Source organism: Pontivivens insulae (assembly GCF_900302495.1).
In the GTDB taxonomy this organism is placed as follows: Bacteria; Pseudomonadota; Alphaproteobacteria; order Rhodobacterales; family Rhodobacteraceae; genus Pontivivens; species Pontivivens insulae.
On the sequence record NZ_OMKW01000002.1, the window covers coordinates 386,700 to 442,088 of the forward strand.

The 55,389-nt window shown below is 59.5% G+C and carries 60 protein-coding genes (2 of these 60 running past the window's edge); 30 read left to right on the top strand and 30 right to left on the bottom strand.

Annotated elements, in window-relative coordinates:
* The 13 genes from POI8812_RS07280 to POI8812_RS07340 form a co-directional block, all read left to right on the top strand.
* Positions 1-315, top strand: the 3' portion of a protein-coding gene (locus POI8812_RS07280) for a head-tail adaptor protein (RefSeq protein WP_108781894.1). 30 nt of this gene lie to the left of the window's left edge; 315 of the gene's 345 nt are visible here — the last part of the coding sequence; the start codon falls outside the window, past its left edge; it ends in the stop codon at positions 313-315.
* Positions 312-713: a DUF3168 domain-containing protein gene (locus POI8812_RS07285; protein WP_108781895.1), complete on the top strand. Its 402-nt coding sequence runs from the start codon at positions 312-314 to the stop codon at positions 711-713. Before POI8812_RS07280 ends, POI8812_RS07285 begins: the two co-directional genes overlap by 4 nt.
* 21 nt (positions 714-734) lie before the next feature.
* Entirely contained in the window at positions 735-1,148 is a 414-nt protein-coding gene (locus POI8812_RS07290; RefSeq protein WP_108781896.1) for a phage major tail protein, TP901-1 family, read from the top strand.
* The gene (locus tag POI8812_RS07295) at positions 1,148-1,459 is read left to right on the top strand and encodes a gene transfer agent family protein (RefSeq protein WP_108781897.1); all 312 of its coding nucleotides are present in this window, start codon (positions 1,148-1,150) and stop codon (positions 1,457-1,459) included. The genes POI8812_RS07290 and POI8812_RS07295 overlap by 1 nt, the downstream gene beginning before the upstream one ends.
* Positions 1,456-1,659 (top strand): phage tail assembly chaperone, encoded by a 204-nt coding sequence (locus POI8812_RS07300; RefSeq protein ID WP_108781898.1) that lies wholly within the window; start codon positions 1,456-1,458, stop codon positions 1,657-1,659. Before POI8812_RS07295 ends, POI8812_RS07300 begins: the two co-directional genes overlap by 4 nt.
* Positions 1,649-2,335 carry an RcGTA-type gene transfer agent tail tape measure protein gene (locus POI8812_RS07305; RefSeq protein ID WP_108781899.1) on the top strand — a complete coding sequence of 229 codons (687 nt, stop codon included), beginning with the start codon at positions 1,649-1,651 and terminating at the stop codon, positions 2,333-2,335. The genes POI8812_RS07300 and POI8812_RS07305 overlap by 11 nt, the downstream gene beginning before the upstream one ends.
* A gap of 97 nt (positions 2,336-2,432) precedes the next feature.
* The gene (locus POI8812_RS07310; RefSeq protein WP_108781900.1) at positions 2,433-3,059 is read left to right on the top strand and encodes a DUF2460 domain-containing protein; all 627 of its coding nucleotides are present in this window, start codon (positions 2,433-2,435) and stop codon (positions 3,057-3,059) included.
* A complete protein-coding gene (locus POI8812_RS07315) occupies positions 3,059-3,949 on the top strand; it encodes a phage/gene transfer agent baseplate hub protein (protein ID WP_108781901.1) in 891 nt (296 codons plus the stop codon). Before POI8812_RS07310 ends, POI8812_RS07315 begins: the two co-directional genes overlap by 1 nt.
* Positions 3,927-4,379, top strand: coding sequence for an NlpC/P60 family protein (locus tag POI8812_RS07320; protein WP_108781902.1), 453 nt, complete (start codon positions 3,927-3,929; stop codon positions 4,377-4,379). Before POI8812_RS07315 ends, POI8812_RS07320 begins: the two co-directional genes overlap by 23 nt.
* Before the next feature lies 1 nt (position 4,380).
* Positions 4,381-8,259 (top strand): baseplate multidomain protein megatron, encoded by a 3,879-nt coding sequence (locus tag POI8812_RS07325; RefSeq protein WP_108781903.1) that lies wholly within the window; start codon positions 4,381-4,383, stop codon positions 8,257-8,259.
* Entirely contained in the window at positions 8,252-8,968 is a 717-nt protein-coding gene (locus tag POI8812_RS07330) for a DUF2793 domain-containing protein (protein ID WP_108781904.1), read from the top strand. Before POI8812_RS07325 ends, POI8812_RS07330 begins: the two co-directional genes overlap by 8 nt.
* Before the next feature lie 82 nt (positions 8,969-9,050).
* Entirely contained in the window at positions 9,051-9,869 is an 819-nt protein-coding gene (cysE, locus tag POI8812_RS07335) for a serine O-acetyltransferase (RefSeq protein WP_108781905.1), read from the top strand.
* Between the two features lie 121 nt (positions 9,870-9,990).
* Positions 9,991-11,445 carry a DUF2125 domain-containing protein gene (locus tag POI8812_RS07340; RefSeq protein WP_108781906.1) on the top strand — a complete coding sequence of 485 codons (1,455 nt, stop codon included), beginning with the start codon at positions 9,991-9,993 and terminating at the stop codon, positions 11,443-11,445.
* Between the two features lie 73 nt (positions 11,446-11,518).
* Here the strand turns inward: POI8812_RS07340 and POI8812_RS07345 are convergent, their stop codons facing one another.
* The 8 genes from POI8812_RS07345 to POI8812_RS07375 all read right to left on the bottom strand — a co-directional run bounded on the left by POI8812_RS07345 (position 11,519) and on the right by POI8812_RS07375 (position 18,986).
* A complete protein-coding gene (locus tag POI8812_RS07345; protein ID WP_108781907.1) occupies positions 11,519-12,817 on the bottom strand; it encodes a pyruvate dehydrogenase complex dihydrolipoamide acetyltransferase in 1,299 nt (432 codons plus the stop codon).
* Positions 12,818-12,829: 12 nt separating this feature from the next.
* Positions 12,830-14,224, bottom strand: coding sequence for a pyruvate dehydrogenase complex E1 component subunit beta (locus tag POI8812_RS07350; RefSeq protein ID WP_108781908.1), 1,395 nt, complete (start codon positions 14,222-14,224; stop codon positions 12,830-12,832).
* Positions 14,221-15,237 carry a pyruvate dehydrogenase (acetyl-transferring) E1 component subunit alpha gene (gene pdhA / locus POI8812_RS07355; protein WP_108781909.1) on the bottom strand — a complete coding sequence of 339 codons (1,017 nt, stop codon included), beginning with the start codon at positions 15,235-15,237 and terminating at the stop codon, positions 14,221-14,223. The genes POI8812_RS07350 and pdhA overlap by 4 nt, the downstream gene beginning before the upstream one ends.
* A 119-nt stretch (positions 15,238-15,356) precedes the next feature.
* Complete coding sequence (locus POI8812_RS07360) at positions 15,357-15,668, bottom strand: FtsB family cell division protein (protein WP_370739579.1); 312 nt, start codon at positions 15,666-15,668, stop codon at positions 15,357-15,359.
* Between the two features lie 202 nt (positions 15,669-15,870).
* Positions 15,871-16,800, bottom strand: coding sequence for a class I fructose-bisphosphate aldolase (locus tag POI8812_RS07365; protein ID WP_108781910.1), 930 nt, complete (start codon positions 16,798-16,800; stop codon positions 15,871-15,873).
* A gap of 176 nt (positions 16,801-16,976) precedes the next feature.
* The gene (locus POI8812_RS07370) at positions 16,977-18,167 is read right to left on the bottom strand and encodes a phosphoglycerate kinase (protein ID WP_108781911.1); all 1,191 of its coding nucleotides are present in this window, start codon (positions 18,165-18,167) and stop codon (positions 16,977-16,979) included.
* Between the two features lie 47 nt (positions 18,168-18,214).
* Positions 18,215-18,358 (bottom strand): hypothetical protein, encoded by a 144-nt coding sequence (locus POI8812_RS17655; protein WP_162844946.1) that lies wholly within the window; start codon positions 18,356-18,358, stop codon positions 18,215-18,217.
* A gap of 49 nt (positions 18,359-18,407) precedes the next feature.
* Complete coding sequence (locus POI8812_RS07375; RefSeq protein WP_108781912.1) at positions 18,408-18,986, bottom strand: YceI family protein; 579 nt, start codon at positions 18,984-18,986, stop codon at positions 18,408-18,410.
* Between the two features lie 51 nt (positions 18,987-19,037).
* Between POI8812_RS07375 and POI8812_RS07380 the strand changes: the two genes are divergently transcribed.
* Positions 19,038-19,634, top strand: coding sequence for a GNAT family N-acetyltransferase (locus POI8812_RS07380; RefSeq protein ID WP_108781913.1), 597 nt, complete (start codon positions 19,038-19,040; stop codon positions 19,632-19,634).
* A gap of 66 nt (positions 19,635-19,700) precedes the next feature.
* Here POI8812_RS07380 and tkt read toward each other — a convergent pair whose 3' ends face one another.
* Positions 19,701-21,713, bottom strand: coding sequence for a transketolase (gene tkt / locus POI8812_RS07385; protein WP_108781914.1), 2,013 nt, complete (start codon positions 21,711-21,713; stop codon positions 19,701-19,703).
* 251 nt (positions 21,714-21,964) lie between these two features.
* Here tkt and POI8812_RS07390 point away from each other — a divergent pair, with 251 nt between their 5' ends.
* From POI8812_RS07390 to POI8812_RS07405, 4 genes are read left to right on the top strand one after another with little or no spacing between them, the layout of a single operon-like run.
* Positions 21,965-22,210: a hypothetical protein gene (locus POI8812_RS07390; RefSeq protein ID WP_146186135.1), complete on the top strand. Its 246-nt coding sequence runs from the start codon at positions 21,965-21,967 to the stop codon at positions 22,208-22,210.
* Positions 22,203-22,643: a cell division protein ZapA gene (locus POI8812_RS07395; RefSeq protein WP_108781916.1), complete on the top strand. Its 441-nt coding sequence runs from the start codon at positions 22,203-22,205 to the stop codon at positions 22,641-22,643. The genes POI8812_RS07390 and POI8812_RS07395 overlap by 8 nt, the downstream gene beginning before the upstream one ends.
* Positions 22,640-22,987, top strand: coding sequence for an ArsC/Spx/MgsR family protein (locus POI8812_RS07400; RefSeq protein WP_108781917.1), 348 nt, complete (start codon positions 22,640-22,642; stop codon positions 22,985-22,987). The genes POI8812_RS07395 and POI8812_RS07400 overlap by 4 nt, the downstream gene beginning before the upstream one ends.
* On the top strand, positions 22,969-23,829 hold the full coding sequence (locus POI8812_RS07405) for a patatin-like phospholipase family protein (protein ID WP_108781918.1): 861 nt from the start codon (positions 22,969-22,971) through the stop codon (positions 23,827-23,829). Before POI8812_RS07400 ends, POI8812_RS07405 begins: the two co-directional genes overlap by 19 nt.
* Positions 23,830-23,890: 61 nt before the next feature.
* On the opposite strand, the gene grxD is transcribed toward POI8812_RS07405, so the two are convergent.
* The 4 genes from grxD to purL all read right to left on the bottom strand — a co-directional run bounded on the left by grxD (position 23,891) and on the right by purL (position 27,021).
* Complete coding sequence (gene grxD / locus POI8812_RS07410; RefSeq protein ID WP_108781919.1) at positions 23,891-24,259, bottom strand: Grx4 family monothiol glutaredoxin; 369 nt, start codon at positions 24,257-24,259, stop codon at positions 23,891-23,893.
* Between the two features lie 27 nt (positions 24,260-24,286).
* Complete coding sequence (locus POI8812_RS07415) at positions 24,287-24,553, bottom strand: hypothetical protein (protein WP_108781920.1); 267 nt, start codon at positions 24,551-24,553, stop codon at positions 24,287-24,289.
* Positions 24,550-24,792, bottom strand: coding sequence for a BolA/IbaG family iron-sulfur metabolism protein (locus POI8812_RS07420; RefSeq protein WP_108781921.1), 243 nt, complete (start codon positions 24,790-24,792; stop codon positions 24,550-24,552). The genes POI8812_RS07415 and POI8812_RS07420 overlap by 4 nt, the downstream gene beginning before the upstream one ends.
* A gap of 66 nt (positions 24,793-24,858) precedes the next feature.
* Positions 24,859-27,021, bottom strand: coding sequence for a phosphoribosylformylglycinamidine synthase subunit PurL (gene purL / locus POI8812_RS07425; protein ID WP_108781922.1), 2,163 nt, complete (start codon positions 27,019-27,021; stop codon positions 24,859-24,861).
* Positions 27,022-27,298: 277 nt separating this feature from the next.
* Between purL and POI8812_RS07430 the strand changes: the two genes are divergently transcribed.
* Positions 27,299-28,165, top strand: a complete 867-nt coding sequence (locus tag POI8812_RS07430) for a LysR family transcriptional regulator (RefSeq protein ID WP_108781923.1) — start codon at positions 27,299-27,301, stop codon at positions 28,163-28,165.
* A complete protein-coding gene (locus tag POI8812_RS07435) occupies positions 28,162-28,827 on the top strand; it encodes a sulfotransferase (protein ID WP_108781924.1) in 666 nt (221 codons plus the stop codon). Before POI8812_RS07430 ends, POI8812_RS07435 begins: the two co-directional genes overlap by 4 nt.
* A 170-nt stretch (positions 28,828-28,997) precedes the next feature.
* Here POI8812_RS07435 and POI8812_RS07440 read toward each other — a convergent pair whose 3' ends face one another.
* Positions 28,998-29,906: a LysR family transcriptional regulator gene (locus POI8812_RS07440; RefSeq protein WP_108781925.1), complete on the bottom strand. Its 909-nt coding sequence runs from the start codon at positions 29,904-29,906 to the stop codon at positions 28,998-29,000.
* A gap of 74 nt (positions 29,907-29,980) precedes the next feature.
* Positions 29,981-30,280, bottom strand: a complete 300-nt coding sequence (locus tag POI8812_RS07445; protein WP_108781926.1) for a winged helix-turn-helix transcriptional regulator — start codon at positions 30,278-30,280, stop codon at positions 29,981-29,983.
* Positions 30,281-30,529: 249 nt separating this feature from the next.
* Between POI8812_RS07445 and POI8812_RS07450 the strand changes: the two genes are divergently transcribed.
* Positions 30,530-33,940 carry an indolepyruvate ferredoxin oxidoreductase family protein gene (locus POI8812_RS07450; RefSeq protein WP_108781927.1) on the top strand — a complete coding sequence of 1,137 codons (3,411 nt, stop codon included), beginning with the start codon at positions 30,530-30,532 and terminating at the stop codon, positions 33,938-33,940.
* 21 nt (positions 33,941-33,961) lie between these two features.
* On the opposite strand, the gene POI8812_RS07455 is transcribed toward POI8812_RS07450, so the two are convergent.
* From POI8812_RS07455 to POI8812_RS07470, 4 genes are all read right to left on the bottom strand, one after another.
* The gene (locus POI8812_RS07455; RefSeq protein ID WP_108781928.1) at positions 33,962-34,633 is read right to left on the bottom strand and encodes a fumarylacetoacetate hydrolase family protein; all 672 of its coding nucleotides are present in this window, start codon (positions 34,631-34,633) and stop codon (positions 33,962-33,964) included.
* Between the two features lie 40 nt (positions 34,634-34,673).
* Entirely contained in the window at positions 34,674-36,317 is a 1,644-nt protein-coding gene (pyrG, locus tag POI8812_RS07460) for a CTP synthase (protein ID WP_108781929.1), read from the bottom strand.
* A 155-nt stretch (positions 36,318-36,472) separates the two neighbouring features.
* Positions 36,473-36,850, bottom strand: a complete 378-nt coding sequence (gene secG / locus POI8812_RS07465) for a preprotein translocase subunit SecG (RefSeq protein WP_108781930.1) — start codon at positions 36,848-36,850, stop codon at positions 36,473-36,475.
* Positions 36,851-36,986: 136 nt separating this feature from the next.
* The gene (locus POI8812_RS07470) at positions 36,987-37,556 is read right to left on the bottom strand and encodes a hemerythrin domain-containing protein (protein ID WP_108781931.1); all 570 of its coding nucleotides are present in this window, start codon (positions 37,554-37,556) and stop codon (positions 36,987-36,989) included.
* A 121-nt stretch (positions 37,557-37,677) separates the two neighbouring features.
* Between POI8812_RS07470 and POI8812_RS07475 the strand changes: the two genes are divergently transcribed.
* Positions 37,678-38,136: a hypothetical protein gene (locus POI8812_RS07475; RefSeq protein ID WP_245895304.1), complete on the top strand. Its 459-nt coding sequence runs from the start codon at positions 37,678-37,680 to the stop codon at positions 38,134-38,136.
* A 39-nt stretch (positions 38,137-38,175) separates the two neighbouring features.
* Here the strand turns inward: POI8812_RS07475 and POI8812_RS07480 are convergent, their stop codons facing one another.
* Both POI8812_RS07480 and ilvC read right to left on the bottom strand, forming a co-directional pair.
* Complete coding sequence (locus POI8812_RS07480) at positions 38,176-39,990, bottom strand: calcium-binding protein (RefSeq protein WP_108781933.1); 1,815 nt, start codon at positions 39,988-39,990, stop codon at positions 38,176-38,178.
* 277 nt (positions 39,991-40,267) lie between these two features.
* The gene (gene ilvC / locus POI8812_RS07485; protein ID WP_108781934.1) at positions 40,268-41,290 is read right to left on the bottom strand and encodes a ketol-acid reductoisomerase; all 1,023 of its coding nucleotides are present in this window, start codon (positions 41,288-41,290) and stop codon (positions 40,268-40,270) included.
* A gap of 134 nt (positions 41,291-41,424) precedes the next feature.
* On the opposite strand from ilvC, the gene POI8812_RS07490 reads away from it, so the two are divergent.
* From POI8812_RS07490 to POI8812_RS07505, 4 genes are all read left to right on the top strand, one after another.
* Positions 41,425-41,880, top strand: coding sequence for an Lrp/AsnC family transcriptional regulator (locus POI8812_RS07490; protein ID WP_108781935.1), 456 nt, complete (start codon positions 41,425-41,427; stop codon positions 41,878-41,880).
* A complete protein-coding gene (locus tag POI8812_RS07495; protein ID WP_108781936.1) occupies positions 41,877-42,317 on the top strand; it encodes an Lrp/AsnC family transcriptional regulator in 441 nt (146 codons plus the stop codon). The genes POI8812_RS07490 and POI8812_RS07495 overlap by 4 nt, the downstream gene beginning before the upstream one ends.
* A 68-nt stretch (positions 42,318-42,385) precedes the next feature.
* On the top strand, positions 42,386-43,072 hold the full coding sequence (locus POI8812_RS07500; RefSeq protein ID WP_108781937.1) for a hypothetical protein: 687 nt from the start codon (positions 42,386-42,388) through the stop codon (positions 43,070-43,072).
* 125 nt (positions 43,073-43,197) lie between these two features.
* The gene (locus tag POI8812_RS07505; RefSeq protein ID WP_146186136.1) at positions 43,198-43,602 is read left to right on the top strand and encodes a hypothetical protein; all 405 of its coding nucleotides are present in this window, start codon (positions 43,198-43,200) and stop codon (positions 43,600-43,602) included.
* Positions 43,603-43,611: 9 nt separating this feature from the next.
* Here the strand turns inward: POI8812_RS07505 and POI8812_RS07510 are convergent, their stop codons facing one another.
* The 3 genes from POI8812_RS07510 to POI8812_RS07520 form a co-directional block, all read right to left on the bottom strand.
* Entirely contained in the window at positions 43,612-43,854 is a 243-nt protein-coding gene (locus tag POI8812_RS07510; RefSeq protein WP_108781939.1) for a GlsB/YeaQ/YmgE family stress response membrane protein, read from the bottom strand.
* 90 nt (positions 43,855-43,944) lie between these two features.
* Positions 43,945-44,508 (bottom strand): acetolactate synthase small subunit, encoded by a 564-nt coding sequence (gene ilvN / locus POI8812_RS07515; protein WP_108781940.1) that lies wholly within the window; start codon positions 44,506-44,508, stop codon positions 43,945-43,947.
* 88 nt (positions 44,509-44,596) lie between these two features.
* Positions 44,597-46,351, bottom strand: a complete 1,755-nt coding sequence (locus tag POI8812_RS07520) for an acetolactate synthase 3 large subunit (protein ID WP_108781941.1) — start codon at positions 46,349-46,351, stop codon at positions 44,597-44,599.
* Positions 46,352-46,723: 372 nt separating this feature from the next.
* Here POI8812_RS07520 and POI8812_RS07525 point away from each other — a divergent pair, with 372 nt between their 5' ends.
* On the top strand, positions 46,724-47,683 hold the full coding sequence (locus POI8812_RS07525; RefSeq protein WP_108781942.1) for a YihY/virulence factor BrkB family protein: 960 nt from the start codon (positions 46,724-46,726) through the stop codon (positions 47,681-47,683).
* An 81-nt stretch (positions 47,684-47,764) separates the two neighbouring features.
* Here POI8812_RS07525 and POI8812_RS07530 read toward each other — a convergent pair whose 3' ends face one another.
* Positions 47,765-48,193, bottom strand: coding sequence for an organic hydroperoxide resistance protein (locus POI8812_RS07530; RefSeq protein WP_108781943.1), 429 nt, complete (start codon positions 48,191-48,193; stop codon positions 47,765-47,767).
* 99 nt (positions 48,194-48,292) lie between these two features.
* Here POI8812_RS07530 and POI8812_RS07535 point away from each other — a divergent pair, with 99 nt between their 5' ends.
* Complete coding sequence (locus POI8812_RS07535; RefSeq protein WP_245895306.1) at positions 48,293-48,730, top strand: MarR family winged helix-turn-helix transcriptional regulator; 438 nt, start codon at positions 48,293-48,295, stop codon at positions 48,728-48,730.
* A 61-nt stretch (positions 48,731-48,791) separates the two neighbouring features.
* Here POI8812_RS07535 and POI8812_RS07540 read toward each other — a convergent pair whose 3' ends face one another.
* The 4 genes from POI8812_RS07540 to POI8812_RS07555 form a co-directional block, all read right to left on the bottom strand.
* Positions 48,792-49,277 carry a bactofilin family protein gene (locus POI8812_RS07540; RefSeq protein WP_108781944.1) on the bottom strand — a complete coding sequence of 162 codons (486 nt, stop codon included), beginning with the start codon at positions 49,275-49,277 and terminating at the stop codon, positions 48,792-48,794.
* Positions 49,267-50,589 (bottom strand): DUF5930 domain-containing protein, encoded by a 1,323-nt coding sequence (locus POI8812_RS07545; RefSeq protein ID WP_108781945.1) that lies wholly within the window; start codon positions 50,587-50,589, stop codon positions 49,267-49,269. Before POI8812_RS07545 ends, POI8812_RS07540 begins: the two co-directional genes overlap by 11 nt.
* Positions 50,590-50,790: 201 nt before the next feature.
* Positions 50,791-51,651 carry a ferritin-like domain-containing protein gene (locus tag POI8812_RS07550; protein WP_108781946.1) on the bottom strand — a complete coding sequence of 287 codons (861 nt, stop codon included), beginning with the start codon at positions 51,649-51,651 and terminating at the stop codon, positions 50,791-50,793.
* Positions 51,652-51,663: 12 nt separating this feature from the next.
* The gene (locus POI8812_RS07555; RefSeq protein WP_108781947.1) at positions 51,664-52,125 is read right to left on the bottom strand and encodes a peroxiredoxin; all 462 of its coding nucleotides are present in this window, start codon (positions 52,123-52,125) and stop codon (positions 51,664-51,666) included.
* A gap of 149 nt (positions 52,126-52,274) precedes the next feature.
* Here POI8812_RS07555 and queA point away from each other — a divergent pair, with 149 nt between their 5' ends.
* A complete protein-coding gene (gene queA, locus POI8812_RS07560; RefSeq protein ID WP_108782510.1) occupies positions 52,275-53,330 on the top strand; it encodes a tRNA preQ1(34) S-adenosylmethionine ribosyltransferase-isomerase QueA in 1,056 nt (351 codons plus the stop codon).
* A 115-nt stretch (positions 53,331-53,445) separates the two neighbouring features.
* Complete coding sequence (locus POI8812_RS07565; RefSeq protein WP_108781948.1) at positions 53,446-54,750, top strand: MFS transporter; 1,305 nt, start codon at positions 53,446-53,448, stop codon at positions 54,748-54,750.
* On the opposite strand, the gene POI8812_RS07570 is transcribed toward POI8812_RS07565, so the two are convergent.
* On the bottom strand, positions 54,751-55,389 hold the 3' portion of the coding sequence (locus POI8812_RS07570) for a nuclear transport factor 2 family protein (protein WP_108781949.1). Its footprint extends 360 nt past the window's final position; the window shows 639 of its 999 coding nt (coding positions 361-999); its start codon lies beyond the right edge, outside the window; the stop codon is at positions 54,751-54,753.

Consider the following 55,389-nt stretch of genomic DNA (forward strand, 5'->3'; position numbering starts at 1 on the left):
CGGGCGATGGTGCTGGAGACCCGTGCCCTGACCCCGGATGGCGGTGGGGGGCACGTCGACGGGTGGGTCGCACTCGGCACGTTATGGGCGGCGGTTGAGCGACCGGCTGCCCGGTTGGTGGCCGATGGCGCGCGTGAGGTTCCAGCGTTGAGGGTGCGGATCATCGTTCGCGCGGCCCCGGCGGGGCAGGCCCGCCGCCCGGTTCCCGGACAGCGTCTGCGTCAAGACGACCGGCTGTTCCACATCAAGGCGGTCAGCGAATATGACGCGAAAGGCCGGTTCCTGCAGCTTTGGGCTGAGGAGGCGCAGTCATGAGCGGGACCTGCTTTTCCTGGCCGTTGCAAAAGGCGCTCTATGCAGCGCTGAACGGGTCGAGCGCCGTGACGGATCTGGGGGCTGTCTATGACGCCCCACCGGCTGACGCACCCTCGGATTACGTCGTGCTGGGGGAGGATCTGGTGCGCCGCAAGGGCGCGCCGGGTGAAGTCCTGCATCTGCATGACATCGTGATCACGGTCTATAGCGATGCGGATGGATTTGCCCGCGCGAAGGCGCTGTCTGCGGCGGTGCTGGGCACGCTGGAGGACGGCCCCCTGAGCGTTGAGGCGGCGCGTGTCGTCGATCTGATGTTCGAGCGTGCCCGCGCAAGGCGCACCCGCAAGGGCGCAAGGCGCATCGAGATGCGGTTTCGCATCATCCTGGAAGATATCTGATTTCATTGAAGGAATTTACTCATGGCCACGCAAATGGGCAGGGATCTGCTTTTGAAGATCGACATGACGGGCGGCGCGAATTTCGAGACTGTGGCGGGGCTGCGTGCCACGCGGATCAGCTTCAACGCGGATACGGTCGATGTGACAAGTGTCGCAAGCTCTGGCGGGTGGCGTGAGTTGCTGGGCGGGGCCGGTGTCCGCTCTGCCGCGCTTTCAGGCTCTGGTGTTTTCAAGGACGAAACGACGGATGCGCGGGTGCGGGAGGTTTTCTTTGCCGGCGAAATCCCGAACTGTCAGGTCGTGGTGCCCGATTTCGGGGTGATCGAGGGACCGTTTCAGATCACATCATTGGAATATTCCGGCGAATATGATGGTGAGGCGGTCTATGAGCTGGCGCTTGCCAGCGCGGGTGAGCTGACCTTCGTGGCCCTGTGATGACGAACCCCTGGGCTGGTGAGGTCGGGTTGACCGTTGATGGGGCGCGGCATGAGATGCGGCTGACCCTTGGTGCCCTTGCAGAGTTGGAGGATGCGCTCGGCGACGCGGGCCTGATCCCGTTGATTGAGCGTTTCGAGACCGGTTCGTTCACGGCCAAGGACCTGATTGCCGTGCTTGGCGCAGGTCTGCGGGGCGGCGGTGCGGATATCGGGGTCGAGGCCCTCAGCAACGGCGTGATCGAAGGTGGCGCGACCGAGGCGGCGCGGGCTGCGGCCCGTCTGCTGGCCCGATCCTTTGCAATTCAATGACTGGGCTGGATTGGCCGGGGCTGTTGCGCCTTGGCTTGCATGAACTGCGGTTAAAACCCGCCGAGTTCTGGGGGCTGACGCCAGGTGAACTGATGCTGATAGCCGGGCTGGACCCGAGCGCCGCCCGGGTGATGGGGCGGGCGCATCTGATGGCCTTGACGGCCCAGTTCCCAGACAAGGAGACAAAGAATGGTGGATGAGGTGGAAGACGGACCTGAGGCCGTGCGAGAACTGTTTGCCGAGGTCGATGCCTCTGTTGCGACCACGGAAACGGTCGTCGAGGCCTTCCGGCGTGAGCTGGATCAGACAGGCAGGTCGCTTGACCGGACGCGCGAGGGGGTGGCGGGATTTGATCGCGCGATCGGTCGCGGCATGCGCAGCGCGTTCGATGCGCTGGTCTTTGACGGGGAGCGGGCGTCGGATGCGCTGCGCAAGATGGGACAGGCGATCTCAAGCTCGGTGCTCAATCAGGCGCTGACCCCTGTTCAGAACGCTGTTGGAGACGCGCTGAACGGTGTGGTGACACGCGGGATTGGCGCATTGTTCGGCGGTGCGACAGCCTTTGCGCAGGGGGGCGCCTTTGGTGCGGGACGGGTGCGTGCCTTTGCCAAAGGCGGGGTGGTCAGCGGTGCGACGACCTTTCCGATGCGCGGAGGCACCGGGCTGATGGGGGAGGCCGGGCCAGAGGCGATCATGCCGCTGGCGCGGGGGCCTGACGGGGCCCTGGGGGTCAAGACCTCTGGCGGTGCCGCGGGCGGGACGGTCACGGTCAACATGAACATCAACACGCCAGATGTGCAGGGATTTCGACGGTCACGCGGACAGATTGCGGCGGAGATGAACCGCGCGATGGCGCGTGGCCGCCGGAATATGTGAGCGCGGCGAATCCAGTTCCACCACAGACCGCGGCGCGAGGCCGGGGTCTGGGTATTTGGACCAATCCGAAACAGCAGTATTTTCAGGGGATAGAGTGATGAGCTTTCATGAAGTGCGGTTTCCCGCACAGCTGAGTTTCGGGTCGAGCGGCGGCCCCGAGCGGCGCACCGAGATCGTGACCCTTGCCAGCGGCCATGAGCAACGCAACAGTCCCTGGGCCCATGGCCGCAGGCGATATGATGCCGGAACCGGTGTTCGGTCACTCGACGATCTGGAGCTTGTGACGGGTTTTTTTGAAGCCCGGATGGGTCAGCTCTATGGATTTCGCTGGAAAGATTGGGTCGATTTCCGGTCGGGCAGCCGGGACCGCGTCCCAGAAGCGACGGACCAGGTGATTGCAACCGGTGATGGGACGACGCGGGCATTTCAGCTGGTGAAGACGTATGCGTCCGGCCCAGCCAGCTATGTGCGGCCGATCGTCAAACCGGTTGATCTGACCGTGCGTGCGGCGATTGATGGTGTGGAGCTGTTCGACGATTTCAGCGTCGACCTGACCACCGGCATCGTGACCTTTGATGATCCTCCGCAAGATGGGGCTGCGGTCAGCGCCGGCTACGAATTTGATGTCCCTGTCCGGTTCGATACCGATTTCATCGAGACGAATATCGCGGCCTTTGAGGCGGGAGAAATCCCGTCGATCCCGGTGATCGAGGTGCGGGTCTGATGCGTGAGATTTCAGATGAGTTGCAGGCCCGGCTCGACAGTGGGGCGACGACCCTTTGCCGGTGCTGGATCCTGACCCGGACCGATGGCGTCGTTATGGGGTTCACCGATCATGACAGCGATCTGCGGGTGCGGGATGTGCTCTGCAAGGCGTCCACGGGCATGATCGCAGGCGCGCTTGATCGCACGACAGGACTGGCAAGCGACAATGGGCAGGCGCTTGGAGCGCTGAGCGCAGGCGGGATCACCGAAGCAGATATAGCGGACGGACGCTATGATGGCGCGACGGTGCAGCAATATCTTGTGGACTGGACCCGGCCAGAGTTGGACTTGTCGCTTTTTGCCGGGCGGATTGGTGAGATTGCGCGGGCGGATGGGGCCTTTGAGGCAGAGCTGCGCTCTCTCGCGGATGATCTGAACACACCGGCGGGGCGGATGATCTCGGCAAGTTGCGATGCGCAGGTTGGCGATTTGCGCTGTGGTGTTGACCTTGACCATCCGGACTATCGGCTTGTCACGGTTGTGGACGCTGTCACGGCGCAGGGCGTTTTGGTCGGCGGCCTCGACGCCTATGAGCCCGGCTGGTTTGATGGTGGGGTGTTGGTCTGGACGGACGGTCCACTGGCCGGTCAATCCGTCGCAATCAAGCGCGATGGTCTGACCGTTGATGGGCAGCGGGAGGTTGTGCTTTGGTCCGAACCTGTCGCAGGGATTGGTGCCGGGACAGGTCTGCGCCTGACGGCCGGATGTGATCGGCGCGCTGCGACTTGCCGCACAAAGTTCGCCAACTTCCTGAACTATCGCGGGTTTCCGCATATCCCCGGAGAGGACTTCATCTCGTCCTATCCCAATCGTGGGGAGGGGCATGATGGCAGTTCATTGCAGCGCTGATGACATCGTAGCCGAGGCCCGTGGCTGGCTGGGGACACCTTATCTGCATCAGGCCAGCTGCAAGGGGGCGGGGGCTGATTGCCTGGGTCTGGTGCGCGGGGTCTGGCGGGCTGTGATCGGTCCGGAGCCGGAAACGGTGCCAAGCTACACCCCCGATTGGTCGGAGGTGAGCCGGGAAGAGCGACTGGATGCCGGTGCGGCCCGCCACATGACCCGGTTGAGCGGACGCTGGGGACGCGGAGACGTGTTGCTGTTCCGTATGCAAGGTGCTGCCGTTGCCAAGCATGTGGCCATCGTTTCTGAAACCGGCCCAGAGGGCGCGCGCATCATTCATGCCTATTCGGGGCATGGGGTGGTGGAGACCTCTCTCGGTCCTGCCTGGTCGCGCCGCATTGTTGCGGCCTTCCGTTTTCCTGATCGGAGCACATGACATGGCGACGTTACTTCTAGCCGCGACAGGATCTGCCGTTGGCGGCATGTTCGGGGGCACTGTTCTGGGGCTGAGTGGTGCAACGATCGGGCAGGCAGTCGGGGCGACGCTGGGATCCCTGATCGATCAGCGGATGGTGGGGGGTGGGTCCTCGACCGTTGAGACGGGACGACTGGACACGTTTCGGCTGTCCGGCGCGCAGGCCGGCACGCCGCTTCCCTATCTGGCTGGGCGCATGCGATTGCCTGGGCAGATGATCTGGTCGACGCGATTTCGCGAGACTGTCACCCGTGACACCCAGACACAGGGTGGTGGTGGCAAGGGTCGCTCACGCCCAAAGGTCACGCAAACCACTGTGACCTATAGCTATTCTGTGAGCTTCGCGCTCGCTTTGTGCGAAGGAGAGATCACACGTGTCGGTCGGGTGTGGGCCGATGGCAAGATCCTGCCCCGCTCTGCCTATTCGATGCGGGTGCATACGGGCCGTGAGGATCAGGTTCCTGATCCGCTGATCGCTGCTGTCGAGGGATATGCCAATGCGCCTGCCTATCGTGGGACAGCATATGCCGTCTTTGAAGAGTTGCAGTTGGAACGGTTTGGCAACCGCATTCCGCAGATCACCATGGAAGTGTTTCGCCAGCCAGAAAGCGGCGATGAGACGCCGATCCGGGAGGGGATCAAGGCGGTCGCGCTTTTGCCCGGGGCGGGGGAATATGCGCTTGCGAATGCGGCGGTCAATCTGGAGCTGGGGCCGGGCAGTTACCGTTCGACCAATGTGAACAACTACGATGGGCGTGCAGATGCGGCAGTGTCGCTGGAGAACATGTCGCGGCAGATGCCCAACCTTGCCTCGACTTTGCTGGTTGTCAGCTGGTTTGGCACGGACCTGCGGGCAGAACACTGCGATGTTGTGCCCGGCGTGGAGCAGAAGGCCAGCGACGGCGCACGGATGCCGTGGATGGTCAGCGGGATTGGGCGCGGGGCAGCCTATGATATCTCTCGCACGGACGGGCGTGTCAGCTATGGCGGAACGCCGTCGGATGCCAGTGTGCTGGAGGCCATTTGGCAGATCCACACCCATGGTAAGGGCGTGACATTCTATCCCTTTATCCTGATGGATATTCCGTCCGGCAATGGACGCACTGACCCTTATGGCGGGGTGGAGCAGGGGGCGTTTCCATGGCGCGGTCGCATAACCTCGGACCTGGATGGCACCGCTGCGGTGATCGGTGCTGTGAACGCGTTCTTCGGGGGCGCGCAAGTCAGCGATTTCTCGCCACACACAACCGGTGTTTCCTATTCAGGTCCGGCGGATGGCGGCTATCGCCGTATGGTGCTGCACTATGCGTGGCTTTGTGCCGTGGCTGGTGGGGTGCAGGCCTTTTGCATCGGGTCTGAGTTGCGCGGGCTGACCACGTTGCGCGCATCGGATGGAAGTTACCCCGCTGTCGCCGCTCTGCGGCAGCTGGCCGGTGAGGTACGCTCGATCCTGGGCCCGGGTGTGAAGATCAGCTATGCGGCGGATTGGTCCGAGTATTTCGGACACCATCCGGGCGACGGATCTGGTGATGTGTTCTATCACCTCGATCCGTTGTGGGCCGATTCCAATATCGATTTTGTTGGGATCGACAATTACATGCCGCTCAGCGACTGGCGGGACGGGGAAGGGCATTTGGATGCGGAAGCCGGGTGGCGGAGTATTCACGATCCTGACTACCTGAGCGCCAATATCGAAGGCGGCGAGGGGTTCGACTGGTACTATGCCAGTGACGTGGACCGCGCGGCCCAGAACCGGACGCCCATCACGGACGGTGCTTACGGCGACCACCATGTGTTTCGCTACAAGGACCTGCGAAACTGGTGGGGGCGGCCGCATTTTGATCGACCAGGCGGTGTGCGCAATGATCTGCAGACCGCGTGGGAGCCGCGCTCGAAACCGATCTGGTTTACCGAGATTGGGTGCCCGGCCATCGACAAGGGCACCAATCAGCCCAATGTTTTCCTTGATGCCAAGAGCACCGAGAGTGCGCGGCCTTATTTCTCGACCGGTGCACGGGATGATCTGATTCAGCACCAGTACGTCAAGGTGATGACCGAGTACTGGGATGCGCCCGGGCGCAATCCGGTTTCAGAGATCTATGATGGGCCGATGCTTGAGACGGCGCGGAGCCATGTCTGGGCTTGGGATTTGAGGCCATGGCCCGACTTTCCGAATCGTACAAGCGTTTGGTCAGATGGGCCAAATTACAATCGCGGGCATTGGCTGAACGGAAGGATCGAGCAAGCGCCGCTGCCGGATCTGGTGCGCGAAATATGCGCACGCTCTGGTGTGACCGATATTGATGTCAGTGCGCTTTACGGCGTCGTGCCGGGGATGGAACTGCGCGACGGTCAGTCTGCGCGGGCGGCTTTGCAACCTCTGATGACAACATTTGGTTTCGACTGTCGTGAGCGAAACGGAACACTCGTCTTTTTCATGCGCACCGGACGGCGTGACGCGGATTTGGAGGGGCGCGATACAGTCCTGAGGGATAATTCGGCTGGCCCCAAGCTGGTGCGGGATGGCGTGTCGGAAAGTGCTGATCGGGTTCGGTTGCGCTATTTTAACGGCGACGATTCCTATCAGCGCGGGTCCGCCGAAGCCATACGGGGCGCGAATGTGCCGATGCGGGCCACAGGCTCTGACCTACCGCTCGCCTTGAGCCAGGCGATGGCGGAGAGCGCTGCTGAGCGTTGGTTGTTTGAAGGAGAGGTTTCGCGTGATGGCGGCGAGATCGTCTTGCCCCCGTCGCTGTTGGCACTGGAAGCTGGGGACGTCGTTGGTCTTGCCAATGAGAACTGGCGGATTGACCGGATTGAGGATGGGCTGGATCGCAGGATTGAGTTTCGTCGCACCGATCCTGCGCTGTTCGTGTCTCGTCCACGCGATGAACGCTTGTTCGACACCGGGGCCGGTGCGACTGTCGCCTCTCCTTTGGTGCATGTGCTCGATCTGCCATTGTTGACCGGTGAGGAGGTGCCCCATGCCCCGCATATCGCCGCGGCATCGGACCCATGGCCGGGGGCAATCAATGTCTTCATGTCTTCGACCGATGATGGGTTTGCCTTCAATACCCAGCTTTCAGAGACTGCAACGGTCGGAGTGCTCGATACACCACTTGTCAGATCGAGGGCGGGTGTCTGGTCTTCAGGCTGCCGCATAAGGGTTAGCCATGGGGTCTTGCAAAGCCGAGACCGCGCGGCGGTCCTGAATGGCGCAAACGCTATGGCCATTCGGTTTGGCGGCGTGGGGGACTGGGAAGTTTTCCAGTTCGCGAATGCGGCCCTTGTTGCGAACGGTCTGTGGGAGATCGGTGACTTGCTGCGAGGACAAGCCGGAACAGAGCCCCTTATCCCTGAAAGCTGGCCGGTCGGCAGCGATGTGGTTGTGCTGGACGGTGCGCTGGAGCAGATCAACCTTGGCATCTCTGCCAGGACTTTGACGCGCAAGTTGCGCGTGGGCCCTGCGGCGCTGGGCTATGACGATCCGACATATCTGTCGATTGAGCAGGCGTGGGATGGTGTCGGGTTGCGGCCCTACGCGCCCGTACATCTGCAGGCTCGGGTCGCCGGTGGAGATCTGGATCTGAAATGGGTGCGTCGCACCCGTGTGGATGGGGACCTGTGGACGGCGGGCGAAGTACCGCTTTCCGAAGAGCAGGAACGCTATGATGTGAGGCTGATCAAGGATGGCGCCGTCGTTTGGTCTGCGGAGACCGATGCGCCACAGGTGACGGTTCCGCAGGAAAACCTTCCGCCAGCCCCTTACGAGATTGAAGTCGGGCAAATCTCTGCCCGCTTCGGCATTGGCCTGAAAGCAAGGATGACGCGAAATGACTGAGACTTCACGACTTGGATTGCCACTCGTGCAAGCTGCGCAGGCACAAAAGCATGTCACTGTGAATGAGGCGCTGACCCGCTTGGATGGGTTGGTGCAGCTTGCGCTGCAGGATGTCGATGTCGTCAATCCGCCGCTTTCGCCAGCCGATGGTGACGCCTACGGGGTTGGCACGGCGGCGACGGGGGATTGGGTCGGCCAGGATGACAAGGTTGCCGTTTTCGCCAATGGGATTTGGAGCTTCGTATCCCCCGTAATCGGATGGGAAGCGCATGTGGTGCCGGCCAATGCCCGGATGGGTTGGGATGGAACTGGGTGGCGGCGGGTCGCGCCTGCCTTGTCGAGTGGCGGAGCAGAGACCGTAACACGTATCATCGAGGCTGATTTCGTGCTCGGCGCGGGCACGGATCTGACCACGCCTGATCTGATACCAGCCGGATCGCAGGTGATTGGTGTAACCGCGCGGGTCATCGTACCCTTTAGCGGCGCTGGGCTGACGACATGGTCGTTTGGTGTGCCGGGTGCGGTAGATCGCTATGGATCGGGCTTGGGTATCGCGTTGAACGCCTATGCCAGGGGGATCACTGGCCAGCCGGTAACCTATTGGAATGATACGCCATTGCAGCTGACCGCGGATGCGGGATCCTTTGCCGGTGGTACGGTTCGTATCGCCATCCATCTCACAGAATTGATCGTGCCTGCACCGGTGTGATGGGGGCCATCACAACTCATTGCTTGATCTTTGCGCTGTCACGTCCGATGTCAGTAGGAGTTATCTCTGCTGGGAGGCCACCATGCCCCATGCCACACAAACGGCTGATGTGACAGCGCTGGACCCGGTTTGGGCTCAGATCACGGAAGAAGCAAAGGCGATGGCTGCGGATGAACCGCGACTTGCCGGACTGGTTCATGCAAGCGTTTTGAACCGGCGCAGCTTCGAAGATGCGTTGTGTTACCGGCTTGGGCAGAAACTTGCGTCTGGTGAGATGACCGAGGGACTGGTGCGCGAAATTCTGATCGAGGCCCATCAGGAGGATCAGTCGCTTGGGCGCAAGGCGCGTGCCGATGCGGTCGCGGTGCTGGAACGTGATCCGGCCTGCCACCGACTGATCCAGCCGTTGATGTTCTTCAAGGGATTTCAGGCGCTTCAGGCCTATCGGATCGCCCATCATCTGCTGATCAATGGGCGTAAGGACATGGCCTATTTCCTTCAGATGCGGACGTCTGAAGTGTTTGGCGTAGATATTCATCCCGGTGCGAGAGTCGGGCAGGGGATCATGATTGATCACGCCCATTCCATTGTCATCGGTGAAACTGCCGTTGTGGGCGACAATGTCTCTATGTTGCACTCCGTGACGCTCGGCGGCACCGGAAAGGAAGACGGCGACAGGCACCCCAAGATCGGGGATGGCGTGCTGATCGGTGCGGGGGCCGCTGTTCTAGGTAATATCACAATCGGGCATTGCAGTCGGATTGCATCGGGTTCGGTCGTTTTGCAGCCGGTTCCGCCGTGCAAGACTGTCGCCGGTGTGCCTGCGCGCATAGTTGGTGAAGCGGGATGCGATCAGCCGGCCAACAGCATGAACCACTTACTGAGCGTATCGGACGATTGATCCGGTAGCTGTGGCAATCGACACTTGAACCCAGATGTTTTGCGGTGAAGGTTGAGGGGGTAGCCCCCTCAACCGGAGACCCATTCCCGTGCGACACTCAGTTTCTGCCGCTCTCATACTCATGACCACGACTGCGCTGCCGGCCTTCGCGCAGGAGTTGACGCCTGCCCAGGCGTTGGCCCTGATCGAACAGGCTGCGGTAAGCATGAATGTCGACTTCAAGCTGCGCAATCAGCGCGTAGAGGGCGATGCGATCGTTGCGGATGGTTTTAAGTACACGGCAGATGAGGAGGTGGGTCTCTTCACGTTCACGGGTGGTCCAATCGCACTCCGCCCTTCTGCTGACGATTATGACGTTGAGATCGACTGGCCTGAGCAGAGCAGTATTCGGATCGATAGTCGCGAAGGCGAGCTGGAAAGCCTCACCTTTGGCGTCGAGATGTTGGGGACAGATTATCGGTTCCGCATCGCGGACGGGGCACAACGTGATGCCGATGGCGTACCGGAGTTGATCGATTATACCTTCGATGTTGAGAGCTTTGCGATGACATTGCTTGAGTTCGAAGAGGCGGTTGGTGAGGACCCCGTGGATTTCGATCTCAATGTTCTTCTGTCCGAGCTCGGGAGTGTCGGCACGTGGGCAGCTGACGGGGACCAGTCAATGTCTGGCAGCATTGGATCGATGGTGACGGAGTTCTTTGTCGACGCGGTCGACGGGCGTTCCCGCAGTTCGTCGCGCAGTGAGGGTCTGTCATTCGCTTTGGATACGGCAGGGCCTCTCATCCGTGGGGAGACCGAGACGATTGGCCCAGATGACGTGCTTCGTTTTTCGTTCAGCTCATCTGGATCGCAAGGATCTGCGGAATTTGGGGGGCCGGATGGCAATTTCAGTTATCAGACGTCTTCGGGTGGAACCGCGTTTGCTGTTGGCGTCGGGGACGGGCGCTTTGACTTTGAAGCCGGAGCATCGGCCCTGAACGCTGATATTGCCTTTGATATGCTGCCAGTGCCCGGCGCGGCCTTTGCGGTTGAGGAAATGAGCCTAGACATTTCTGGCCCCATTTTGCCGTCTGACGAAGCCCAGGCAGCATCACTTTCACTGGGGCTGGAGCGGCTGACCGTGAGCGATACACTTTGGGGACTGTTCGATCCGCAAGCGGTATTGCCGCGCGATCCTGCGACGTTGATCGCCGAGATATCGGCTGAAATAGATCTTCAGGAGGATTTGGGTGGTATGATGGAAATGGATCAACCACCATTCATGCCACGCTCCATTCAGATTGAACGGCTTGAAGCCGATGCGGTTGGTGCTGCTTTGATGGCGAGCGGCGCCTTCGATTTCATCGTGGATGGATTTGAGCCTATCCCAGTCGGCAAGGCGACTGTTGAAGTTTCCGGGATCAATCAGTTGATGGAAAACCTGACGCAGATTGGCGTGATTACAAGCAGTGATCTGCTGCCGGTTCGGATGATGCTTGGTGTCTTTATGCAGCCAAATGGTGATGACAGCTATTTTACGGAAATTGAAGCCGCAGCAGATGGGCTGATTTCTGCAAATGGTGTGCCGTTTCAGTAGCTTGCCTTAGAAAGGCAAATGAAAAGGGCCGCACTTTGTGCGGCCCTTTCTATAATGATTTGAGAAAGGCCGATCAGGCGAGCATCGCGATTGGATCTTCGAGGTTGGCTTTGATCGCGGCCAGGAACTCGGCCCCCAGGGCACCGTCGATGACCCGGTGATCGACAGAGAGCGTGACGCTCATCACGGTTGCTGTCGTCAGTTCGCCATCGGCACCTACTACCGGCTTCTTCACGCCTGCGCCGACTGCGAGGATCGAGGCGTGGGGCGGGTTGATGACCGCATCGAAATTTTCGATGCCCATCATACCAAGATTGGAGATCGCGAACGTGCCGCCCTGATATTCGTGGGGAGCAAGTTTGCGGTCGCGGGCGCGGCCTGCAAGATCCTTCATTTCAGCCGACAGCGCGCTGAGCGTCTTGGTGTCAGCGTCGCGCAGGACCGGAGTGAAGAGCCCGCCCTCAATTGCGACAGCAACAGCGACGTCGGACGGCTTCAGCTTGAGCACCCGATCGCCCGCCCAGACGGCATTGCAATCAGGCACTTCCTGAAGGGCGTTGGCGCAGGCCTTGATGATGAAGTCGTTGACCGAGAGCTTCACGCCCTTCGCTTCCAACCCTTTGTTCAACTGAGAGCGGAACTTCAGCAGGGCGTCGAGGTGAATGTCACGGCGCAGGTAGAAGTGCGGAACCGTCTGCTTAGCCTCGGTGAGGCGGGCGGCGATGGTCTTACGCATTCCGTCGAGCTTGACCTCTTCATAGTCTCGGTCGGCATACATCTTGGCGACGGCATCGGCGGAGGGGCCAGTGGACGGTGCTGCTGCCTTTGGCGCTTCTGCGGCTGCCTTGGGCGCTTCGGCCTTCGGTGCTGCAGTGGCATTTTCCACGTCGGCCTTGACGATACGGCCATGGGGCCCGGACCCCGTGATAGACGTCAGATCGAGACCTTTATCCGCTGCTATGCGGCGTGCGAGGGGGGATGCGAAGATGCGTTCACCGGACGGGTTCGCCGGTGCTGCTGGTGCAGGCTTTGCCTCAGCCGGGGCAGGCGCCGGAGCAGCCTCCGCAGGTGCCTCAGGCGCCGTGGTTGGCGCGGTGTCAGCGGATGCGCTGATATCATCGGCGCTTTCGCCATCTTCGAGCAGCACGGCGATCAGGTCATTGACCTTCACACCTTCCGTGCCTTCTGCGACGACGATCTTTCCGATGGTGCCTTCATCGACGGCCTCGAATTCCATCGTGGCCTTGTCCGTCTCAATCTCTGCGATCACGTCACCGGAGGCGACGGTGTCACCCTCCTTGACGTTCCATTTCGCAAGCGTGCCTTCCTCCATCGTGGGCGACAGGGCGGGCATCAGGATGTTGATGGGCATGGTCCTGTCTCCTTACTTGTAGGTCACGGCGCGCACAGCATCGATCACCTCTTGGGTCGATGTCAGGGCGAGCTTTTCGAGGTTGGCCGCGTAGGGCATCGGTACGTCTTTACCGGTACAGCTGAGCACAGGTGCATCGAGATAATCGAACGCCTCGGCCATGATGTGTGCTGCGATGTGATTGGACATCGAGGCGACCGGGAAGCCTTCCTCTACCGTCACGCAGCGGTTGGTCTTCTTCACCGAATTGATGACCGTTGCGTAGTCGATCGGGCGCAGGGTGCGCAGGTCGATCACCTCAGCGCTGATGCCCATTTCGGCGAGTGCGTCTGCAGCTTCGAGCGTGTAGGTCATACCGATGCCCCAGCTGACGAGGGTGACATCAGTGCCTTCGCGCCAGATCTTCGCCTTGCCGAATGGAATGGTGAAATCCTCAAGCTCCGGTACGTCGAAGGACTTGCCGTAGAGGATCTCGTTTTCGAGGAAGATCACCGGGTTCGGATCACGGATTGCCTGCTTGAGCAGGCCCTTGGCGTCAGCAGCGGAGTAAGGCTGCACGACTTTGAGACCCGGAATGGAGGCGTACCATGCGGCGTAGTCCTGCGAGTGCTGCGCACCCACGCGGGCCGCGGCCCCGTTTGGACCGCGGAACACGATCGGACAGCCCATCTGACCGCCGGACATATAGAGTGTCTTAGCGGCAGAGTTGATGATCTGATCGATGGCCTGCATCGCGAAGTTGAAGGTCATGAACTCCACGATCGGGTTCAGACCACCAAAGGCCGCGCCCACGGCGAGGCCGGTGAAGCCATGCTCGGTGATCGGGGTATCGATCACACGTTTGGCGCCGAACTCGTCGAGCAGACCCTGGGAGATTTTATAGGCGCCTTGGTATTCGGCGACTTCCTCACCCATCAGGAAAACGTCTTCCGTGCGGCGCATCTCCTCAGCCATCGCGTCACGAAGCGCTTCGCGCACGGTTTGTGATTTGAAGGTTGTGCCTTCTGGGACGTCTGGCTCGGCTGCAGGTGAGGGGACATCCGCTGCGGGCTTGGCAGCGGCGGGGGCTGCTGCGTGTGTGCTCGCTGCCTCGGCCTCCGGCTCAACGGTTTCGGTCACGGCTCCTGCCGAACGGTCTGCGCTGTCGATATCGTCTGCGCTTTCGCCTTCTTCGAGCAAGATCGCGATGAGGTCGTTGACCTTGACGCCTTCGGTGCCTTCAGCGACGAGAATTTTTCCCATGACGCCTTCATCGACGGCCTCGAATTCCATCGTGGCCTTGTCGGTTTCAATCTCAGCGATCACGTCACCGGAGGTTACGGTGTCGCCCTCCTTCACGTTCCATTTCGCGAGTGTGCCTTCTTCCATCGTGGGGGAGAGGGCGGGCATAAGGATCTGGATGCTCATGCGGAAGCCTCCTGCGGGAGTTCGTCTGCGTAAATGTCGGTCCAAAGCTCCTCGAGCGCAGGCTCGGGGCTTTCCTGCGCGAATTTCGCGCTTTCATTCACGACTGCTTTGATTTTCTTGTCGATGTCCTTGAGCTCATCTTCTGTCGCGTGGGAACCGGTAAGCAGGATGGATTTGACTGCTTCGATTGGGTCACGCTCTTCACGCATTTTCTGGACTTCTTCGCGGGTCCGATATTTTGCCGGGTCGGACATGGAGTGGCCGCGGTACCGGTACGTCTTCACCTCGAGGATATAGGGGCCTTTGCCCGCGCGGCAGTGAGCGACGGCTTTTTCGCCTGCCTCTTTCACTGCAAGCACGTCCATGCCGTCTACTTCCTCTCCGGCGATCCCGAAGGCCGCGCCACGTTCCCAATAGGATGGAGAGTGGGTGGAACGTTGGACCGAGGTGCCCATCGCATACTGGTTGTTTTCGATCACGAAGATTACCGGCAGATCCCAGAGGGCAGCCATGTTGTAGGTCTCGTAGACCTGGCCCTGGTTGGCCGCGCCGTCGCCAAAATAAGCGAAGCTGACAGTATCCTCGCCACGATACTTATTGGCGAAAGCGAGGCCCGCACCGATTGGCACCTGGGCTGCGACGATGCCGTGGCCACCGTAGAATTTCTTCTCCTCGGAGAACATGTGCATCGAGCCACCTTTACCGCGAGAGTATCCCCCTTCGCGTCCAGTGAGCTCGGCCATCACGCCGTTAGGATCCATGCCACAGGCAAGCATATGACCATGATCACGGTAGGACGTGACGCGGCTGTCGCCTTCTTTAGCCGCGGCTTCGAGCCCGACCACCACGGCTTCCTGACCGATATACAGGTGACAGAACCCGCCAATCAGACCCATTCCATAAAGCTGTCCGGCCTTCTCTTCAAAACGCCGAATGAGGAGCATATCCTCATAATATTGCAGCAGATCATCCTTGGATGCGTTGGGCTTTTTCGCCGCTTTGCGGGTTGCCATGCGCGCCACTCCCTAGATTGTTCTATATCAAACCATCTGCCTTATAACGTAAGGTCAGGGCTTTTGCACCCCCTCTGGTGCAAGGGAGCAATGCGTGAGCGGCATAGCGATCGAAAGGGTCAGCGGATGATGATCTCGTCCGGGCGGGCGAGGCCCAACACATCGCGAGCGCGCTCATCAAGTAGATCTAGGTCGAGATAATCATCACTCAACCGCGCAACGCGGTTTTCCAAAACGGCCCGTTCCTGTTCCAGCAACGCAAGCGTCACCTCCAGATCCTGTGTCTGCTGACGCACTTCGGCCAGTCGGGCCAGACCATGATTGCCCTGCACGGCGGTGAAGCAGAAATAGAGTGTGAGACCGATGACACCCACGGATGCGACAGCGCCACCAAGGGCGCGATATGGCAAATGTGGGAGCAGACGTTTCACAGGTTTGGCTTCACTTCGCTGGCAGAAAGCCTGTGGACCATGCCACAGGTGATTCGTCACGGGAATCCCGAAATCAATTTGCGGCGTGAATTGTGGCGAGATGGACTCACTTTTGCCGCAAATCCACCTTCCACAAAAACAGAAAACGGGCGGAGGTAGCCTCCGCCCGTAGCATCAATCTAGCGATGTTGAGGTGCGGGGATCAGGCACGACCCTTGTAGATGTCGATGATCTTGCCGAGCATCTCTAGCGCTTCGCCACGCTCGCGCTGGAATGTGTTACGCCCGATGATGGAGCCGTTGCCGCCACCGTCACGGATTGCGCGCGCGTCGTCGTAAACCGAGTTCTCACCCTTCTTCGCACCGCCGGAGAACACGACGATCCGGCGGCCGTTGAAGCTTGCATCCATGCAGTTCTTCACACGCGCGGCTTGCGTCGAGATGTCGATTCCGTGCTCTTCGTAAACGGCCTTGGCCTCTTTCAGGCTGAGGTGGTCGGAGGAGAGCTTGATCTTGATGATATGCGCACCAAGCAGGGCTGCGATCTGCGCCGCATATGCGCCGATATCGATTGCGGTCTCTCCGTCCTTATCGAGCGCTTCGCCGCGCGGATAGGACCAGATAACTGTTGCAACGCCCTTGGAGGCCGCTTCTTTGCGCATCTCGGCGATCTCTTCGAACATATCGAGGCCGAGGGAAGAGCCGGGGTAAATCGTAAAGCCGATGGCCGAGCAACCGAGACGCAGCGCGTCGTCGACAGAGCCGGTCAGGGCCTGATCCTTTGGCGCTGCTGACGGGATCAAAGAGTTCGCGCTGTTGACCTTCAGGATTGTTGGGATCTGGCCCGCAAATGTATCAGCACCTGCCTCCAGCATGCCAAGTGGCGCGGCATAGGCCGATAGGCCCGCATCGATTGCAAGTTGGTAGTGATAGTGGGGGTCGTATGCCGCCGGGTTTGGTGCAAAAGACCGCGCCGGGCCATGCTCAAAGCCCTGATCGACCGGCAAGATGACCATTTTGCCAGTGCCGCCCAGCTTCCCGTTCATCAACATCCGGCACAGATTGCCCTTCACGCCGGGCGTGTCCCCCTCGTAATTGGCGAGAATATTGCGAACGATGCGGGTCGCTTTCATGGGACAGCTCCTTGGGCCAGTTAGGATGGATTTGGCCTAGCGGACGCGAATTGGCTGCGTCAACCGCTGTGGACGGGCTGAAACCGGTTTGAATCCGGCGAAGTCGGAACTTCGCCGGAAAACGCTGATTTTTCTACAAAAAGGCGCGAAGCATCGCCCGAATGCTGGGCAAATGCTCAGGATTCGAGGGCTGAGACGCCGGGCAAGGTCTTGCCCTCCAGCCACTCCAAAAACGCCCCGCCAGCGGAGGAGACGTAGGTAAAGTCATCTGCGGCCCCCGCCACATTCAATGCGGCGACCGTGTCGCCGCCGCCTGCGACCGACACGATCTTACCCTCTTTGGTAAGCGACGCGGCAGCGAGGGCTGCGGCTTTGGTCGCCATGTCAAAGGGCTCAATTTCGAATGCGCCCAGCGGGCCGTTCCAGACCAGTGCCTTTGCCGTTCCGAAGAGTTCGGTGACAGAGGCGACCGTTTTCGGGCCGGCATCCAGGATCATCGCATCCGCCGGACAGGCATCTGCGGCCACCGTTTCGCTATCAGCGCCAGCGGCAAACGCGCGTGCCACGACGACATCGCTGGGAAGGTGAAGGGTGCAGCCCGATCCCTCGGCCTTTTCCATGATGTCCCGTGCGGTATCCGTCATGTCATGCTCACAAAGCGACTTACCCACATTGATCCCTTGTGCCGCGAGGAAGGTGTTCGCCATCCCGCCGCCGATGACGATGTGGTCCATGCGGCCAATCAGGTTGCCCAGCAAATCCAGCTTTGTGGAAACTTTTGCGCCGCCCACAAGTGCGACGACCGGGCGCGGTGGATTGGCGAGGACACGTTCAAGCGCGCCCAGTTCCTCTGCCATCAGCCGACCGGCGCAAGAGGGCAGATGCGCAGCGACTCCAGCCGTCGAGCCATGGGCACGGTGCGCGGCAGAGAAGGCGTCGTTGCAGTAAATGTCGCCGCCAACGGCAAGCGCTTGGGCAAAGTCAGCACCATTCGCTTCTTCCTCGGCATGAAAACGCGTGTTTTCCAAGAGCAGAACATCACCGGACGGAAGGGCACCGATAGCTGCTTCTTTCTCTGCGCCGATGCAGTCCGCCGCGAAGTGCACACGCGCCCCGAACGCCTCGGCCAATGCTGGGACGAGGGGGCGCAGGCTCATCTCATCAACGACTTTGCCTTTCGGGCGCCCGAAATGTGCGAGCAATACGGGCTTGCCGCCCTTTGCCAGAATGTCTTTCACAGTCGGGACGATCCGCTCGATCCGCGTCGCGTCTGTCACCTTGCCGTCCTGCATCGGGACGTTGATGTCCACGCGGGTCAACACGACCTTTCCGTTGAGGTCCATGTCGTCGAGTGTCTTCCAGCTCATACTGCGTTTTCCTTTGTTGAAGGGGGAGACTGCCGGGGCAGGGCATTTCAGCGCCAGAACGCGATCCAGGTGACCAACGCCCAGTGTTTCTTCATCAGGAAGATCCACAAATCCCAGCCAAAATAAAAATGATCAGCGGCAAAGATCGCAAGGATGATGATCGCAAGTATCAATCCAACCCTTGTGTTCATTGCGTCCTCCGCCGGTGCGGAGCCCTTCTAGGACAAGGGAAGCGTGCTGTCACCCGGCAACGGAGCAATCCGGTGCCACGCCATCGGGATGGCCGAGCAGGTTGAAGCTGAGCACAATTTCGCGTCCGACGCGGATGAAGCGACTGACGCGGCCCTGACCGATGCCTAATTCGTCCAGATCCATGGTTAGATCCCCGCGCGCGCGCAGGCAGTTTCCCGGCCGTGTCAGCAGAAATGTGGTGCTGACCGGGTGACGTTGTCCTTTGATCGTCATGACGCCGTCGGCGCGCCAACGGCCCGGTTCGTCGAGAGGCGTGATGCCGTCAAGCTCGAACAACGCATCAGGATACCGTGCCGTGTCAAACCAATCTGCGGTTTGGGCAAAAGCCGTGCGCACAAAATCACCCAGCCTGACCGACGTGACATCGACCGCGACTTGAACGGCGGTATCTTGTGGCCGGAATTCGTTGAATTGTGCCGTCCCTTCAAGCCGTGTGAACGCACCGGGGAATGGGGTGTCGTTCTCTGTATATGTAAAGCTGATTGCGCTTTGATCAGGCAGCAGCGTCCAATCCTGAGCGGCAGCCGGCAGGCCTGTAAGGGCAAGAAGGATTGCAAGATATCTCATGGTGGGTCAGCCTAAGTTGCCAGACCCAAAGTGCCAGCCAAATGAGCGACGATGCCGAAGAGTTTATCTTTCCCGACGCCTGAAGCAGTGCCCGAGGAATATGTTGCCCCTCGGTTCTGCCTTCGTCCCCTGCGCGAAACAGACGTTGAAGCTGACTATGCCGCGGTCATGTCGAGCCGCGCGTTCTTGCGTCAGTGGGAGCAGTCTGGATGGCCCGCGGATGATTTCACGCTCGAGGACAACCGTGCCGATCTGATCCGACACGAACGGGAACACCGCGCGGGAGAGGCCTATACCTTCACCGTCCTCGATCCGACGCGGCAAGAGTGTCTCGGTTGCGTGTATATTTACCCGCCCGATTACAGGACCTTCACCCGTTCGCGTATCACCGCGCTATCGGATCATCGGTGGGCTGACGGGATGGCCATTTTTCTTTGGGTGCGCACCGATATGTTCTTCATTGATCTCGACCGGACGCTTCTGGAGGCGCTTCGGAGCTGGCTTCCCAGTTGGGGTGTCGAGACGATGTATTTTGTCACCAGTGCAGGGCTCAAACGGCAAGTGGATATCTTCAACCAAGCAGGATTAAGGCCTCTGTTTGAGATCGACGATCCGAAACTTGCAGGCAGCAGTGTCGCATTCGGATAGCTCACCCGCAAAAAAGCCCCACCGAGATGGCGGGGCTTTTCAAAATTCCAACATATGGGCGGGACGTTAGAGAAGATCGCGAACCGCCTGAGCCGTCGCCTCTGCCGTGATCCCGAAATGCTCGAACAACTCTTCTGCCGGTGCGGATGCACCGAAGCTGTCCATGCCGACGAAACCGGCCTTCTTCCAGTTCCCACGCTCAGCGCAAAGCCACTGATCCCAGCCTTGGCGCACACCGGCCTCAACCGCGACGCGCACGGGGCCCGCGGGCAACACACGTCGGCGATAAGCCTCATCCTGCTGGGCAAAAAGCTCCATCGACGGCATGGAAACGACACGCGTGCCGATACCCTCTGCCTCAAGGATCGCCTTTGCTTCCAGCGCGACAGAAACTTCCGAGCCGGATGCGATCAGGATCGCGCGGCGTTTGCCCTCTGCTTCGGCCAGAACATAGGCACCTTGTGCCGTCAAATTCTTGGTGGAGTGCTTGCTGCGCACAACCGGAAGCCCCTGACGGGTCAGGGCCAGCATGGTCGGGCCATCAGCCTCAACCGCCAGTTCCCATGCCTCGGCCGTCTCGATCGTGTCTGCGGGACGGATCACCTGCATGCCGGGCATGGCGCGCATCGCGGCCAGATGCTCGACCGGTTGGTGGGTTGGGCCATCTTCGCCCAAACCGATGGAGTCGTGAGTCATCACGTAGGCGACCCGCTGCTTCATCAGCGCGGACAGGCGCATCGAGGGGCGCGCATAGTCGGTGAAGACCATGAACGTACCGCCATAGGGCAATACGCCACCATGTAGCGCCATGCCGTTCATCGCGGCGGCCATGCCATGCTCGCGGATACCGTAGGAGACGTGACGCCCCTTGCGGTTGTCGGCATCGAATGCGCCCAGATCCGGGGTCAGCGTGTTGTTCGACCCGGTAAGGTCGGCAGAGCCACCGATCGTCTCGGGCAGAACGGCGTTGATCACGCCGAGGACCATTTCAGAGGATTTCCGCGTCGCAACCTTCTTGGCCGCCTCCGATTGTTCCTTCTTGAAGCGCTTGATGGCGGCAGAGAGCTTCTTGGGCACACCACCGGACATCTGACGCTGGAACTCTGCCTGCTTGGCTGAGGAAAGCGTGCCAAGACGCTCTGTCCATTCGTTGAACGCGATGTTGCCGCGCGCGCCAATCTGGCGCCATTCCGCAACAATGTCGGCGGGAATGTCGAACGGACCATGGGTCCAGCCATAGGCCGCGCGGGTGTCAGCGATCAGCTGATCGTCGGTCAGTGCGCCGTGGCCTTTGGAGGTATCCTGCGCGGAGGATCCAATCGCGATATGCGTCTTGCACGCGATCATCGAGGGCAGGGGAGATTGCTTGGCCTGGCGGATGGCCTCGTCAATCGCCTCAGGATCGTGACCGTCGCACGAGAAGACGGACCAGCCCGACGCCTCGAACCGTGCCATCTGGTCCGTCACATCAGAGATAGAGACCTTGCCGTCGATGGTGATGCCATTGTCATCCCAAAGCACGATCAGCTTTCCGAGCTTCTGTTTGCCCGCAAGGCCAATTGCCTCTTGGCTGACGCCTTCCATCAAGCAGCCATCGCCCGCGATCACGTAGGTGTGGTGGTCGACGATCTTTTTGCCAAAGCGTGCGCGTAGGCTCTCTTCAGCCATGGCAAATCCGACGGAATTTGCGATGCCCTGACCCAACGGGCCAGTTGTCGTCTCAATCCCTTTTGCGTGGCCGAATTCGGGGTGGCCGGCGGTTTTTGCGCCGAGCTGACGGAAATTGCGGATCTGATCCATCGTCATATCGGCGTAGCCGGTTAGATGCAGCAGCCCGTAGATCAGCATGGAGCCGTGACCCGCTGACAGAATGAACCGGTCGCGGTCGGCCCAATCCGGGTTGGAGGCATCAAATTTCAGGTGCTTCTCAAACAGCACCGTCGCCACATCGGCCATGCCCATCGGCATGCCGGAGTGACCGGAATTTGCCGCCTTCACCGCGTCGAGCGCCAGCACGCGCAGCGCAGTCGCTTTGTTCCAGTGATCGGGGTGGCGGGCGCGCAGGTCGTCGATGTTCACAGGCTTCTCACTTGTCTGATTAGGCCAACAATGCGGTCGTCATAGCACCGCCCGCCCATCGGTCAATAGAACGGGCCATTTTGATAGGTTTTGACAGAAAGATCGGCAGGATTTGGCCGAGTTTCGCCCCCGTCCTCCCCAATTTCCCGGATGTGGCAGACCCGGATGCAGTCCGCACTGGCAAGCGGGGAAATGCTTCGTTAGAATCGTCGTCAAAACAGCGCCGAATGGTGCATGACAAGGGCATGGGCATGAGCAAGACAGAAGAGTTGGAGGCACGCATCAGTGCCGCCATGGCGCGGATACGCACCGCAGCCGAAACACCTCCACCAGCGGCAGAGGCCGATCCGGTCGCTTTGCGGCGTTTGGAACGGGTAAACGTCGCGTTGCGCGCGCAACTCAAGGATATGGAGCGGAAGCGCGAGGCGGATATCGCCCAGCTTGATGGCCTGATTTCCGAGCTTCGTCCCCTGGTAGAGGAGGCTGAGCATGGCTGAGGTTGATCTGACGATTGGTGGTCGAACCTTCCGCGTTGCCTGTGCCGATGGAGAGGAGCGCGCGCTCGAATCCGCGGCCTCGCACCTTGCGCGTGAGGCAACCTTACTGACGGATGCAATCGGCAAGGTGCCAGAGAGCCGGATGCTGCTGATGTCTGGCCTGATGTTGGCAGATCGCCAGCTGAACCTAACGGCTGATCTCAAATCAGCAGAGGAAAAGCACCGCGTATTGGAGCAGCGTGCCGAACGTGCGGAGGCCGAGGCCGCCCGTCTGCGGGCTGAACCGCCTGCCAGCGTTGAACCTGTTGCGCAACCCGAGCCACAGGCGGATATGTTCCCGCCAGAGGATAACGGCGCGCTCGAAGCACTTGCGACCGTCGCGGAAGAGCTGGAGGCGCTGGCAGATCACCTTGAGCAACGGGCCGCATCATGAACCACGTCTACGGCATTCCGAACTGCACCACTGTGCGCAAGGCCCGCAAGTTTATGGAAGCTGAAGGCCATGAACATGCGTTCACGGCCTTTGCCAAAGCCGACGATCTTCCAACGCTGATCAGAGGCTGGGTTGAGCGGGCCGGGCTTGAGACCGTGCTCAATGCACGCTCTGCTACATTTCAGGCGCTTGACGATGTGGATAAGGAACGTGCTGTCGCAGACTCTGCCCATGCCATTGCGTTGATGAGCGCTGATCCGCGCCTGATCAAGCGACCTGTGTTGGACACTGGTGCGGCGGTCCTCACCGGATTTGATGAGGCCGCGTGGCGCGCAACCCTCTAGAGCGCCGTTACGACGACTTGGTCTTTTGCGGTGGCGGCACGCGTTGCGTCTGGCAGGGCGGCTTTCTCAGCGTATTCGCCCCTTGGATTGATCCGCTGCGCCGGATCAACACCGTCTCAGCCGGTACTATTTCGGCGCTCGGCTATGTCAGTGATCAGGCCCAAGGGCTTCGCGATCTCATGTGCGATGTGTTCGATGAGATTGCTAAGGGACCAGGGAATGTAAGCTTGCGCCGCAAATTGTCGGGCGGGCCGTTTTTTATCTATGAGAGTGCCTATGCAGAAATGGTGCGCCGCCTGATGTCGGCAGCCGGTGCGCTCGACGCTGTCGCGGACGGACCCGAATGGACCGTGCACGTGACCCGGCGGCCCCGTGTTGGTTCCTATGCGGCGATGGTGGCCTATGCGCTTGATCTGCGTTGGAATGACACGCCGCATGTCACTTGGCCGCGCCATCTGGGTGCACGATCTGTTGCGGTTGATATGCGCGCGGCGGCCCGTTCGGGCCTGGAGGCCGTTGTCGAACTTACCGTTGCAGCGGGGTCAACTCCGCCCAGCTTCGCGCAGCACTACCACGAGGGGATCCCGGTCATTGACGGGGGATTGGTCGACAATGCTGCCTGCCCACCAGATGGACATCCCCTGGTGCTTTTAACCCGTCCATATGCCGGATGCGCAGATCGGGGCGACCGCACCTATGTCAGACCGTCCCGACCCATCGCCGTAAACAAAATGGATTTTACGAATGCTGAGGCGATCCGCGGTGTCTGGCTCCAGGGAGAGCAAGACGCGCGCATTTTTCTGGAACAGCATGGGCATTTGGGCGCACCGTCCACCCGGTGATCAGACACGAAAAAGCCCACCGCGATCCATGCGCGGCGGGCTTTTTGCATATCTAAAAGGCTTACTGCTTGTTTGCTTCGCGCACCTTGTCGGCGGCGTCCTTGTCAAAGGAGACCCCATTCTCGGCCAGCAGCGTGTCGAGTTCGCCGGACAGCACCATCTCTGTGACGATATCGCAGCCACCGATGAACTCGCCCTTCACATAGAGCTGCGGGATCGTCGGCCAGTCGGAATAGTCCTTGATGCCCTGACGGATCTCTTCATCTGCCAGAACGTTCACGTCCTGATAGGGGACGCTCATATAGTTAAGGACACCTGCGATGCGTGAAGAGAACCCGCATTGCGGCATTTGGCTCGTACCCTTCATGAACAGAACGACATCGTTGCCTTTGACAGTGCTGTCGATCGTCTCTTGTGCGGCATTGCTCATCGATACTCTCCTCGATCCGGGCGCATGTCAGCGGCCCTCTTCGTCATCTTTCTTGCGGTTCTTTTCCGCGACCATCTCGCGCAGATAGTCAGTCCCGCCCTGAATGTCACGACCTCCGAGTGGATTGCCAAACGAGGTGTCGAGATTGCGGAATTCGTTCTCGTCCATTTGGAACTTTTCCGAGAAACTCTTCTTACGGGGACGCCGGATGGCCTGTTCAATGACGGCCAGGATCAGGACCAGGCAAACGATCCCCGCAAAAATACCGGCGAGCCAGAGCGTCCCCTCACTCATTCCTTAACCTTGGTGGTCAGGGCGAGGGCGTGCAACTCGCCATGGGAGCCGTCCATCTTGCCCTTCAGGGCGGCATAGACCGCCTGATGCTGCTTCACGCGGCTGAGCCCTGCAAATTCCTCTGCCTCGACCATCGCGGCATAGTGATTGCCGTCTCCGGCCAGATCCGTGATCTCGACAGTTGCGCTCGGAAAGGCTTCCTGGATCAGCTTTTCAATTTCATGTGCCTGCATGGCCATGTCTGCATTCTCCCGTAATCTGAACGAAACCTATGCCGCACTGGGCAGGCCCGCAAGATGCGCGCCTTAGCCAAAGGTCGCAGGTACCGCCGTCTCAAACGCACCCCGCAGGGCGTCGAGCGGAACCGAGGCGTCGCCGAGTTCCAGTGCCTCGCCGCCAACAGTCCCCACGCGCAGCGCCGTGATCCCGGCGGATCCGGCCATAGCGAGCAGCGCAGCGGCATCGGAGGTCGCCAGCAGATAACGGCCCTGATCCTCACCAAACCACCAGCCCGTACCAGCGCCTTCGAGCTTTAGCCCCACATGTCCGGCGAGGGCCATGTCGGATGCGGCAAGCGCGAGACCGCCATCGGACAGGTCATGTGCCGCTGTGATCACACCTGCCTTGTGGGCCGCGCGGACAAGCTCGCCCGCCGCGCGCTCATCCTTCAGATCAACATGCGGTGCGTCACCGTCTTCCCGTCCCAGCACTTCTGCAAGCAACGCCGATTGCCCAAGATACCCTCTGGTGTCACCGATCAGAACAAGCTCTTCACCTGCGCTTGGCGCGGTGGGTATCAAATCAGATAGCTCAGTTAAAAGACCGACAGCTCCAATGGTAGGTGTCGGCAAGATCGCGGAACCATCGGTTTCGTTGTACAAGCTGACATTGCCGCTGACGATGGGCATATCGAGTGCTGCGACCGCCTCGCCAATACCTTTGATGCAGCCAACAAACTGGCCCATGATTTCGGGTTTCTCTGGATTCCCAAAATTCATATTATCTGTCGTTGCCAGGGGCTTGGCGCCTGTTGCTGAGAGGTTTCTGTAGGCCTCTGCCACAGCCTGTTTGCCGCCTTCGAATGGATTGGCACGACAATAGCGTGGAGTGACATCAGACGTGAAGGCAAGGGCCTTTGGCGTCCCGTGCACGCGTACAACGCCTGCATCTGCGCCGGGCGTGCGCACCGTGTCGGCCATGACGGTCGTGTCATATTGCTGCCAGACCCACGCACGAGACCCGTAATTGACTGAACCAACCAACTTCAGAAGGGCTTCTGCAACATCCACTTCCGGCACATCGGTGAGGGGCGCTGCGGCAGGCGTCTCGACCCACGGGCGGTCATATTCCGGCGCCGTGCCCGACAGCGCCTTCAGCGGCAGGTCGGCCTTCACTTCACCATCGAGCATGATCAGGAAGCGATCCTCGGCAATCGTCTCCCCGACGATGGCGAAGTCGAGGTCCCATTTGTCGAACACCGCCTTTGCCTCGGCCTCCTTTTCGGGGCGCAAGACCATCAGCATGCGTTCCTGGCTTTCGCTCAACATCATCTCGTAGGCCGTCTTCTGCTTGAAAAAAACTGGAACACGTTCCAGATCGAGACGTACGCCCAGATCGCCCTTGTCGCCCATTTCCACGGCGGAACAGGTAAGGCCTGCGGCCCCCATATCCTGGATCGAGATCACGGCACCCGTGCGCATCAGCTCAAGCGTTGCTTCCATGAGGCGCTTTTCGGTGAACGGGTCACCGACCTGAACTGTGGGGCGCTTTTCCTCAATCGTGTCGTCGAACTCGGCAGAGGCCATCGTCGCGCCGCCCACGCCATCGCGGCCCGTCTTAGCACCAAGATAGACAACCGGCATCCCGACGCCGGAGGCAGCGGAGTAGAAAATCTTGTCCGCATCCGCGAGGCCTGCGGCAAAGGCGTTCACCAGGCAGTTGCCGTCATAGGCCCGGTGAAAGCGCATCTCACCGCCAACCGTGGGCACGCCAAAGGCGTTGCCATAGCCGCCGATCCCTTCAACGACGCCGTTCACAAGGCTCTTTGTCTTGGGATGATCGGGCCGCCCGAAGCTGAGCGAATTCATCGCAGCAATCGGGCGCGCGCCCATCGTGAACACATCTCGCAGAATTCCGCCCACGCCGGTGGCCGCGCCCTGATAGGGCTCAATGTAGGAGGGGTGGTTGTGGCTCTCCATTTTGAAGACGACAGCCTGACCATCGCCAATGTCTACGACGCCTGCGTTCTCCCCTGGACCACAAATGACCTGTGGACCTTCGGTGGGCAGCGTGCGCAGCCATTTCTTGGAGGATTTATAGGAACAATGCTCGTTCCACATGGCCGAGAAGATACCGAGTTCGGTGAATGTCGGCTCCCGCCCGATCAGATCGAGGATGCGCTGATACTCTTCGTCGTTCAGACCGTGTGCAGCGATCAATTCCGGGGTGAGGGCGGGGTCTTGCGTCATCGGGGCCTCCGGGCTTGGTTGCCTGCCTTTTAGAAGGCGGAAGGCCCCGATGACAAGTCACCTCTGGCGGTCACGACGTGGACGCCGTTCCTCGTCGCGCTGGAAGGGAAGCTCGGTTCTGTGAAAGCGCTCGATCCGTGTTGCGAGGTGGAAGGTATCGGCAAGCAGATATATCATTTCGATCTCCGTTGTGTTTGACTTCATTGCAAACACAGTGCGCGATGGCATGCCAAACCGCGAGTCAGGAGAATTTTTCAATTGTTAGCTGAGCTATCAAATGTCTGAACATCTTCCCTCCCTTGCAGCGCTGAGGGCGTTCGAGGTGAGCGCGCGGCTGGGAAATTTTTCAGCGGCCGCGCGTGAATTGAACGTCACACCGGCCGCCGTTGCGCAGCAAGTGCGGGGGCTCGAACGCGATCTCGCAGTACCATTGGCGGTGCGCGCGGGGCGGGGAATCGATCTGACCGCAGACGGGCTGGCCCTCGCGCGCGATCTGTCGGATGGCTTCACGACCATTCGGCAGGCTGTGGAGCGAATCCGGGGGCGAGAAGCGCTTCGCCCTGTCTCCATATCGACGACGCCGAGTTTCGCCGCCGGGTGGTTCATGCCCCGTCTTCCGCAATTCTGGGCGGACAACCCCGGTTTGGAACTGGCTCTGCATCCATCCGCGCAGAATGTCGATCTGACCGATGGACAACATGACCTGGCCATCCGATTTGGCGGTGGTCGCTGGGCGGGGCTTGAGGCGGAGTTGTTGCTGTCGACATCCTTCGTTGTGTGCGCCGCACCCGAATTGCTTCAGGGGTGGCGACCGGATCGGATGGAGGACCTTCTCGACCTGCCGTGGTTTGAGGAGCCGGGAACCCATGAACAGCTCGTTTGGCTGGACGCGATGGGATTGCCGCGTGAGAAGCGGCGCAACGTCACGCAATTGCCTGGCAATCTTCTTTTATCCGCTTTGCGCGAGGGGCAGGGTGTGGCTGCATCTGCCATGCTGTTTGTCGAGGATGATGTGAAGGCTGGACGGTTGGTAAAGCTGTGGCAGGATCAGACCCCGGGGCGGGGCTATTACATCGTGCATCGCCCCGGCGTCCTGCGGCCGCAGGTTGAGCGTGTGCGTCGATGGTTGAGGCGTCAGGTATGAATCTTGAAGGCGCACGAAAGGATGTGAAAGTCTTCTGCATCGGGTTGCAGAAGACCGGAACAAAGTCCTTGAAGCACCTGATGCGACGCATGGGATATCGGCACTATAAGCGAACCGCATACGCCTCAAAACTTTGGTGGGATGGCGATGTTGCAGGTCTTGTCGACACTATGGAGGCTTTTGACAGTGCCGAGGACTGGCCGTGGCCGCTGTGCTGGCGGGAAATGGATGCAGCCTTTGGCGATCGGGCACGATTTATTCTGACCCGCAGGACGAATGCTGAGGCGTGGCTCGACAGCATCACACGTTGGTCGTTGCGCACGAACCCGGAGGGCCACAGCCGCACCCGGATCTATGGCCACGCCTATCCGCATGGAGCGGAGCAGGCCTATCTGGATTTCTACGAGGGACACCTTGTCGCCGTTCGGGCCGCATTTGCGGACCGGCCCCACCAACTGCTCGAAATCTGCTTTGAAGAGGGGGATGGGGCAGAGGCTGTCGCAGAATTTCTGGGGGAGGAGCCACCGCGCCGGGGCGCCGTGCACCAGAACAGTTCGGCCACCAATCCAGCTGTAACCGGGTTTGAGGAGGAAAACTTGCGTCTTGCGATGGCCCAGAAGGAGCGCCTGCTGGCGGCAAGGCAAAAAAAAGCCGGGCACTAGGCCCGGCAAAGTCCAACAGGGAGGTATCAAGACCCGCGGTCTCTGCTATGCAGTGCATCGCTTGTCTTGACAGGGTACCTAGGGTGTGATCCCCGACCTGACAAGAGATTCTGCCTAAATTTGGTGCATAGCCGCCATTCACTGTGTGCATGGCACAACACCTAGCTGTATCAATCCAACATCGCAGCGGCTTTTTGTGCGCGTTTATAAGCGGTTATCTCTTCCAGAACAAATTCACGGAACGCGGCGACGCGCTTCGAATGCCTCAATTCTTCTGGATATGCGAGGTAGACCGGGACGACGCTGCTGGCCTGAGACGGCACAACATTGACCAATTCTGCGTTACCAAGGGCGATATAGTCGGGCAGGGCACCGATCCCAAGTGAGTGAATGACCGCCTGAAGGATGCCGAAATAGTTGTTCACCGTCAGGTGGCTGGAGTGATCCGCGTCCAGAAACGGTCGAAGCCAGGTCTGACCGGCGGCGACCTGCGGCGCGTCCGGGGCGTGGCCGATGATACGATGACGCATCAGTTCCTCGGTCGTGTCGGGCCGCCCGTGACGGGTGACATAGGATTGCGACGCATAAAACCGCATACGCACATCCATTAGCCTGCGGCGGATCAGATCCGCCTGGGATGGTTCCTTTAGCCGGATTGCGACATCAGCTTCGCGCATCGGCAGATCGACGATCCGCTCATCCAGCATCAGATTGATCTTCAGATTCGGATACTGTTCGTAGAGGCGTGGCAGACGTGGAGCGAGCCAGAGCGTTCCGAAGCCGGTCGTGGTGGTGACACGCAATTCGCCAAAAACTTCATCTTCGCTGTCGCGAATTCGGGCCGTCGCCGCGGCGAGCCGTTTGGCCATGTCGCGGGTTGCGGAATACAGCAATTCGCCCTGCTCGGTTAGGATCAGCCCGCGGGCATGACGATGGAACAGCGTCACGCTCAACGCTTCTTCCAGACCTCGAATCTGGCGGCTGACGGCAGACTGGCTCAAATGAAGCGAATCGCCCGCATGGGTCAGTGAGCCCACATCGGCCACAGCGTGAAAGATTCGCAGTTTGTCCCAGTCCATCGCACTCTCCGGTGTTTCGTGAAGGTCGAGCCTACAACAGCGCGCCGCGTTCGCGAACCGGTTTCATGCGGGGATCAGCGATCCTTCCAGCGTGCGCCCCAGGCTTCGATCTCGCGCAGCGGGCCATGCAGTTCCTGACCTTTGGCCGTCACACGATACTCCAGACGGCGGGCGCCTTCGTGCACGGGCCGTTTCGCCAGAAGACCCGAATCGACCAACCTGCGCAACCGGGTCGAGAGGATGTTGCGCGCTACGCCCAATTCGCGCTGGTAGTCGTCAAACCGACTGATGCCGTTCAACGACGCCCACAGGATCAGAAGAGTCCACCGGTCCCCGACCTGTTCCAGAGCTTTAGCCTCTGGCACGGTCTTCATTCTAAAATCGTTGGACACGCCCTGCACCTCACCGAAATGTCTTTTGTCAATTAAGCATACACAATACCGGAATTGGGAGACCTAAACTATGTTAACCATACCTAAAAAAGAATATTATTCATTTCATTCAAGGACGTAAGGGGTATCGAGACAAGACTTGAAAGGTCAGCATTTGTGACCTAACATAACGTCATACGATGAGTTGGCGACCGCTAGGGAGGCATCGCCACGTTCCTGGGGAGGATCGTCATGACACTTTTCGACCGGTCATTGGATGACCGTTTTGATCTCGAAAAACAGCATGTGCTGCTGAGCGGCATTCAGGGCCTGGTACGTTTGCCACTGATGCAAAGGGCCCGTGACGTCGCGGCCGGGCACAACACGGCTGGACTTGTGACCGGGTATCGCGGCTCACCGCTGGGCGGTGTTGATCAGCAGATGATGCGGGCACGCGATCAGCTTGAGAAGGCGCATGTCGTCTTTCAGCACGGTCTGAACGAAGATCTTGCTGCCACCGCCCTTTGGGGGGCGCAGCAGGCGGAGCTTCGCGGCGAAGGCAAATATGATGGCGTCTTTGGCCTGTGGTATGGCAAGGGCCCTGGCGTCGACCGCACGGGTGATGTCTTCCGTCATGCCAACATGGCGGGCAGCTCCGCACTAGGCGGCGTGCTGGTTGCGATGGGCGACGATCACACCGGCGAAAGCTCCACGGTTCTGCACCAGTCCGAATTCGCGCTGATGGATGCGCTGATCCCGATACTTGCCCCGGCAGGCGTGCAGGAGGTGCTGGATTATGGCGTGCTTGGCTGGGCTTTAAGCCGCTATTCCGGCTGTTGGGTTGGCATCAAATGCCTGAAAGACACGATCGAGGTTACCGAAGTCGTCGATGGCGATCCGCATCGGGTCGATGTCAAAATCCCGACGGATTTCGACATGCCGGCGGATGGCCTGAACATTCGCCTCGTCGACGATCGCACGGTGCAAGAGGCGCGGCTGCATGATTACAAGCGCTTCGCGGCCGAGGCATTCGGTCGCGCCAACAAGTTGGACCACAGGGTCTTGGGTGAGCGGGGGGCGCGCATCGGCATCGTAAGCTCCGGCAAATCCTGGCTCGACACCGTGCATGCGCTCGACCTGCTGGGGATAGATGCGGAAGAGGCAAAGCGCCTGGGCATTACCACTTACAAGGTCGGCATGACGTGGCCGCTCGACATGAAGTCGATGCGGGAGTGGTCCGACGATCTCGACCTCATCATTTGCGTCGAGGAAAAGCGCAAGCTGATCGAGGTCCAGATCAAGGAGGCAATCTTCGACGACCGACGTGGGCGTCGGGTCGTCGGTTGGAAACATGAGAATGGCGACACGTTGTTCTCTGTCAAAACGGCACTCGACCCTGTGACGATCGCCCGAAAGTTGGGCGGTGTTCTTCGCGCTGAAGGGGTTGAAAGCGAGAAGCTCAAGATCGCGATGGAGGTGCTGGACAACGCCGCCAAGGCAGATAACGCGGAGGAGATCGCAAGCCGCCTGCCATGGTTCTGTTCCGGCTGCCCGCACAATTCCTCGACCAAGCTGCCCGAAGGGTCCCGTGCCTATGCGGGCATTGGGTGCCATTTCATGGTGCAATGGATGGACCGCGACACGGTGGGCTTCACCCATATGGGCGGCGAGGGTGCCAATTGGATCGGGGAGGCCCCGTTCTCCAATACAAACCACGTTTTCCAGAACCTCGGCGATGGCACTTACAATCATTCCGGTGTGCAGGCGATCCGCGCCGCACTCGCGGCCAAGACCAACATCACCTATAAGATCCTTTACAATGACGCCGTTGCCATGACGGGCGGACAAGGAAACGAGGGCGATCTGTCCGCAGAGCGTATCGCGCATGAGCTGAAGGCGATGGGCGTCAAGCGCATCGTCGGTGTCTATGATCCGAAAGAGGATGTTGACCCTTCAGCTTTCCCGATTGAAATGCGAGAGCGGCATGAACTCGACGACGTGCAGCGCGAGCTGCGCGAAGTGCCCGGCGTCTCTGCCATCCTCTATATCCAGACCTGCGCCGCGGAAAAACGCCGGCGCCGTAAGCGCGGGAAATTCCCTGATCCGGACAAGCGCATCTTCATCAACCCGAATGTTTGCGAGGGTTGCGGCGATTGCGGGCAAAAGTCGAACTGCGTTTCCATCGTGCCGCTCGAAACCGAACTTGGCCGCAAACGACAGATTGATCAGTCGAGCTGCAACAAGGATTTTTCCTGCGTCGACGGGTTCTGCCCAAGCTTCGTGAGTGTGGAGGGCGCGACAGTGAAAAAGGCTGAGACGACCTCTGTTGCGATCCCGGACTTGCCTGAGCCGCAGCTTCCTTCCATCGACGGCACCTATAACCTCGTCATCACCGGGGTTGGTGGAACCGGCGTTGTGACCGTTGGAGCGCTGCTTGCCATGGCGGCGCATCTCGAAGGAAAAGGGGCCGGTGTCATGGAAATGGCGGGCCTTGCTCAAAAGGGCGGTGCGGTTCACATCCACGCCCGCATCTCCGAAAAACCGCAGGATATCAGCGCGATCCGTGTCGCTGTTGGGGAAGCTGACGCCGTGATCGGTGGTGATATGGTTGTGGCGGCCGGTGCAAAGACGCTCGGCCTGATGACCCGTGGCCGCACGAAAGCCGTGTGTAACAGTCACGAGATCATTACCGGGGAATTCACTCGCAACACTGAATTTAAGCTGCCGACGGACCGTATGGGCCTCGCCCTTCGCGCACGGCTCGGGGATGATAACCTCGCCATGCTCGACGCCTCTCAACTAGCGGCGAAGGTGTTGGGCGATGCGATCTATGCAAATGTTCTGATGTTGGGCGCAGCCTGGCAGGCGGGCCTGGTCCCGCTCAGCCGTGCGGCCATCGAGCGCGCGATCGAGATCAACGGGGCGGGCGTCGAGGGCAACATGCGGGCCTTCGAACTGGGTCGCTGGGCGATCCATGCGCCCGCCGATGCTCATGCCGTGACGTCAGAGGCAGACGTGGCCGAACTGACATTGGAGGAGAAAATCGACTTCCGCGCGGAGCACCTGAAAGCCTATCAAAATGGCCGTCTGGCCAAACGCTATCGGAAGATGGTGGACCGTGCGCGCGGCGTCAGCGACGAATTCGCACTCGCCGTGGCGCAGGGCTATCACAAGCTTCTTGCCTATAAGGACGAATATGAAGTTGCCCGCCTGCATGTTGAAACCTTGGAGGATGCTGTAAACGATGCCTTCGACAACGTAAACGGTTTGCGTTTTCACATGGCGCCACCTGTGCTCGGCAAGAAGGATCATAACGGCAATCCAGTGAAGCAGGAATTTGGCCCGTGGATGTTCCGCGCGATGAAGATGCTGCGCCGGGGAAAGATGCTGCGTGGCACGCCGCTCGATCCCTTCGGTCGGACAGAGGAACGCCGGATGGAGCGGGCGCTGATTGCCGAATATGAGCAGGACATGGAAGAGATCATCGGCAAGGTCGATGCCTCCACGCATGACGCAGCGGTGGCACTTGCGCTGATCCCACTCTCGATCCGTGGGTTCGGCCATGTGAAGGAAGCGAATGCGCAGGCGGCAGCCAAGCGACGCGAGGAGGCTCTGGCGAGCTTCCGCGCGGGTGGAGCGCCCGTTTTGAGAGCGGCTCAATAGGGTATTTGGACCAATCCGAAATCAGGCGAGGGTGAAGGAGAGGGGCGGCAGCCCCTCAATTTCACCCTCGCAGACATCCCCGCGTTGCAGCGGACCGACACCAGCGGGCGTGCCGGTCATTATGAGATCCCCCGGCTCAAGCCGTACCGCTTGAGAGCAGATGGCGATAATCTCTGGCACAGACCAGATCATCTCATCCAGCTGGGCCTCTTGGCGCATCTTGCCATTCACGCGAAACCGGATCGCGCCTGCTGGCAGCGACCCGGACCGCAACGGCCCGCATGGGGCGGAGTTGTCGAAGGCCTTGCCCCAATCCCAAGGCCGACCAACCTTCTTTGCAGCCCCCTGCAGATCCCGGCGCGTCAGGTCACACCCGACACCGTAGCCCCAGACATGATCGAGCGCGTCGGCTTCAGCAATATCCGTGCCACCCAAGCCGATCGCGAGAACCAGTTCCACCTCATGATGCAGATCGCTGGTCAGCGGCGGGTAGGGCACGTGCGCACCGCTATCCACAACCGCGTCGGCAGGCTTTGTAAAAAAGAACGGGGGATCGCGATCGTCGTTGCCCATCTCACGCGCATGAGCGGCATAGTTGCGCCCCACGCAGAAGATGCGACGTACGGGGAAGCGATCCGCAGACCCGTAAATGGCAACAGATGGGGTAACGGGTGCGGGGATCACGAAAGACATTTCACTTCCTCCAAATATCCCCGCCGGAGGCCTCGTCCGGTCAGACGAGGCGGGACTGTTCCATGGCCGCGCGCACAAAGCTTGCGAATAGCGGATGCGGCGCAAACGGTTTTGATTTCAGTTCTGGGTGGAACTGTACGCCGACGAACCAGGGATGATCGGGCAGTTCCACGATCTCGGGCAGTTCCCCATCGGGTGAGAGGCCAGAAAAGCACAGTCCCGCCTCTTCAAGCTGATCGCGATAGGCGATGTCGACCTCGAACCGGTGCCGGTGACGTTCGGAGATTTCGCGCGTACCATAGATTTCTGCGACATGGCTATTCTCGACCAGCATCGCATCATAGGCCCCAAGGCGCATCGTGCCGCCCTTGTCATCGTCGATGGTCCGCTCGACCGTGCGGTTGCCCTCGTTCCAGGCCTTCATGTGGTAGATGACATGCTCATAGCGGTCCTTGCCCGCCTCGTTGTCGAATTCCTCCGACCCTGCCTTGCTTAGGCCGGCCATGTTGCGTGCTGCCTCAACCACGGCCATCTGCATGCCCAGGCAGATGCCGAAATAGGGGATGTTGTTTTCGCGCGCATATTGTGCGGCGCGGATCTTGCCTTCGGTCCCACGCTCACCGAAGCCACCTGGGACGAGAATGGCGTTATATCCTTCGAGGTAGGGTGCCGGATCATCGCTGTCGAAGATCTCCGCATCAATCCACTCCGTCCGAACCTTGACGCGGTTATGCATGCCGCCATGGGTCAGCGCCTCGCTGATGGACTTATAGGCGTCTTCGAGTTGCGTGTACTTGCCCACGACCGCGATCCGAACTTCACCATCTGGATTGTAGATACGGTCCGCCACGTCGCGCCATTTGTCGAGTTTCGGGGCAGGGGCCGGCGAAATGCCGAATGCGTCCAGAACCGCTTGATCCAATCCCTCACGATGATAGGCCAGAGGCGCTTCATAGATCGACTTGAGGTCAAGCGCCGCGATCACGCGCTCTGGGCGCACATTGCAGAACAGTGCCAGTTTTTCGCGTTCCTTGGTTGGGATCGGCTGATCCGAGCGGCAAACCAGAATATCAGGTGCAATGCCGATCGAGCGCAGCTCCTTAACCGAGTGTTGGGTGGGTTTCGTCTTCAACTCGCCTGATGCCGCAATCCACGGCAGCAGGGTCAAATGCATGAACAGGCATTGGCCCATCGGCTTTTCCTGACCAAATTGCCGGATCGCCTCGAAAAAGGGCAGGCCCTCAATATCACCGACCGTGCCGCCAATCTCGCACAGCATGAAGTCTACGTCTTCGGCGCCGGTGTCCAGGAATTCCTTGATCTGGTTGGTGACGTGAGGAATGACCTGAATGGTTTTTCCCAGATACTCGCCGCGCCGTTCCTTCTCCAGAACCGTGGAATAGATGCGACCGGATGAGACGGAATCGGTGTTGCGCGCTGCCACACCGGTAAAGCGCTCGTAGTGGCCGAGGTCGAGGTCGGTTTCCGCGCCATCATCCGTTACGAAAACTTCACCATGCTCGTACGGGCTCATCGTACCGGGGTCGACATTAAGATAGGGATCAAGCTTGCGCAGGCGAACGGAATAGCCACGCGCCTGTAGCAGCGCTCCAAGGGCTGCTGAGGCCAGACCCTTCCCCAGAGAGGAGACCACACCACCGGTGATAAAGATGTAACGCGCCATGAAATATTCCCCGTGCGGCCAGCAAACCTGCCGCGCAATCCAAGTCTAAAAAAGGACCACGCCACGGGATTTGACCCTTAGCCGGAATCCCTGATTCCGGCAAGAGGCACCCGACATCTGGTGTCAGGTCATTCCTGTGGCGCGAGTGTTAGCGTTTAGTCAGCCGCCGGAGGCAAGGTCAGGTCGTCGCTGCCATCGAGCCCCGGTGGCAGCAGATCACCTTGAAGATCCGGTGCAAGGCCGGGACGCTCGATCCCGGTATCGGCGCCAACACCTTCGAGGACAGACCCACTGCCGCCATCCGATGCTGCAATGATTGTCAGGGCAAGGCAGACAGCAAAGAAGGCCGCGCCCAGTCCCCATGTCACTTTGCCAAGGGCCGTTGCAGCGGACCGGCCCGACATCATGCCGCCGCCGCCACCACCGCCGCCACCGCCCATGCCAAGCCCGCCCCCTTCGGAGCGCTGCATCAACACGACACCGATCAGCGCAAGTGCGATGATCAACTGGACGACGAGAAGGACGTTTGCCATTGCGGCCCCTTGGTGTTCACTAAGTCGGTTGGTCTGTAACAAAGCCACCTGATAGTGTCGATGCGAAAACGCAAGGGGCGGGGGAGAAGACGTGACGGTTTCACCTGATTACGAGGTGATCGCCCACAGGTTTTGATCAATGATCGAACTCACTCGGTGCATATTCCAGCAGGACGGGCACAACCAATTCCTCTTCATCTTCCAGGTGACGGGCCAGGAAAGTCTGAAATTTCTCTAATGTGGCGGCGAATTGCTCCGCTGCTGCGATGGTGCCAGATGCCTGAGCCTGCAACAGGCCGTTCGCTCCGTCTGCAAATTGCCCGAGAACGGCATCAATCGCATGGTGGTCTTTGTCCAGCATCTCGAACCCGCGCAAGAGGCGGTTATCCTGCCGCATCAAAACGGGAAAGTACTGAGTGTCTTCGATCATGTGGTGACCGTGCAGATCCTGCAACATGAACTGCCCGACCCGCGCCAGGCGGTACTTTGCATCATCTGTTGCAAGCGTGCCTTCCAACAAAGCCCTGTTGGTGGCGACGAGTTCCGCCATGCCGCGGCGAAACATCAAGTGCCGGTCCAGCCAGAACCGGGTGAGAGCGGTAAAGTTGTGATGCGTTTCCCAGTCGGCGCGGGGATACTGCTCGGCCAGCACCCGCAATGCATCGGGCAAGCCATTTCGTTCTGCAAGGGCGAGAGGATCAGACATAGACCAAAGATTGGCGTTTCGGTGCGGAAGTCGAGCCATATCTCTGGAAACAAACTTGTGATCGCGACGTGAGCACGGACCATGTTAGCCGCACAGCGACATATATTAGCCGGAGAACATGATGTTCCGCCAAGATCGCCTCGACGCCATTGCCCTTTTGATCCTGAGAACCGGTCTTGTCTGGTTCATCTTTCTTTGGGCTGCACACAAGATCATCACGCCGACCCAATACCAGAACCTCGCTCGTCATTTTGACGGCGTGGATGTGTCGATCTCGCAAATCTATCTGGCAGCCGGTGTTCAGATCGCGATCTGCGTTTTGGCATTGATCGGGATCGGGCGGATCTTCAGCTATGGCGCGCTGTTGGTCATGCATTTCTTTACAGTCACGCGGCGCTGGGAAGGGTTTTTTGATCCGTTTGCCCTGAACGACCGCAATTTTCCGATCAATCGAAATCAGGTGATTGATCTGGCCGTGTTGGGGGCCTTCGTTGCTCTGATCCTGTTGATCCGTCGGGATCACTTCAGCCTCGGGGGCTATCTTGCAAAGCGGGCAGGTCGTCTGAAATGGTGGATGTAGACGGATCGGGCCGCGAAAGCCCGATCCGCCGCCCCCTCCTTAGACGATGATGAAATCGTCAAAGGTAAGATCGTCCACATCCGTGTCTTCGAGACGGATTGAACCGGTTGAGGTTGCCAGCACTGCGTCATAGCCATTCTGCCAAAAGCCGCTCAGTGCATTTGCAGCTGAACCGACATCGGATGCGCGCAGGATCAGTTGATCGCCGTCCCACCCGCCTCCGTCGAAATCGGTGATGGTGTTCGTGCCGCTGATCCCGCTGGAAAAGTCGAACTGATCGTCGCCCGCTGCCCCTGAAAGGATGTCGTTGCCGGACCCCGCGATCAGGCGATCATTGCCGGACCCGGCGTAGAGCCGGTCGTTGCCAGACCCGCCGTTCAGCACGTCGGCTCCATCCCCGCCCACCAGCACGTCATTGCCAGCGCGGCCATTGAGAAGGTCATTCCCGTCGCGACCAAAGATGGTGTTGGCGCTGTTCGTTCCATTGATGGTGTTGTTGGCGTCATTGCCTTCGATCTTTGCCGAATATCCTTTGTCACCAACGAACCAGTTTGTGCTGTCGAGCTTGTTGGATTGCACGTTGAAGCTGCGATCGCCCCAATGGCCGGTGAAGGTGACACGCTCGACCCCGTCCAGCTCTTTCAGGCCGTAATAGGCATCTTCCAACCACACCTTTCCGTCCGCTGTTCGATAGGCCTCATAGTCGCTGGTGCGCCCGTCAACAAAGACTTCATCGAAGCCACTTCCGCCAAAGACGCGGTCAAATCCGGTCGAAAGGTCAAAGTCATCATTGCCGCCGAACCCGTCCAGCGCGTCGTTGCCGCCCCCATCCCGCAACTTGTCGCCGGCAATCGTGCCCAGAATGAAGGCGTCCTCCCCGTAGTGATCGGATGTGATCCGCGCGGGATCGCTGACCCAGGTAACCGTCCGCAGAACAGGGGAGAGCGCGCCGAGCACGATCGTGCTGTCTATCTGCATGTCCTGATAGAAGTTACTGTCGCCAATCGTGTCGTAAGGCGTCTCAAAGACGCCCCGCACATGTGCGGCCCAGCCGTTCGTGATGTTTAACAGGCTGAAGGGGCCAAGGGGGAACAGCGGGTTTGCATAGACGTCGTCGAATAGGACGATGTTGTCGGCCGAATGTTCGAACTGCTTGTCATCGTTGATCAGAGCTTCAAACAATCCTTCCGTAAGCGAAGCATCCACATCCCCCACAGACCGATAGACGACATCGTTCTCCATCCCCAGATTGAGGATCATCGGATCATCGTGCACCGTGGGGGAGGCGAAGGCGAAATAGTTCGCGTCCGCGTAAAACCCGTCCGAGATCTCGTCCGCGCGAAAAGCCATTGCGTTCGTGACTGCCCCACCAAGGCTATAGCCGGTCACTGTCACATCTTCTCCCGTCAGGCCGTTTGAGGATGCAAAGCTGGCAGTCGCGTCCAGCAGCATCGTGAAATCGTCGAGGATGCGCTGATCCTCCAGATCGAGATAGGCGGCCACATCGCCGAAGTCGGAGGTTCCGGCAAAGGCGATCCCAATCTCGACCAGAACGCCGTTCTCGTAGTGCCCGGTGATCTTGACCTGCGAGGATGAAAACTCTGGGCTGGAGTAGATGCCAAGGCTGTCATAGAGCGCCGGATCGACTCCCAACTCATGGGGCAGGATCTCGCGCCAACCTTGCGGCAGTTCGAAATTGGTGTCGAAATCCGCGCCGCTGACCGCGGCCACCAAAGGGTTATCGACAAGAAGGCTGATCCCGCCGAATGCATTGACCTGAGAGACGCGGGCGAGCTGATAAGCTTCGCTCACATCATCGCGCGCATCTCTTCCCCTGTAATCAAAAATTGCCATTGACGCCTCCCAAACGTATTTTTGTGTCGCTATGACAATTGGGTGGTTTGCTTCTGGCAACAGTTCTTCGCCTGGGACGCTACGTCACTGACCTTACGTAACCCATTGAAAAATAATCATGCAGCGCAGCAATCCGCGCTGCATTGCGAAGTCTCTTCGCGCCCGCCGAACAGATTATTGTTTCCCGTTTTCGCTCGAAACGAAAAACGCCGCACCTTGTTCAGGTGCGGCGTTCTCGGGGTTGAGGCGGCGGGGCAGTCGTCCCGCCGGATTCGGATCAGTTCTTGGACTTGTCGACCATCTTACCGGCAGAGATCCAGGGCATCATCTCACGCAGTTTCGCGCCGACCTGCTCGATCTGATGCTCGTCATTGTGACGGCGGGACGCCTTGATCGTCGGCTGGCCGACGGCGTTCTCCAGCATGAAGTCGCGCACGAATTTACCATCCTGAATATCGGTGAGCACGGCCTTCATTCGGGCCTTGGTCTCATCGTAGTTCAGGATGCGCGGGCCAGTGACGTACTGACCGTATTCAGCAGTGTTGGAGATCGAGTAATCCATGTTGGCGATGCCGCCTTCATAGATCAGGTCCACGATCAGCTTCACCTCGTGCAGACACTCGAAATAGGCCATCTCAGGCGCATAGCCCGCTTCGACCAGTGTTTCGAAGCCGCAGCGGATCAACTCGACCAAGCCACCACACAGAACGGCCTGCTCACCGAAGAGATCGGTCTCACACTCTTCGCGGAAGTTGGTCTCGATGATGCCGGAGCGGCCGCCACCGATGGCCGAGCAGTAGGACAGGCCGATTTCCAGCGCCTTGCCGGACGCATCCTGGTCCACCGCAACGAGGCAGGGCACGCCGCCGCCTTTGGTGTATTCGCCGCGTACGGTGTGGCCCGGGCCCTTCGGCGCCATCATGATGACGTCAACGCCGGGCTTCGGCTCGATCAGGCCGAAATGCACGTTCAGACCGTGCGCGAACGCAATCGCCGCGCCGTCCTTGAGGTTGTCATGGACGTATTTCTTGTAGGTCTCGGCCTGAAGCTCATCGGGCATGGTGAACATGATGACATCGCACCATGCGGCCGCTTCCGCGATTTCCATGACTTTCAGGCCCTCGCCTTCGGCCTTCGCCTTGGAGGCAGAGCCTTCGCGCAGGGCGACAACGACATTCTTCGCGCCGCTGTCGCGCAGGTTCAGCGCGTGAGCGTGACCCTGGGAGCCATAGCCCAGAATGGCCACGTTCAGGTCTTTGATAAGGTTCACGTCGCAATCGCGGTCGTAATATACGCGCATGGGTTTCGTCCTTTGTTTTGATCCCCGGATAGGGTGCAACTTACCGCGAACCAAAGCTGAGACATTTCGAATTTCGCTAGAAATTGCCGCCTTGGGGAAATATCATGCACAAAACCCCGTTGGACTGAAAATTCATGCTTGATGATACGGATCGTCGAATACTCCGCCAAATGCAGGCCGATCCTGATGCCTCGGTCGCGACCATAGCGGAACGGGCAGGGCTGAGCCACGCGCCATGTTGGCGGCGGATCGGGCGAATGGAGCGTGACGGCGTCATTATTGCCAAGCGGGCCATCATTGATCGGCGCAAACTCGGCTTTGAAGTTGAGGTCTTCTTGCGCATCACGCTAGATAAGACAGCGCGCAATGCATTCGATGCCTTTGTGGTTGAGGCGCGCAAGGTGGATGGTGTGCAGGCCATCCAAACGTTGCTGGGCCGTGTCGATATAAGGATGGACGTCATCGCCCGCGATCTGGCGCATTATCAGCATATCTATCAGACGCAGATCATGGCGCTGCCTCACCTGTTGGATGTTGAGGCGCTGATGTTGGTTTCGGAACTCAAGAATTCACAAGCCGTGCCGATATGACAGATCTCGATAAGATCGACAGGGCGATCCTGCGGGTGCTCGAAGCGGATGGTGCGCTGAATGCGGCGAAGGTCGGAGAGATCGTCGGGCTGTCGCAACCAGCGGCTTACCGGCGGATCAAACGGCTCGAGGCTGAGGGCGTCATAAAAGGGCGCGCCCTGATTGTCGATCCAACGCGGCTTGGCTACGGCGTTACGGTTTTTCTGGGTGTAAAGCTCGCGCCGCGCGGGCGCGCGGGGGTGGAAGATTTTGAGCGGGCCGTCATTGCCATTCCCGAGGTCCAGCTCGTCCAGCATGTGCTGGGTGTCTATGACTATCGGCTCAAGGTGATTGCCAAGGACCTGGAGGATTTCGAGCGGATCCTCAGACGGCGGATCATGACCCTTCCCGCTGTCGGCGATATCGAGAGCAATGTACTGCTTTCCGAAGAATTGTAATTTTTTTCGGAACGATCTGACAGCCCCGTTGTTGGTCTTCCGTAATTGCAATGAAGGAAAATTTAGCAATGAAAAAAGTATCTTTTGTAACCGCCGCCGCTCTTGCAACTGCTATGGCAACTTCTGCTGCTGCAGACATTACTCCGAAAACTGGAATGATTTCTTTGCCAGCTGAAGCACCTGCCGTGCAGACGGGCGACATTCTGATGATCGAGCTCAACGGTTCCATGTATCGTCTCGCTGGCCTCGAAGAAGCGGGCCTATCCGGCGATGATCTGAACGACGCTGTGATCGACCTCGAAGCGTTCTACGCACAGGGCACCGCGTCCTGCATGGAGATCGCTGACGGTGTCGCGAACTGCACGATCGGCGACACCAATGTGTCCGAGTATATCGCATCGCGTGACTATGCTCTGCTGACCGAGCAGGTGTCCGACTTTGGCCGTGACCCGATCATCGTGACGACGACCGAGCCGCTGGAAGGCCAGCTGTCGCTGCCGAAAGAAGCACCGATCGCATTCAGTGACGAACTGCTGCGTGTCGAGCTGAACGGCATTGTCTACGACCTCGCAGGTCTCGAAGATTCCGGCCTGACGGGCAACGATCTTGACGATGCGGCGCGTGACCTCGAAGCGTTCTACGCACAGGGCGAAGGTAGCTGTGATCTCGTTGCTGATGGCACTGTCACCTGCACCGTGGAAGGTGTTGATGTTGCAGACTACATCGTGTCCCGCACCTTCGCGACCGCCAGCTAATAGCTGCGCTTATATCGCGATGAAGTGAAGGAAGGCGCAGGGGTTTGGCCCCTGCGCCTCTTTTCGTTCGGGTCCATTGCGCGGATACTGATCTGACAAACCGCTTTTCAGGACTGGATTTCGAGATGCGCCTATTCCCCGCAATTGCATGTGTAGCAGCGCTGGCTGCTTGCGATGGCTCTGGCAATGTTGATCTGCCGCTGCGCAGTGCAGCCTTGCAAGATGCAACGGTGTCCCCAGTCGGCGCCACGTTCCGCGGGCAAGCACGGCTGACGCAACAAGCTCCGGCGATCACGTCGCTTGATCTGCTCTTCGTTGAAATCAACGGGTCCGTGCTGCGCCTTGATGGGATCGAGAACGCGGCCCTCTCTTTTGAAGAGGCGAGGGACGCTGCGGTAGAGGTGGAGGCCTTTCTGGCCCAAGGCCCGGCTACCTGCGTAACAGGTCAGGACGGCAATGCGTCCTGTGTCGTGGGTGGTTTTGATATGGCGCGGTTCCTGACAGCGCGCGTGTTCGCGCTGCCAGGTTGAGCCAGTCGCTTAGCGTTTCTTGATCGCGCGCCACACCCAGATCAGCAGGCAGGCGCCGATCACACCGGCGATCAGCCGACCAAAGAAGGTGGCGGCAAATCCCAAGCCCACAAGGCCGAGGATGAAGTTCAACGCCAGCGCGCCGACAATGCCCAGAACGATATTTGTCAGAAGGCCATGATTGGCCTTCATGATTTTCTCGGCAATCCATCCGGCGATCCCGCCAACTATGATCGCGACAATCCAACCCATTTCAATCTCCTCTTTCCCAGGAAGGCTTGGTTGGAGCAGATGACACGCCCTGTCGCTCGGTCAAGAGATTTGCCGTCGATCAGGTAAGGTTCAGTGACTGCCGCGGGCCATAGCAGCAACGCCAGTGCGCGCAACCTCGACAAGCCCAAGGGGCACCATCAGTTCAACGAACGCGTCAATCTTATCCGGTGCGCCGGTCAGCTCGAACACGAAGCTCTCGGTCGTGGTGTCCATGACGCGCGCCCGGAAGATTTCGGCGGTGCGCATGGCCTCGACCCGCTCTGTTCCAGTGCCGCGCACCTTGACGAGTGCCAGCTCACGTTCGACAGACGGACCCTCTACGGTGAGGTCGTGGACCTCATGAACCACGACCATACGGTCAAGCTGTGCCTTGATCTGATTGATCACCTGCGGCGTACCGGTTGTGACGACAGTGATGCGAGAACGGTGGCCGGTATGGTCGACCTCCGCCACGGTCAAGCTGTCGATGTTGTATCCGCGCCCGGAGAACAGGCCGATGACGCGGGCGAGTACGCCGTCCACATTGTCGACGAGCACGGCGAGCGTGTGCCGCTCATTCACGTCCGAGAACGGAGTCTTTAGGTCGTAGGCGCTTTTGCGAGAGGCGCCTTTCTTTAGGTCTAGCGGGGACATTTCGGTCTCCTTGAAAGTCTTTTGGGGGCTTGCCCCCTCCCGGCCTCCCCCGACTAGGGGGGAGGGGCGAAATCATTGAGTGCGTCGTTTAGACCAGCACCGCGCCGCCGGCCTGGATGGCGTTGGCCGTATCGGCGTTCTCACCCAGCAGCATCTCGTTGTGCGCCTTGCCCGATGGGATCATCGGGAAGCAGTTTTCATGTTTCTCGACGAGACAATCGAAAAGGACCGGGCCGTCATGGGCGAGCATCTCTTTGATGGCCTCGTCCAGATCCTCCGGGTTGTCGCACAAGATGCCCTTGGCGCCAAAAGCCTCTGCCAGCTTTACGAAGTCCGGCAGGCTCTCGGACCAGCTGGAGGAATAACGCTCCCCATGCAACAGTTCCTGCCACTGGCGAACCATGCCAAGACGTTCATTGTTCAGGATGAACTGTTTGACAGGCAGGCCATACTGCATCGCCGTGCCCATTTCCTGCATGTTCATCAGCCAGGATGCTTCACCGGCCACATTGATCACGAGCGCTTCGGGGTGGGCGATTTGCACGCCAACCGACGCCGGGAAGCCATAGCCCATCGTGCCCAGACCACCAGAGGTCATCCAGCGGTTCGGCTCTTCAAAGCCGAGATACTGCGCCGCCCACATCTGATGCTGACCCACTTCTGTAGTGATGTAGCGATCCATGCCCTTGGTCAGCGCTTCCAGCCGCTCAAGCGCGTATTGCGGCTTGATGATGTTGCCTTCCTGCTTGAACTTCAGGCAGTCAATCGCGCGCCAGTCATCAATTTTGCCCCACCATTTCTTGACGGCATCCGCGTTGGTACGGCGGCCATCGGCCTTCCACATGCGCAGGAGGTCTTCCAGAATATGGCCCACATCGCCGACAATCGGGTGATCGACTCGGATGTTCTTGTTGATCGACGAGGGGTCGATGTCGATATGCACCTTCACGGATTTGGGGGAGAACGCATCCGTCCGCCCGGTGATCCGATCATCAAAGCGCGCGCCGATGCACAGCATGAAGTCACAATCATGCATCGCCATGTTGGCCTCATAAGTGCCGTGCATCCCCAGCATGCCCAGCCAGTTCTTGCCCGACGCCGGATAGCAGCCCAGACCCATCAGGGTGGAGGTGATGGGAAAGCCTGTCGCACTCACCAATTCGCGCAGCAGCTGAGTCGCTCCGGAACCGGAGTTGATCACGCCGCCGCCGGAATAGATGATCGGGCGCTTTGCCTTTGCCATCGCTTCCACAACCGCAGCAATCTCCTGCATGTCGCCTTTCACCTGAGGCTGGTAGTGCGAGGTTTTCGCCTTTTTTGGCGGCATATAGCTGCCCTCGGCAAACTGCACGTCTTTCGGAATGTCGATCAGAACCGGGCCCGGGCGGCCATTGGTGGCGACGTGGAACGCCTGATGCAATGTCTCTGCCAGTGCATCTGTCTCTTTCACCAGCCAGTTATGCTTGGTGCAGGGACGGGTGATGCCAACGGTATCTGCCTCCTGAAACGCGTCATTGCCAATCATGAAGGTCGGAACCTGACCGGTCAGCACGACCAGGGGGATGGAGTCCATCAACGCATCCGTCAGGCCGGTGACCGCATTGGTCGCACCGGGGCCCGAGGTGACGAGCACGACGCCCGGCTTGCCTGTCGAGCGGGCATAGCCCTCTGCGGCGTGGGTGGCGGCCTGTTCGTGACGCACCAGAATGTGCTTGATCGAGTTCTGCTTAAAGATCTCGTCATAGATCGGTAGGACTGCGCCGCCGGGATAGCCGAATACGGTGTCCACACCCTGATCAATCAGGGATTTGACGACGATTTCTGCACCGGACATGCGGGTCATGATCTTAATCTCCAAATGGGCGGCTCTGGCCCCGTTCAACGCTCTGCATCAGGCATAAAAAAACCCCCGGTTGGGGGTCATGCGCGCCGTTCCTTTCCGATCCGTCGGAAAAGTTAGGCACGCTTGGCGATAAGGACTACGCTTTTCATGTCATTCCCTTTGCAGTGCGGGAGGTATCGCAAGCGCGGGCAGGGGGGTCAAGTCCGAAATGCGGATAAAATGACGTTTGACGACGTATTTTTGAAATCTTTGTTCAAACTGCGGCGCTCTGGCGCAGTTTTGCGCAAGGCGGATCTTCATCTCTCTCGAATTGTGGAACAAATCGATGTGACAGGTGGTTGATCGCTTAGAGAATTTTCAAGGAGAGATTTCATGGCACGTGGCAGGGCAGCAGATTCACCCCCAGAAATTCCCATCAAAGGGTGGAAGGACATCGCCCTGCGCGTGAAAGGGGAACTTGCCGCCGATCACGTGGGTCTGATTGCGGCAGGCGTTGCTTTCTATGGGCTGCTCGCAATTTTTCCCGGCATCGCTGCGATCATGGCGATTGCGGGGCTCGTTACGGAACCGGGTGTTATAGTGGCGCAGCTGGAGTCCATCGCGGCGATGCTGCCGCAAGAAGCCGCCGCGATCATCATAGATCAGGCAAAATCGGTGACGGGATCAGAAGAGGGCGGTCTTGGACTGGCAGCATTCATCGGCGTCGCGCTGGCGATCTGGTCGGCTTCGAAAGGTGTCGCGAGCCTGATGGAAGGCGTCAATGTCGCCTATGACGAAGACGAAACGCGTGGTTTCTTCAGGCTGACCTTTGTGAAGCTCGCGCTCACGCTCGGCCTTATGTTCGGCTTTGTGCTGGTGGTCTTGATCATGGTCGCCCTGCCAGCACTGCTCGCCCTGTTTCAGTTTGGCGCCTTTGCTGAGACAGCGGCGATGGTGATCCGTTGGCCGGTTTTGCTGTTCGTCGCGGTGGTTGGGCTGAGCATTCTCTATCGCTTCGCACCATCGCGGGATGATGCGAAATGGCGTTGGATTACCCCCGGTGCTGGTGTTGCTACGCTCGCGTGGGTTCTCGGCTCTGCCGCTTTCGCGGTCTATGTCCGCAATTTCGGATCTTACAACGAAACCTTCGGAACATTGGGTGGCGTTGTGATCCTGCTTATGTGGCTCTGGTTATCTGCATATATCGTTCTGTTGGGGGCAGAACTGGATGCGGAGATGGAGGCTCAGACGCGCAAAGACACCACGGTCGGCAATCGCGAGCCAATGGGCCAGCGCGATGCGGTGAAGGCGGATCAGCTGGGTGAGGCGGTGGCTGCTCAGCCAGCTGAATAATTGGCTGGCGGGTCGGGAATGTGGGCCGACCCGCCGCAGGAACAATCCTGCTCATTGCTTGATCTGGAGGGGTAAACGGGATCAAGCAATTTCGGTTGTCACGTCGATATTGCCTTGCGTTGCATTGGAGTAGGGGCAGATGAAGTGGCCGCGTTCCACGATCTTCTCAACCAGCCCGCGGTCTGTATCTGGCATTGACACTTTGAGCTTCACTGTAAGCCCAAACCCACCATCGCTACGTGGCCCGATCCCAACTTCGGAGTGGACGGTTGCGTCATCCGGCACGGTGCCGAGATTTTCGCTGGACGCGGCAAAGCGCATCGCACCGAGAAAACAAGCTGCATATCCGATGGCGAAAAGTTCTTCGGGGTTATGTCCTTTGTCATCGCCACCAAGGGCCGCCGGGCTGGCCATTCGGACCGTGAGCTTGCCGTCATCAAGGCCAGCAAGACCATTGCGGCCGCCGCCTGTTGCATATGCGCCAGTTGAGTATTTTACGTCAGTTGTCATTTTATGTGCTCCACGATAATATCGTGCACGATGTATATTGAAGCGAGACAGATGCGTCAATATCTTGCGAGACCCAGCCATGCAGCGTAGGCCTTTGACATGATCTCAGTCTCAGAAATGATCTGCTTTTCGCTCTACAACACAGGGCAGGCCATGCAGCAGGCCTATCGCCCGTTGTTGGATGCGCTGAATCTGACCTATCCTCAGTATCTGGTGATGACACTGCTTTGGAGCAAGGATCAGCCACTGACCGTGGGGCAAATTGGAGCGGCGCTTGGAATGGAGACGAGCACGCTGACCCCTCTGCTCAAGCGGTTGGAGAGTAATGGGCTGATCCAGCGGCGGCGCATGCCAGAGGATGAACGCCGTGTCGCCGTGACCTTGTCAGAGGCGGGGCAGGCCCTGAAGGCGAAGGCCGCGATCATACCAGATTGCATTGCGCAACAGACCGGAATGACCGTGGAGGAGTTGGGGCAGTTGAGAGATCAGCTGGCGCGCCTCTCAGACAATCTACGCGACCCAGTCAGCCGGGACTGAACTTCGCGCAAAAAAGGCCCCACACATTTGTGCGGAGCCTTTCATCAATCTGTCAGAGAAATCAGCCCTGCGATGGTGCTGGGGCGGCATTGCCCTGGCTGAGCGGGTCGTCATTGCGCTGGACGGAGCCTTCGAAATGCGCGCCGCTCTCAATCGCGATGGTCTTGTGGATGATGTCACCTTCGACACGCGCGGTAGAGGTCAGGCGAACTTTCAGGCCACGCACGCGACCGACGACACGGCCATTGACGACAAGATCGTCCGCCATGATCTCACCTTTAACAGTCGCGCCTTCGCCGACGGTCAAAAGGTGCGCGCGGATGTCGCCCTCAACCTTGCCTTCGATCTGGATGTCGCCCGTGGTCTCAAGATTGCCTTTGACAACGAGATCGGAGGACAGGACGGAAGGTGCCGCCTTCGGCTTTGCAGCAGGTGCGGCGGGCTTCGCAGCGACGGGTGCGGCCGGTGCCGGAGTTGCAGGCTTTGCGTCGCTGCCCGAGGATTTCGGCGCTTCGATGGGATCGTTCACTTTACTCTTAGAAAACATTTGCTGCTGCCCTTACATAGGTCGATGGGTTGACCGGGGTTCCCCCCTGCCGAATTTCATAGTGCAGGTGCGACCCGGTGGACCGGCCTGTCGAGCCCATGTCACCGATCCGCTCACCCCGCGTGACGCGATCGCCGACGCTGACGTGAATCCTGTGAAGGTGAGCATAGACTGTTTCATAACCGAACGCATGCCTGATCTTGATGACATTGCCATAACCTGACTGACGCCCTGCAAATGTCACTTCGCCTTCGCCCGGAGCGACAATCGGTGTGCCAACAGGGCCAGCAAAATCCATACCGTTATGGGCCCTGCGGCCACCATTGATTGGATCGCGCCGCGTGCCAAAGCCAGAGGTCAAGCGATAGGCCCCGGCTACAGGATCGCCAAAGGGCATGCGCTGTGCGGCTGAGCGGCGCATGTTGAGCGCATCAATGCGCCCCAACAGAAGTGTCATCCGCAGCGAGGCCGGGTCGCTGAGCCCCAACGCATCAACACCCGCATCCGGCAGCAGGTCAGGGCCGCCCTGACCATTATAGTCGGCACTGATGGACGCCATAAGAACATCCATATTCGCACCAGCAGTGCGGAAGACCTGATCAAGCTGTTCGATACCGCCTTCGACGGCGTCTTCCAGCCGGGCGAAAACACGCTCTTGCCGTTGCTCCGCAATGATCGCGCGGGTTTCCAGAATTTCGCGCTCTTCATCCATCGCGACCAGTTGATCTGCAATCAGGTCGCGATTGTTGGCCGTGCGCTCCATCCCGTCTAAGACGAGGCCGACAGTCGCTTGCAGGTCGACCGCCATGTCCTGCTGGCGCCGCAAGTCATAGCGGGCAAGCGTCAACTCGCTTCGGGCGGCATCCCGCTCTTGTTCGAGCAGAGCAGCCGCAGCGAGGCTCGCCTCCATCGCGGCTTCAAGATTCGAAGCCATCTCTGCGCGAACGGCATTTTCTTGGGTAAGACGGACAAGATCGCCCTGAAGGCTGGCGAGCGTGTTGCTCAGCTCTGCGGCGCGCACCCGGGCGGCTTCGGACGCGGCGGCATAATGGGCCCGATCTGCTTCCAGCGCTTCGATCCGATCAATCTGTGCGTGTTGGACCACGCTGCTTGCCGTCGCATCAGGCACCATGAAGTACTGGGCGGAGGTCAGAGCGGTGCCCCACACACCGAACCCAAACAGCGCCGATGCGCCCATACCCAATGCGATCTGCCGAAGTGGCGTCAGCCGCGCGTGAGAGGTCTGATCTCCACGCGTGATGTAGATCCGTCGCTCGGGCACAATGCGGCCCAAAAGGCGGTTCAGTCCCATGTAGTGTCCCTCGTTCTTATACGCCCCCCCAGGCGCATTTGAGGGAAAGTGTTAACGAGCCGCTGAGAAGGGTTCCATCAAAAGTTAAGAAATCGGTTTTTTTGCCCAACCAATTTTCGTTTCACGCAAGGTGCGAAAGGGCACTCGGCGAGAATCTGCCGACAATGTGGCAAGGCACCCGGCTGGCCCGCCCAAATTGGCCTATCTTCGGCCCGAATCGGCCTCGGCCAGCGGCCAGTAGAAGTCGAGGGGAAGGCCGGCCTCAGCCCGCTTCTCATCGTTGAACGGCGGTTTCAAAGCGCCATGAAAGTATCGCTTGACCAAGTCATGGAATGCGTCGCGGGGATCCTGCTCGTGACGGCCGCACAGGAAATGGAACCATTTGGACCCATAGGCGACGTGACCCACCTCTTCGGCATAGATCGTCCGCAATGCCGCAACGGTATCGGTGTCGCCCGCATTTTCGAACAACGTTATCATGCCCGGGGTGACGTCCAGCCCGCGTGCTTCGAGCACCATGGGGACGACGGCGAGCCGTGCTTCCAGATCATCCGCCGTGTCCTCGGCGGCACGCCACATCCCCGCATGGGCTGCGAGCGCTCCATAGTGGCTTCCCATCGCTTCAAGACGGTCAGATAGAAGCTTGAAATGTTTCGACTCTTCATCTGCTGCCCGCACCCAGTCGTCATAGAACCCGGCAGGCATCTTGATATGGGTGAATCGGGCGATGATGTCCCAATGCAGGTCGACGGCATTCAGCTCGATATGGGCGATTGCGTGCAGGATCGCGATGCGGCCTGCCGGTGATCCGGGCCTGCGTCGTGGAACGTCTCGCGGATCAAGTAACTCTGGCTCTGCGGGACGGGACGGACTGTCGGGCGGCGTTGCTGTCCCGATTGGCATCCGTTCATCCGTGTCCCAGCGCCGCTGCCACTCCGCCGCGCACGCACGTGACAAGGTGCTCTTCTCCCGTGCATCGGAGGTGCGCAACACCGCTTCAGCGCAGGCGGCGAGGGTTGAGGGAACCGTGAATGTGGGGGCAGCGAGCCTTGAGTCAGTCATGCGCCCGGTTTGTCAGAGCGCGCGTACCGCTTCAAGAACCGCTTCGGCATGGCCGGGCACTTTTACCTTCCGCCATTCATGCACAACGGTGCCGCTTGCATCGACCAAGAAGGTTGAACGCTCAATCCCCCAATAGGTTTTGCCGTACATCTGCTTTTCCTTCCAGACGCCGTAAGCCTCGGTCAGCGAACCTTCTTCGTCGGACAAGAGTGTGACGCCAAGATCATGTTTCGCAATGAATTTCTCGTGCTTTGCCACGGTATCTCGGGAGCAGCCAAGAAGGGTGACGCCCGCCTCGGCAAACGCGTCTTTCAGCCCCGTGAACGCGATCGCTTCCTTCGTACAGCCCGACGTGTCGTCCTTGGGATAGAAGAACAGGACATAGGCCCCATCAAGTGCATCGCTGGAGATGGTCTGATCTCCCGATGCGGGAAGTTCGAAGGCGGGGGCGGGCTGTCCGGTAAGGTTGGTCATGACGGGTCCTTTGCGAGTTATGTGCCCGATACGCGCGGGACCCGTGCACGGTTCACTGCACCTGTTACTCAGGTGAAACCCTCTTCGGTCTGGTCCAAGTCACCAGATCCGCCTTGAAGCCGATGGCCTTAGGTGACATCTCCGGCTGCATGAAACTGTCTGATTTTGATTTCGAACTGCCTGAAGAGTTGATCGCGCTGCGACCGGTCAAGCCGCGTCCCGCATCGCGCATGTTGCTGGCGCAGGGTGCGCAGCTTTCCGATCATCACGTCTACGATCTGCCGTCATTGCTGCGCGCGGGGGATCTTTTGGTGTTCAACGACACCCAGGTCATTCCAGCCAGGCTCTTTGGAACACGCAGTCGCGCGACCCAGCATGGTTCTGGCATTGCGAAGGTCGAGGCGACGTTGCTTTCTCAGGAAGGGCCGGAAAGCTGGGCCGCCCTTGCTCGGCCCGGGCGAAAGCTCGCTTTGGGCGATGTGCTCGACTTTGACGGGGTGAGCGCCGAGTTGGTCGAAAAGCGCGATGACGGGCAGGTTCTGCTGCGGTTTGACCAGAGTGGGGAGGCCTTGGACCGCGCCATTCTGCAGGCAGGCGAAATGCCGCTGCCTCCCTACATCGCGGGCAAGCGCGCGGCAGATGCAGCGGACAGGGAGGACTACCAGACCGTCTTCGCCCAAAAGCCCGGTGCGGTCGCTGCCCCAACCGCATCCCTCCATTTTGATGCCGATCTCTTGGGGCGCATTCAGGATGCGGGCATCAACTCTACCCGCGTGACCTTGCATGTGGGCGCGGGAACCTTCCTGCCTGTGAAGGTCGACGATATCGAAAAGCACAAGATGCATTCAGAATGGGGCGAGGTATCGGAAGAAGCGGCTGAGGCAATGCAGCGCACGCGGGCCAACGGGGGCCGCGTTATCCCAGTGGGAACAACGGCGCTCCGCTTGATTGAGACGGCTGCCGCAGATGGCGCGATTGGCCCGTGGGTTGGCGATACCGACATCTTCATCCGGCCCGGCCATCGCTTTCAGATTGCGGATGGGCTTATGACCAATTTCCATCTGCCCAAGTCGACCTTGATGATGCTCGTGTCAGCTTTGCTCGGCGTCGATGAAATCCGCGCCGTCTATGCCCACGCGATTGCACAGCGCTATCGCTTTTTCAGTTATGGCGACAGTTCGCTTTTGCTGCCGGATCGCGGCTGAAGAGGAATTCCCCCCATTTGAGACATTCCACGACCCGCCGCGTCGCGAACGGGGTGGCGTCGTGGTTTGAGCGCTGATAGGCGGGCGCCGAGGATTCTGGTGGCGGGAGTCGATCATGGTCGCAGTCTTTTTGAATTCATGGGCGCTGTTTTTGGGCCTTTTGCTGCTGATGCTGGGCAACGGTATTCAGGGCACCTTGCTGGGTGTGCGCGGCGCGATCGAGGGATTTGACGCGACCACCATGTCCTGGGTCATGTCCGCCTATTTTGCGGGCTTTCTGGCGGGATCGCGGTTGGCGCCGAAAATGATCCAGAATGTCGGGCATGTACGCGTGTTCGCGGCGCTCGGTTCACTGATTTCTGCGGCCTTCATTCTCTATGCTGCGTTTCCGAACCCGTTTGCCTGGGCTGCCATGCGCCTCATCGTCGGTTTCTGTTTCTCAGGCGTCTACGTAGTCTGCGAAAGCTGGCTCAACGGTGCGGCAACGAACGAGACGCGCGGCAAGACACTTTCGCTCTATGTCATTGTGCAGATGGCCGGGGTCGTCAGCGCGCAAGCCTTTATCAACTTTGCCGATCCGGCAGATTACGCGCTGTTCGTGCTGATTTCCGTTCTCGTTTCGATCAGCTTTGCGCCAATCCTGCTGTCCGCGACGCCTGCGCCGGTCTTCCAGACCACGAAGCCAATGACATTGCGAAAGCTGGTGGAGACATCGCCGCTTGGCTCATTCGGCATGTTCTTTCTGGGGGGCATGTTCGCTGCGATGTTCGGCATGTCAGCCGTTTATGGTGCCGAGAAGGGGTTGAGCATCTCGGACATCTCGCTGTTTGTCGCGGTGATCTACAGCGGCGGGCTCTTGCTGCAATATCCTATCGGGTGGTTGTCCGACCGCATGGACCGGCGACAGTTGATTGCCCATGTCTGCCTTGCAGGCGGCGTGGTCATGGTTGTGGGACTGCTGTTTTCCAGCGATTTCTATGTCCTGATGGTTGCGGGTTTTGTGATGGGGGGGCTGTCGAACCCACTCTATTCGCTGCTGATCGCTTACACAGCCGACTACCTGGAGAGCGATGATATGGCGGCCGCCTCTGGCGGGTTGATGTTCATCAACGGATGCGGCGCAGTTCTGGGCCCATTCATCGTCGGTACGCTGATGACCCAGTTTGGCCCGGATTACTATTTCGCCTTCATGGCGTTCTGCTTTGGTGCAGTGGCGATCTATGCCTACTACCGGATGAGCCAACGTGCGGCACCCTCGGTCGATGAAACAGGCGCATATGCCTACGTCACGCCGCAAGCCACGCCTGTTGTGATGGAAGTGGCGCAGGAATATGCGATTGAGCTTGCCGAAGAGGATCTGGATGACGGTTCAGATGATCGGCCGGGGCAGGGCCTGGCCGATGAAGAGACGGGCGACTGATCACAGGGTTCGGCGCGGGTCCCCGGCCAGATGCCGGATGCGCGCCCAGACATCCACACCCATCTGCGAAAGCATGTGTGGAATGTCGATCGGCACCCAGTTCTGCGCAATGCGTCCCCCGTCCAGACGGTAGAAGTCCATGACGCGCATCTCGATGCGCTTTCCCGTCGGGGGGAGGCCCAGCCACTCCCCCTGATGGGTGCCGACGACAGATGGCCAGCCGCCCGTCACCACGACGTCACCATCCCCGATCCGAACGTAGTGCCCGGCGCCGTTCCGGTCGGGAAATCCCGTCAGGAAGGGGATCTGGTGGTGGGCCCGAAATTCAGCCAGCCCGCGCGTCGTTCCGATCCCGGCCGGACCGCACCAATCAAATTCCTCGGTCCAGAATGCCGCATGATCCATACTGTCCAGCGACTTGCCGTCGAAGGACAGCAGTGCCTCATGCATGGCCATAACCGTATCGAAACCGGCCTGTCCTGCGCCCGGATCACAAGTCATGTTTGTCCCATTCATCGGCGGGTTTGGCCAAGGGCCAGATGCGCCCAACATGGGGGCGAGCGGATAGACGCCAGCCTGTCGCGCCAGATCCAAAAGGTCGATCAGGCACCAACTGGCGACGATCTGATCGTCCTCGAT

Coding starts and splice junctions, on each gene's coding strand:
- secG (WP_108781930.1), bottom strand. CDS start 36,850: ATGGCAAACGTCCTTCTCGTCGTCCAGTTGATCATCGCACTTGCGCTG.
- POI8812_RS07365 (WP_108781910.1), bottom strand. CDS start 16,800: ATGAAAGCGACCCGCATCGTTCGCAATATTCTCGCCAATTACGAGGGG.
- POI8812_RS07495 (WP_108781936.1), top strand. CDS start 41,877: ATGACAGATCTCGATAAGATCGACAGGGCGATCCTGCGGGTGCTCGAA.
- POI8812_RS07475 (WP_245895304.1), top strand. CDS start 37,678: ATGTTCCGCCAAGATCGCCTCGACGCCATTGCCCTTTTGATCCTGAGA.
- POI8812_RS07545 (WP_108781945.1), bottom strand. CDS start 50,589: ATGGGACTGAACCGCCTTTTGGGCCGCATTGTGCCCGAGCGACGGATC.
- POI8812_RS07540 (WP_108781944.1), bottom strand. CDS start 49,277: ATGTTTTCTAAGAGTAAAGTGAACGATCCCATCGAAGCGCCGAAATCC.
- POI8812_RS07505 (WP_146186136.1), top strand. CDS start 43,198: ATGCGCCTATTCCCCGCAATTGCATGTGTAGCAGCGCTGGCTGCTTGC.
- POI8812_RS07445 (WP_108781926.1), bottom strand. CDS start 30,280: ATGAAGACCGTGCCAGAGGCTAAAGCTCTGGAACAGGTCGGGGACCGG.
- purL (WP_108781922.1), bottom strand. CDS start 27,021: ATGACGCAAGACCCCGCCCTCACCCCGGAATTGATCGCTGCACACGGT.
- grxD (WP_108781919.1), bottom strand. CDS start 24,259: ATGAGCAATGCCGCACAAGAGACGATCGACAGCACTGTCAAAGGCAAC.
- queA (WP_108782510.1), top strand. CDS start 52,275: ATGAAACTGTCTGATTTTGATTTCGAACTGCCTGAAGAGTTGATCGCG.
- POI8812_RS07535 (WP_245895306.1), top strand. CDS start 48,293: ATGATCTCAGTCTCAGAAATGATCTGCTTTTCGCTCTACAACACAGGG.
- ilvN (WP_108781940.1), bottom strand. CDS start 44,508: ATGTCCCCGCTAGACCTAAAGAAAGGCGCCTCTCGCAAAAGCGCCTAC.
- POI8812_RS07480 (WP_108781933.1), bottom strand. CDS start 39,990: ATGGCAATTTTTGATTACAGGGGAAGAGATGCGCGCGATGATGTGAGC.
- POI8812_RS07555 (WP_108781947.1), bottom strand. CDS start 52,125: ATGACCAACCTTACCGGACAGCCCGCCCCCGCCTTCGAACTTCCCGCA.
- POI8812_RS07330 (WP_108781904.1), top strand. CDS start 8,252: ATGACTGAGACTTCACGACTTGGATTGCCACTCGTGCAAGCTGCGCAG.
- POI8812_RS07400 (WP_108781917.1), top strand. CDS start 22,640: ATGAACCACGTCTACGGCATTCCGAACTGCACCACTGTGCGCAAGGCC.
- POI8812_RS07450 (WP_108781927.1), top strand. CDS start 30,530: ATGACACTTTTCGACCGGTCATTGGATGACCGTTTTGATCTCGAAAAA.
- POI8812_RS07370 (WP_108781911.1), bottom strand. CDS start 18,167: ATGAGCTGGAAGACACTCGACGACATGGACCTCAACGGAAAGGTCGTG.
- POI8812_RS07455 (WP_108781928.1), bottom strand. CDS start 34,633: ATGTCTTTCGTGATCCCCGCACCCGTTACCCCATCTGTTGCCATTTAC.
- POI8812_RS07470 (WP_108781931.1), bottom strand. CDS start 37,556: ATGTCTGATCCTCTCGCCCTTGCAGAACGAAATGGCTTGCCCGATGCA.
- pdhA (WP_108781909.1), bottom strand. CDS start 15,237: ATGGCAACCCGCAAAGCGGCGAAAAAGCCCAACGCATCCAAGGATGAT.
- POI8812_RS07290 (WP_108781896.1), top strand. CDS start 735: ATGGCCACGCAAATGGGCAGGGATCTGCTTTTGAAGATCGACATGACG.
- POI8812_RS07500 (WP_108781937.1), top strand. CDS start 42,386: ATGAAAAAAGTATCTTTTGTAACCGCCGCCGCTCTTGCAACTGCTATG.
- POI8812_RS07390 (WP_146186135.1), top strand. CDS start 21,965: ATGAGCAAGACAGAAGAGTTGGAGGCACGCATCAGTGCCGCCATGGCG.
- POI8812_RS07520 (WP_108781941.1), bottom strand. CDS start 46,351: ATGACCCGCATGTCCGGTGCAGAAATCGTCGTCAAATCCCTGATTGAT.
- POI8812_RS07325 (WP_108781903.1), top strand. CDS start 4,381: ATGGCGACGTTACTTCTAGCCGCGACAGGATCTGCCGTTGGCGGCATG.
- POI8812_RS07395 (WP_108781916.1), top strand. CDS start 22,203: ATGGCTGAGGTTGATCTGACGATTGGTGGTCGAACCTTCCGCGTTGCC.
- POI8812_RS07490 (WP_108781935.1), top strand. CDS start 41,425: ATGCTTGATGATACGGATCGTCGAATACTCCGCCAAATGCAGGCCGAT.
- POI8812_RS07340 (WP_108781906.1), top strand. CDS start 9,991: ATGACCACGACTGCGCTGCCGGCCTTCGCGCAGGAGTTGACGCCTGCC.
- POI8812_RS07300 (WP_108781898.1), top strand. CDS start 1,456: ATGACTGGGCTGGATTGGCCGGGGCTGTTGCGCCTTGGCTTGCATGAA.
- POI8812_RS07525 (WP_108781942.1), top strand. CDS start 46,724: ATGGCACGTGGCAGGGCAGCAGATTCACCCCCAGAAATTCCCATCAAA.
- POI8812_RS07315 (WP_108781901.1), top strand. CDS start 3,059: ATGCGTGAGATTTCAGATGAGTTGCAGGCCCGGCTCGACAGTGGGGCG.
- pyrG (WP_108781929.1), bottom strand. CDS start 36,317: ATGGCGCGTTACATCTTTATCACCGGTGGTGTGGTCTCCTCTCTGGGG.
- ilvC (WP_108781934.1), bottom strand. CDS start 41,290: ATGCGCGTATATTACGACCGCGATTGCGACGTGAACCTTATCAAAGAC.
- POI8812_RS07380 (WP_108781913.1), top strand. CDS start 19,038: ATGCCGAAGAGTTTATCTTTCCCGACGCCTGAAGCAGTGCCCGAGGAA.
- POI8812_RS07310 (WP_108781900.1), top strand. CDS start 2,433: ATGAGCTTTCATGAAGTGCGGTTTCCCGCACAGCTGAGTTTCGGGTCG.
- POI8812_RS07435 (WP_108781924.1), top strand. CDS start 28,162: ATGAATCTTGAAGGCGCACGAAAGGATGTGAAAGTCTTCTGCATCGGG.
- cysE (WP_108781905.1), top strand. CDS start 9,051: ATGCCCCATGCCACACAAACGGCTGATGTGACAGCGCTGGACCCGGTT.
- POI8812_RS07415 (WP_108781920.1), bottom strand. CDS start 24,553: ATGAGTGAGGGGACGCTCTGGCTCGCCGGTATTTTTGCGGGGATCGTT.
- POI8812_RS07375 (WP_108781912.1), bottom strand. CDS start 18,986: ATGAGATATCTTGCAATCCTTCTTGCCCTTACAGGCCTGCCGGCTGCC.
- POI8812_RS07295 (WP_108781897.1), top strand. CDS start 1,148: ATGACGAACCCCTGGGCTGGTGAGGTCGGGTTGACCGTTGATGGGGCG.
- POI8812_RS07510 (WP_108781939.1), bottom strand. CDS start 43,854: ATGGGTTGGATTGTCGCGATCATAGTTGGCGGGATCGCCGGATGGATT.
- POI8812_RS07565 (WP_108781948.1), top strand. CDS start 53,446: ATGGTCGCAGTCTTTTTGAATTCATGGGCGCTGTTTTTGGGCCTTTTG.
- POI8812_RS07440 (WP_108781925.1), bottom strand. CDS start 29,906: ATGGACTGGGACAAACTGCGAATCTTTCACGCTGTGGCCGATGTGGGC.
- POI8812_RS07530 (WP_108781943.1), bottom strand. CDS start 48,193: ATGACAACTGACGTAAAATACTCAACTGGCGCATATGCAACAGGCGGC.
- POI8812_RS07420 (WP_108781921.1), bottom strand. CDS start 24,792: ATGGCCATGCAGGCACATGAAATTGAAAAGCTGATCCAGGAAGCCTTT.
- POI8812_RS07285 (WP_108781895.1), top strand. CDS start 312: ATGAGCGGGACCTGCTTTTCCTGGCCGTTGCAAAAGGCGCTCTATGCA.
- POI8812_RS07305 (WP_108781899.1), top strand. CDS start 1,649: ATGGTGGATGAGGTGGAAGACGGACCTGAGGCCGTGCGAGAACTGTTT.
- POI8812_RS07345 (WP_108781907.1), bottom strand. CDS start 12,817: ATGCCCATCAACATCCTGATGCCCGCCCTGTCGCCCACGATGGAGGAA.
- POI8812_RS07430 (WP_108781923.1), top strand. CDS start 27,299: ATGTCTGAACATCTTCCCTCCCTTGCAGCGCTGAGGGCGTTCGAGGTG.
- POI8812_RS17655 (WP_162844946.1), bottom strand. CDS start 18,358: ATGAACACAAGGGTTGGATTGATACTTGCGATCATCATCCTTGCGATC.
- POI8812_RS07320 (WP_108781902.1), top strand. CDS start 3,927: ATGGCAGTTCATTGCAGCGCTGATGACATCGTAGCCGAGGCCCGTGGC.
- POI8812_RS07550 (WP_108781946.1), bottom strand. CDS start 51,651: ATGACTGACTCAAGGCTCGCTGCCCCCACATTCACGGTTCCCTCAACC.
- POI8812_RS07350 (WP_108781908.1), bottom strand. CDS start 14,224: ATGAGCATCCAGATCCTTATGCCCGCCCTCTCCCCCACGATGGAAGAA.